This window comes from Salinispora sp. H7-4 (assembly GCF_013416675.1).
GTDB classification, from domain to species: Bacteria; Actinomycetota; Actinomycetes; order Mycobacteriales; family Micromonosporaceae; genus Micromonospora; species Micromonospora vitiensis.
The window spans coordinates 115,343-156,563 of the sequence record NZ_JABZED010000064.1 but is presented as its reverse complement, the minus strand read 5'-3'; the positions used below and the strand labels follow the sequence as shown (position 1 = coordinate 156,563).

Genomic DNA, 41,221 nt, shown 5'->3' with positions numbered 1-41,221 from the left:
CAGCTGACCACCCACCAACCGACAACGGGCCGGCCCCACCAGGGGCCGGCCCGCTGTCGTCCTCCGCGGCGCGACGGATGCGGGCCGGGGGCCGGACCGGTAGTCTGAGCCACCGTGACCGGTTACCTGGGCTCCTACGCGACGCTCGGGCTCCTGCTCCTCGCCAGTCTGCTTTTCTTCGTGACGGCCTTCTCGGCCAACCGGGTGTTGCGCCCGGCCCGCCCTGCCGAGCCACCTGGCAAGCGCGCCACCTACGAGTGCGGGCTGGACCCGGTGGGCGGTGACTGGGCCCAGGCCCAGATCCGCTACTACGTGTACGCCTACCTGTACGTGTTGTTCGCGGTCGAGGCGGTGTTTCTCTTCCCCTGGGCCGTGATCTTCAACCGGCGCGGCTACGGGCTGGTCACCGTCGTGGAGATGGGGATCTTCGTGGCGGTGCTGGCGCTGGGCATCCTCTACGCGTGGCGGAAGAACATCCTGCGCTGGACCTGACCGTTCGGCCACACCGGGTGAGGGCCCACGGTGGCGGTGCGTTACGCCAGGCCGCGCCGGGTGGACGCGGGTGGGCGGTCGCCGCGGATGGTGGCCACCATGTCCAGGACCCGGCGGGTCGCCTGGACCTGGTGCGCCCGGAACACCCGGGCACCCAGCCAGGCGGAGATCGCGGTGGCGGCCAGGGTGCCTTCCAACCGTTCGACGGCTGGTAGGTCCAGGGTCTCGCCGATGAAGTCCTTGTTCGACAGGGCGACCAGCAGCGGCCAGCCGGTCCCGGCGAGTTCGTCGAGGCGGCGGGTGAGCTCCAGGGAGTGGTAGGTGTTCTTACCGAAGTCGTGGGCCGGGTCGATCAGAATGCCGTCGGGCCGTACCCCCAGCGCCACCGCCCGCTCGGCGAGGCCGGTTACGGTCGCCACCACGTCCGCCAGCACGTCGTCGTAGCCGACCCGGTGCGGCCGGGTACGCGGTGTCAGCCCGCCCGCGTGTGAGCAGACCAGCCCGGCGCCGGTCTCCGCCGCGACCTGAGCCAGCGCTGGGTCGGTGCCGGACCACGTGTCGTTCAGCAGGTCCGCACCGGCGGCCACCGCCGCCACGGCTACCTCGGCCCGCCAGGTGTCGATCGAGATGACCACGTCGGGGAAGGCGGCGCGGACCGCGGCGATGGTGGCCACGGTCCGGCGGATCTCCTCGGCCACGTCGACCTCGGCGCCGGGACCGGCCTTTACCCCGCCGATGTCGATGATGTCGGCGCCCTCGGCGACCGCGCGCTCCACCGCGCGCAGCGCACTCTCCTGCCCGAAGGTCGCGCCTCGGTCGAAGAACGAGTCCGGGGTGCGGTTGACGATCGCCATGACTCCGAGCTCACCTGGGCCGAAGGTGCGTCGGCCGAGCCGCAGTGCGTTCGCCATCCCGCCTCCTGAGGGGTGTCGCCGGACCTCCCGGCCGTCCCGACGCTAGTCGGTGACCGCTGAGCCGGCCGGACCGGCTGTCGATTCGCCTGCTCACCGGGGAACCGGGGTGGTGGGGTCGCCCCGGCCCGGTGGACATGCCACGATCTGGTGCATGGGTCAGGTTCTGCTCCTGTTGGTCGCGGCGCTCACCGTCGCGGCGGTGGTCTTCGGCGTGGCGGTGCTGGTCACTGACCGGGATTCGGGTCTTGCGCCAGTCGAGCCGGACGGGGCAGCAGTGCCCCTGCCCAGCAGTCGCCCGCTGTGGGAGTCCGATATTGGCCAGGTGCGGTTCGACACCGCGTTGCGTGGGTACCGCATGGCTCAGGTCGACCAGGCGATGCGCCGGGCGGCGTACGACATCGGCTACAAGACGGAGCTGATCGGGGTGCTGGAGGCAGAGGTCACCGCGTTACGTGAGGGGCGCAACGCCGATGCGGAGACGCTGCTGCGCGCCCGCAGGCAGGCCGCCGGAGCGCACTCCGCGGCCGCCGCTGACCCGCCCGATGGCGCAGCGCAGCGGTCCCAACCACAGACTGGCGAGGTCGCTGACGAGTTGGCGGACGAGGCCCGCCTCGGTGGCGGGGGCACGCCGGGCTCCGAGGCACAATCCGGCGGCGAGGCACAATCCGGCGGCGAGGCCCGGTCCGGTTCCGAGGCTGGTTCCGGCGGCGAGGCCCGGTCCGGTTCCGAGGATCGGTCCGGCGGTGAGAGCACGGCTGAGTCGGCGGATGGCGTCCGGCCGGCCGGCGCAGCGGACCCGGCAGCCCGGTCGGAGTCGGTGTGACGGTGGGGGACAGCGCCGAGGAGCCGGCCACCCCGGACCGCGCTGACCTGCGCGAGGTGGCGCGGCCGGGGGCCGGCGAGGTTACCGCCGCGGTGATCGTCAACGCGTCGGCCGAGCGGGTCTTCGCGGCGCTCGTCTCCTGGGAACGACAGAGCGAATGGATTCCCTTCACCCAGGTCCGGGTGGTCGAGGGGGATGGTGGCGAGGGCAGTCTGGTAGAGGCGGTCACCGCGGTCGGGCCGGCCACCCTCCGCGACGAGATGCGGGTGGTCCGGGTGGACGCACCGTACGAGGTGCGCGTGGTCCACTGCGGGAAGCTGCTGCGCGGCCCCGGCGTGCTGCGGTGTACCCCGTTGGCCGGAGAGCGGACCCAGGTCGTCTGGCACGAGTGGTTCCATCTGCCGGGCGGGGCGGCCGGACGGGTGGTGTGGCCCTTCTTGTGGCCGGGCTCGAAGGTCGGCCTGACGCGGGCCCTCCGGCGATTCGGGCGGCGGGTGGAGCAGGGTCGCCTTCCCTGATCTGCCCGGCTGGCCACGGCCGGGCGTGGTCGGTGTGTCGGTGGGGTGCCGTAGCGTTGACGCGTGACTGACCTCGTGACCGGTGTGGTGACGGACCTCGTGACCGGTGCTGACGGTTCGCCGCGCTGCGCCTGGGGGGCGGGCACGCCCGACTACGTCGTCTACCACGACACCGAGTGGGGCCGTCCGCTGCACGGCGACGATGCCCTCTACGAGCGGATGACGCTGGAGGCGTTCCAGTCCGGGCTGTCGTGGCTGACCATCCTGCGGAAGCGGGCCGCGTTCCGGGAGGCGTTCGACGGGTTCCGGATCGAGTCGGTGGCCGCGTTCTCCGCGGCGGACGTCGCCCGGCTGCTCGATGACACCGGCATCGTCCGCAACCGGGCCAAGATCGAGGCGGCGATCTCCAACGCGCGGGTCGCGCGGGACCTTCCGGCCGGTCTCTCCGCCCTGCTCTGGTCGTACGCGCCGCCCTCGCGCCGCGCCCGGCCGGCCTCGTCCGCGCAGGTGCCGGCGCTGACCGTGGAGTCCACCACGATGGCGAAGGCGTTGAAGAAGCGGGGCTTCCGGTTCGTCGGCCCGACCACCGCATACGCACTGATGCAGGCCACCGGCATGGTCGACGACCATCTCCTTGGTTGCCACGTGCCGGTGGGCGGTGCCGACGTGATGGGATGGAGTGCATGATGACGGACACCGCGGACCGGACCGACCGGACACCCCGTGCCGACGGCGCGGACACCTGGGCGGTGCTGCTGCCGCCGGGGCGGTACGAGGCCGAGCGGCTCGTGCACCATGACACGTTCGAGCTGACCGGTGCCGAGGGAACTCGGCCGCGCCTCGGCGACCAGGTCGCGGTGCTTGCCGATGCGCCGTCGAGGCTGGTGGCGCTGGGTCGGGTCACCGACATCGGCGACCTGCGCCCGGAGGGCCCGCCCACGGATCAGGTCGAGCCGCGGCTGGTGATCACGTACACCCGACGGTCCTTCGACACGCCGGTGTCGGCCGATTCCCTGATGGTCGACGGGCCGGTCACACCGCTGGACCCGACGGCTTTCCAAGCACTGGCCGACCAGCTCGGCCCGCCCCCGCCGCGGCAGTCCTGGATGGTCAGTCTCAACCTGCCGATCGAGGCCGTGTCGCCGGCGGAGGCGGTTCGGGAGTTCTGGTCCTACGTGCAGGAACTGGGCCCCGGCGAGCTGCCCGCATTCGTCTGGCCGTCCGGTAACGAGCTGGCCATGCAGGCGTTCGTCCTCGGCGAGGAGGCCAACCAGGACCCGGAGGAGGACGACTGACCGGGGGCGGACCCCGGCGCCGTCAGCGGCCCTCGAAGACCGGCTTCTGCTTGGCGACGAAGGCCATGGTGGCGGACCGGTGGTCGGCGGTGGCGCCGCAGATCGACTGAGCCTGCGCCTCGGCGGCCAGGGCGTCGGCGAGGGTGCCCGCGTCCGCGATGGAGAGCTGTCGTTTGATCGCCCCGTACGCGATGGTCGGGCCAGCCGCCAGCCGGGCGGCCAACTCCTGCGCCGCCGGTAGCACCTCCTCGTCGGTCGCGACCAGCCGGTTGAGCAGGCCGAGCTGGTGAGCCTCCGCCGCCCGTACCGGCTCGGCGAGCATCAGCAGCTCGACGGCCTTGGCGTGGCCGACGAGCCGGGGCAGCGTCCACGAGGCGCCGGTGTCGGCGGCGAGCCCCACCTTGGCGAACGCCATGAGGAAGCTGGTGGCGGGTCCACCGACGCGGATGTCGGCGAGGAAGGCCAGTGAGGCACCCGCCCCGGCGGCCATGCCGCCCACGGCGGCGACGACGGGTTTGGCCAGGCCCGCCAGCCGGGCGACGATCGGGTTGTAGTGCGTTCCCACGGTGTCCAGCGGGTTACCCTCGCTGGACTCCAGCGTCCGCACGTGCTCGCGCAGATCCTGACCGGCACTGAACGAACCGCCCGACCCGGCCAGCACCACCGCTCGGCAGCTCCGGTCGCTCTCCAGCTCGGCCAGGGCGTCCCGGAGCGCCTCCTTCATTGCCGTGTCGAAGGCGTTCATGGCCGTTGGGCGGTTCAGGGTGAGGGTTACGACGGCGTCGGTGCGGTCGATGAGGAGTGGCTCGGTCATGGTGTCAAATGACCCTTCTATCCAGTGATGCGGTTACCGGCGTCGAGACATGCCTCGACGTAGCGGTCAGCGGCCGGCCGAAGCCGGGCCGCGTGGCGGTCGAAGAAGCTGCCGGCGGCGGTGCCCGGCCAGCGCTCGGGGAGCAGCGCCAGCGGCAGCTGTGGGTCCCGGAACAGGAACGTGCGCCAGGCGTGCACGAGTCGGAACCGGGCGGCGTACGCCTCCTCGTCGGGACTGCGTACGGTGACTCCGGTGAGCAGCGTCCGTTGTTCGGCGACGAACTGCTCGTATGCCCGGCCGATCTCGGCCAGGTCCCAGGCGCGGCGGACGATGCCCATCGCCCCCGGGGCGCCGGCGGCGTGCGCGGCGGTGAACCGCTCGTAGCGCACCCCCGCCTCGTCCAGGAGCAGGTCCACGCCATCCCCCGGTCGGGTGGCCACCCACGTGCACTCGTCGAGCGTGCCGTAGCCGAGGAAGCTCAGGTTCGCGGCGAGGCGCTGCCGTTCCCGGCGGGCGCCCGGTGCCGCCAGGACGAGCAGGTCGAAGCGCCCGTCCCAGCCAGTTTTGCCGGTGCGGTAGATCCGCGTGGCCGCCTCGTCCAACCGGCGTGCGGCTTTCGGCGTGATCGCGTAACCCGGTCCGGTGGCCATCCGGAGGGGTTCGAGCCAGCCTTGGCGCACCATCCGGGAGACCGCCGTCCGTACTGCTGGCGGTGCCATGCCCAGAGGCGCCAGCAGCTTGACCAGAGCAGCGACCTGTGCGCGGCCGCCTCGGGGCCGGAGGTAGTCACCGTACAGGTCGAAGAGTGCTGACCGTGCCTGCATGACCGCACATTGTGACAGGCATTCTCGGGATAAGCTAGGTTCTGTTACATCAATACCGCCTCGGTTTGGGTCCAGCGGTGTTCATCAGGGAAAATCGTTGGTCGACACCCCGGTGAAGGTTGCGGGTGGTCGTGGCGAAGTGGCTGTGGGGCAACCCACCGACCCTGGTTCAGGTCTGAGGGGAGACAACATGGCGGCGATGAAGCCGCGGACGGGCGACGGTCCGCTGGAAGTCACCAAGGAGGGCCGGGGCATCGTCATGCGAGTCCCGCTGGAAGGCGGTGGCCGGCTCGTCGTCGAGATGACTCCGGACGAGGCCAACGCGCTCGGTGACGCGCTGAGGGCGGCTGCCGGCTGAGTACGGACCGTCCGCGCCTCGCGTGGACGGTCCGTCCGCCTCCTGATCCACCGGCGTTCGCTCGCCGGTGGTCGTAGGCATGCTGAAACGGGACGGCCAGACGGTGGCCACCCGGGACTCCGGGCGGCCACCGCTGGTCGTCAGGTGATACCCACCGCCCCGGCAGCCGCCTGCGGAATTTTCCCTGATCTGCGGAGCACTCCGCAGGCTTCTCCTGGAAGGTACGGCGTCGCGTGCTCGCCATCCGTCTGATCGCCGAGCCTGAGCGGCTCGATGTCCTGGCCCTGCCCGTCCGACCCGCCGGCGAGGCGGAACCGTCAGCTCAGCCGGTGCCCGTCGCGGCGGCCCTGCCGGCCGAGGTCACCGACGAACTCGCCGCGCTGCTGCCGGTCGCGCGGCTGGGTGGCGAGGCCGGCCAGACCTGGACCCAGATTCGACCCGAACGGGTGCCGGCCCGCCTGCTCCCGTTCGGGATCGGGGCCGGGGACGAGGCCGCCTGGCGGACGGCCGGAGCCGCCCTCGCCCGCGCGGCGGCCGGCGCGGAGCACGTCACGCTCCCGCTACCGACGGCTGCCACCCCAGCAGCCGTACGGGGGCTGGTGGAAGGGCTGCTGCTGGCGTCGTACCGGTTCCGGCTCGGCGCCGACGAGGCCGCACCCGCCCTGGCCGCGGTTGACCTGGTGGTGCCGGATGCAGCGGAGTACGCCGACGTGGTCGCGGGCGCCCGTACCACCGCGGAGATGACCCGACTCGCCCGCGACCTGGTGAACATGCCCTCGTCGGTGAAGAACCCGGAATGGTTCGCCGGGCAGGTGGCCGACGCCGCGGCCGACCTCCCCGACCTGCACCTGCGGGTCCGGGAACCGGATGAGCTGGCCGCCGAGGGCTTCGGCGGGATCGTCGCGGTGGGCAGCGGCTCCGCCAACGGCCCCCGGCTCGTGGAGCTGGACTGGCGGCCGGCCGGGGCGCGGACGCACGTCGTGCTGGTCGGCAAGGGGATCACCTTCGACACCGGGGGAATCTCCATCAAACCCCGGGCCGGCATGAAGCTCATGCGCAAGGACATGGCCGGCGCGGCAGCGGTGGTGGCGGCCACGCTGGGGGCGGCCGCGCGGCGGCTGCCGGTCCGGGTCACCACCCTCGCCCCGCTCGCCGAGAACATGGTCAGCGGCGCCGCGTTCCGGCCCGGCGACATCATCCGCCACTACGGCGGCGTGACCAGCGAGACCACCAACTCCGACGCCGAGGGCCGGCTGGTCCTCGCCGATGCGCTCGCCTACGCCGTACGGGAACACCAGCCCGACCTGGTCGTTGATCTGGCCACGCTGACCGGTGCGAACGCGGTGGCGCTGGGCAAGCGCACCGGCGCCCTGTACAGCGAGAACGACCGTCTCGCCGGGGACCTGTTGGCGGCGGTCGACGCAGCCGGTGAAGCGGCGTGGCGGATGCCGCTGCCGACCGACTATGTCGACTACCTCAGCAGCGAGCTCGCCGATCTCTACAGCGCCCCGGCCGAGGGAGCTGGGTCGGTGGTGGCGGCGCTCTACCTGCGCGAGTTCCTCGGCGAGCTGCGGGACCGGTGGGTGCATGTCGACATGTCGGCGCCGTCCTGGTCGGAAGGGGCGGATGCGGAGTTGACCCCGGGCGCCACCGGCTGGGGGGTCCGTTCGCTCCTGCGCTGGCTGGACACGCTCGGGTGACGTGGATCGATGGCGATCCGGGCGTCCGGATGCCTAGCTGCGCACCGCGGTGAGTAGCCCGTGGCCGACCGGGAGCAGAGCGGGAATCCAGTACTCGGACTCCCGGATCGCCTTGATCGTCTCCCGGGTGGTCACCGTCTCCACGTCCCGGGCGGCCGGGTCGGCGATCCGGCCGTCGGCCAGGGCGCCGTTGAGGGCGAGCACTCCACCCGGTCGGAGTAGCCGGTGGGCGGCCTCCACGCAGGTGGCGAAGCCCGTCGCCTCGGTGTCAACGAACACCAGGTCGTACGCGCCGTCGGCGAGGCGTGGCAGCACGTCCAGCGCCCGGCCGGTGATGATCCGGCTCCGCCCGGAGGGGAAACCGGCCTCGGTGAAGATCCGGCGGGCGATGCGCTGATGCTCGATCTCACCGTCGATCGTGGTCAGTACCCCGTCGGGGCGCATGCCGCGCAGCAGCCAGACACCGCTGACGCCGGTGCCGGTGCCGATCTCCACCACCGCGCGGGCGCTGCCCGCGGCGGCCAGCAGCCGCAGGGCGGCACCCGCACCGGGGGTCACCGCCTCGAGGCCGACCTCGTGGGCGAGCGCGCGGGCGGTGCGCAGTACGAGATCCTCGGTCACGTACGACTCGGCGAGTTGCAGAGCCTGGGCCGAAGAGCCGGAATTGGCGACCGTGGCGATGGGACACCTCCGGACGGCGTTCGGGTCAGAGCGGGCTCCGGGTGCTGCGGCAGCAGGTCGGAACGCGCCCTTCAGGGGTGAGTGGGGCACTGTGAGCCTAGAGGCGATGTGCACGGGGCGCAGCCGCGCATCCCATGCATCGACGATTACGGTGGGTAGCCATGACTCCACCCGCGGCTTCCGTGCAATCCTGGAGGCGGTGTCCAAACGAGTGTGACCGGTCGAGCGTGGTTGGCACGGATGGGCCCGGGACGAGTGGGAGGCAGCGACGTGACCGATGGCTGGGACTGGCGCCAGCCCGGGACGGGTGCCACAGCGGCGGGCTCGTCGTCGGCCCCTCCTCCGCCCGGCGGCCCGGGTTCGCCCTGGTGGTCTGACGCGTTGGCCGACCCGTGGCGGGATCCGACGGCACCGGCGGCGGTGGTCGTGCCCGCCGCGCCGGTTCCCGGCACCGAGCCGGAGCCGATCACCGACCCGGATTCGGCCCGTCCCAGACTGCGGCACCTGCTGATCATTCCGTTGGTAACGGCCCTGCTCGCCGGTGCACTGGGGGGCGCGCTTGGTTACGCGTTCGCGATCCGGGGCGATGCCGCCCCGGTCCTCGGTGGCGCCCCGATCCAGCCGCCGGAGCTGGCCCAGCGCCGGCCGGAGTCGCTCGCCGGGGTGGCCGAGCGGGTGCTGCCGAGCGTGGTCACGGTTCGGGTGGCGGGGCCCGACGGGACGAGCGAGGGTTCCGGCTTCATCGCCACCACCGACGGCTACGTGATTACCAACGACCATGTGGTGGCGGGCGCAACCGGGCCGGCCACGGTGGTCTTCAATGATGGAAGCGCTGCCCCGGCCACCCTCGTCGGTCAGGATCCGGAGTCGGACATCGCGGTCATCAAGGTCACGAAGGAAGGGCTCCGCCCGGTGGCGTTCGGTGACTCGGAAGCGCTCGCGGTCGGCGACCCGGTGTTGGCCATCGGGTCGCCGCTCTCCCTGGCCAACACGGTCACCGCCGGCATCATCAGCGCCCTCGACCGGACGATGCAGGCGGGCGAGCCGGGCGGCCCCACCCGCTACTACGCGGCGATCCAGACCGACGCGGCGGTCAACCACGGCAACTCCGGCGGCCCCCTGGTGGACGGTGCCGGACGGGTGATCGGGGTCAACTCCACGATCAAGTCGCTGGTCGCCGAGGGGCAGGAGGCCGGCAACATCGGGCTCGCCTTCGCGATTCCGATCAACCAGGCCAAGCGGATCACCCAGGACATCATCGGCACCGGCAAGGCCCGTCGTACGGTGATCGGCGCCCAGGTGGGCGGCGGGGGTGTGGGCGCCGGGGTGGGGGTGCGGTTGGTCTCGGTGGAGCCCTCCGGCCCGGCGGCCAGTGCCGGGCTGCGGGGCAATGACGTGATCGTCACCCTCAACGGGCGGCCGACGAACGAGCCGACGGACCTGATCGCCCTGGTCCGTAAGTTCGCACCCGGGTCCGTGGTGGTGGTGGAGTACCGGCGTGGCACGTCACGGCGGAACGCCTCGGTGACCCTGGCCGCGGATGTGAAGTGAGCCGCTCGGCCCCCTGCCGAGCTAGCCTGTGACGTGCGTAGGCTTGCGCTGGGGCCGAAGGGAGGATCGTGCGGTGTTCGACAACCTGAACTGGTGGGAGATCGGTGCGCTGCTGCTCCTGGCGCTGCTGATCTTCGGTGACCGGCTGCCCGCGGTCATCAGCGACGGTCTGCGGATGGTGCGTAACCTGCGCCGAATGGCGACCAACGCCACCACTGACCTGAGTCGGGAACTGGGCACCGACATCCAGCTCCAGGACCTGCATCCGAAGACGTTCGTTCGCAAGCACCTGCTCAGCGAGGAGGATGAGGCGGCGATTCGGAAGCCGCTGCAGGGGGTCTACGACAACCTGCGGGCTGATGTCGCCAGCGTGCAGGAGGAGCTGAGGGATGTCGCCACGGCCGTTGACCCGGCGAGCCGCCCAGCCAGCCGCCCGACCCAGTCGACCGGCGGTAGCTCGCCCGCGCCCACTCCTCGGGTCAGCTACGACGACGCGACCTGACTACGGTGCGACCTGACTGACGGTGCGACCAGCTATTGACGGTGCGACCAGCAACGGCGGCGCGACCAGCTACGACGGCGTGACCTGAGGGGCGCCTCGCCGGGGTGTGCTTGCACCGCCGAACTACGGTGCCGTGGCATGACTAACATCGACTGTGGATCGACGCCGCCTGTCGGTGCCGACAGAGTGGCCTCGTGGGCCAGGCGTGCCGACGGCGATGACCCGGCGGCGGCGCGGGGCAGGGAGCTCTCCTGGGACGGGTGTGTCAACGCTCGGGAACTGGGCGGGATCGGCCGGGTGCGGCCGGGCGCGGTGGTCCGGATGGAGGAGCCGAACGGCCTGAGCGCGGCGGGATGGGCGGCCGCCTGGGCGTACGGGGTGCGCACGGTCGTCGATCTGCGCAACGCCGACGAGTACGGGCAGGACAGCGCGCCCAGACCCGCGGGGATGACGACGGTGCGGGTGCCGCTCGAACCGGTCGGCACACCGTTCTACGACCACTGGGAGAAGATCGACAACCTGGCGTCGCCGCTGTACTACCCGGCGATGCTGGCCGAGCAGCCGGAGCGGGTGACAGCCGCCATCCGGGCGATCAGCACTGCCGCACCGGGCTGCGTGCTGTTTCACTGCTCCGGCGGCAAGGACCGGACCGGGCTACTCGCGCTGGTGTTGCTGACCTTGGCGGAGGCGACGCCGGAGGAGATCGTCGCCGACTACCTGCTCTCCTACGAGCGGATGCGACAGCGCTACGCCGAGCTTGGCCACCCAGACCAACTCGTCGCGGTGACCGAGTGCCTGGCGACGCGGAACACCACCATCGAGGCATCGCTGAGCTCCACGGTCGCCGCCCTGACGATGCCCGACTACCTCCTCGAGAACGGCCTGACCGCAGCCGAGGTCAGCAACCTGCGGGCCCGCCTGATCATCTGACCGGCGGTCCCAGCGGCCCGGCCACGTATGAGCTAGCTGCCGGCCGGCTTGAGGCCCAACGGTTTGCCGAGTAGTGACTCACGTCGTACCGCGAGTCGGTCGGCGACCTGCTCCAGCGCCGCGGCGGCGGGGGAGGTCGGCTCGGCGAGTACGACCGGGTTGCCCTCGTCGCCGGCCTCGCGGACCCGGGTGTCCAGCGGGATCTGACCGAGTAGCGGCACCTGCGCACCGACGGCCTTCGTCAACGAATCGGCGACCGACTGGCCGCCGCCGGCCCCGAAGACCTCCATCCGGGTGCCGTCCGGCAGCTCCAGCCACGACATGTTCTCGATGACACCGACCACCCGCTGGTGGGTCTGCAACGCGATCGCGCCGGCCCGCTCCGCCACCTCGGCGGCGGCGGTCTGCGGGGTGGTGACCACCAGGATCTCGGCGTTGGGCAGCAGCTGGGCCAGCGAGATCGCCACGTCACCGGTGCCCGGGGGCAGGTCGAGCAGGAGCACGTCCAGGTCGCCCCAGTACACGTCGGCGAGGAACTGCTGTAGGGCCCGGTGCAGCATCGGGCCGCGCCACACCACTGCGGCGTTGCCGGGGGTGAACATCCCGATTGAGATGACCTTCACCCCGTGCGACTCGGGCGGCATGATCATGTCCTCGACGCGGGTGGGTCGCCCCTCGGCCCCGAGCATCCGCGGCACCGAATGGCCGTAGATGTCCGCGTCAACCACCCCGACAGAGAGCCCCCGGGCGGCCAGCGCCGCCGCCAGGTTGACCGTCACGCTGGACTTGCCGACGCCGCCCTTGCCGCTGGCCACCGCGTACACCCGGGTCCGGGAGCCGGGCTGGGCGAACGGAATCACCGGCTCCTGGTCGGTGCCGCCGCCGCGGAGCCTGGTCTGGAGCTCCTTGCGCTGCTCGGGGCTCATCACGCCGAACTCGATCTCCACCCCCGTCACCCCCGGCACCGCGCCCACAGCGGCCGTGATGTCCGAACGCAGCTTGTCCTTCAGCGGGCAGCCGGCGACGGTGAGCAGCAGCTCAACCTGAACCACGCCGTCGTCGCCGATCGTCGCGGAGCGGACCATGCCCAACTCCGTGATGGGACGGCGGATCTCCGGGTCGTTGACAGTGGCCAGGGCGGCCTGAATCGCGTCGGAGACGGTATTGGCGGGTGCAGACATGACGGCAATGCTACGTCGGCGACGATGTGGCGCCGCCCTGGGTGGCAGCGACGGTGGTCACCTGTTCCCGGCGCCGGTGCGGCCGTCGCCGGCCGGGTCGGTCTCCACCTCATCCCGGGGTTCGTCGAGCCCGTCCCCCTTGACCGGCCACCCCGGGGCCCGGTGTTGCCGGCGTAACCGGCGTTGGGCGGCGTCGTCCAGCTCCTCGGCGAGCCGGGCCAGCTCGGAGCGGAGGAAGTCGCGGGTGGCGACCTCACCCATCGCGTTCCGGAGCGCGGCGATCTCCCGGGCCAGGTACTCGGTGTCGGCCTTCTGGGCGGTCGCCCGACGCCGGTCCTCCTCCAGCGCCAGCCGGTCCCGGTCCGCCTGGCGGTTCTGGGCGAGCAGGATCAGCGGCGCCGCATAACTCGCCTGCAACGACAACATCAGGGTCAGGAACGTGAAGGTGTACGGGTCGAACCGAAGATGCGTGGGGGCGAGCGTGTTCCAGCTGAACCAGGCGGCGATCACCACCGTCATGTAGACGATGAAGTGGGCGGTGCCCATCTTCCGGGCGATCGCCTCCGACCACCGGCCGAAGGCCTCCGGGTCGAACCGGGGCAGCTGGATGCGCCGGACCTCGCGTGGCTGGTCCAACCGCGCTGGCCGCCGCCGCTCAACCATCCGTACCGTCCGACGACTCGCCGGTGCCGACCGGGGTGGACGGCCGCGCGTCCCGGTCCCGCCAGTCCCGGGGCAGCAGATGGTCCAGCACGTCGTCCACGGTGACCGCGCCCACCAACCGGCTGCTGCGGTCGATCACCGGCATGGCGACCAGGTCGTAGGTGGCCATCCGGCGGGTGATCTCAGGTAGTGGGGTGACCGGCCGCAGCGGGTCGATGTCGTTGACCACCACCCCGCCCAACAGGTCGGCCGGCGGCTCCCGCAGCAGCCGTTGGAAGTGCACGATTCCGAGGTAGCGGCCGGTCGGTGTGGTCATCGGCGGCCGGGTGACGAAGACCTGGGCGGCTACCGCGGGGGAGAGCTGGGGCTCGCGGATTCGGGCCAGCGCCTCGGCCACCGTGGCGTCCGGGGGCAGAATCACCGGCTCGGAGGTCATCACCGAGCCGGCCGTGCCCGGCGTGTACTTGAGGAGCTGGCGTACGGGATCGGCCTCGTCTGGTTCCATCAGGTCGAGCAGGACATCCTGCTCCGGTGGCGGTAACGCGCCGAGCAGGTCGGCGGCGTCGTCCGGGTCCATCTGCTCCAGCACGTCCGCGGCCCGCTCCCGGTCCAGTGCGGCCAGGACCTCCACCTGGTCGTGCTCCGGCAACTCGCTGAGTACGTTGGCCAGCCGTTCGTCGTCGAAGGCGGCAGCGATCTCGTTGCGCCGTTCGTCGGGCAGGTCCTGCAGGGCGTTCGCCAGGTCCGCGGGGCGCATCTCCTCCAGGACCGCCAGCAGGTTGGCGGTACCCCGGTTGTTTGCGATCCCGCTCAACCCGCGAACCCGGTCCCACTCGATCTGGCGCAGGTTGCCGCGGCGGGTGAGCCGGCCGGTGTGCTCGCGGACCGCGACCCGGGCCAATGTCCACTCGTCGCGGGTCGCCTCCATGGCGATATCCACCACGACCCCGGACGTCCCCTCCGGGTGGATCTGCACCCGGCGGTCGAGCAGCTCCTGGAGGACGAGCAGCTCGTTCGGGCGCTTCTCGAACCGGCGCAGGTTGAGGGTGCCGGTGCCGAGAACCACGGCGTCCGAATCGATCGAGGTGATCCGGTTGATCGAGAGAAAGATCCGCCGCCGCATCGGCATCTCGGCGACCAGGCCGACCACCTCCGGCGGGTGCTTCGTGGCCCGTAGCCGAGCTACCGCGTCGCGGACCCGGCCCACCTGGTCGCCGTTGGGGTCGTAGACGGCGACTCCGGCGAGCCGGGCGAGGTAGACCCGGGTCGGCGTGCTCACGCAGACCAGCCTAGGCGCCTACTGTCTATCAACATGTCGACCCTGGATTACGAGATCGTGGACGTCTTCACCGATCGTCCCTTCGCCGGTAATCCGCTGGCGGTGGTGTTTGATGCCCACGGGTTGGCCACGGACCAGCTGCAGGCACTCGCACTGGAGTTCAACCTCTCCGAGACGGTGTTCGTGCTCCCACCCACCCGGACCGACGCCACCTATCGGGTGCGGATCTTCACCCCGGCTGCCGAGTTGCCGTTCGCCGGTCACCCGAGTGTTGGCGCGGCGGTCACCGCCAGCCGGCGTGGCCTCTTCGCCACCGGCTCGGTCCGGCAGGAGTGCGGCGCCGGTGTGCTGCCGATCGAGGTGGATGCGACCGGCGCGACGCTGACCGGAGGCACGCCGACGCTCGGCCCCGAGCTGGATCCGGGACCGCTGCTGGAACTGGTTGGCCTCACCGCGGTTGACCGGGCCGGGCCGGCGCCCCGGGTGGCCGGCTGCGGGCTGGAGTTTCCGTACCTGCCGGTGTATCGGGACGCGGTGCCCCGCGCCCAGCTGAATCCGGGGGCCGCGCAGCGGTACGGCGTGGAGCACGTCGCGGTCTTCTCCTGGGATGCCGAGTCGCGGACCGCGCACACCCGGGTTTTCGTCCCCGGGCTGGGAGGCCCGGAAGATCCGGCGACCGGGTCGGCCGCTCTGGGACTGGGGGTGTGGTTGGTGGCCAGTGGGTTGCTACCTGGTGCTGGTCGGACCGGCTACGCCGTTCGCCAGGGCAGCGAGATAAACCGGCCATCCGCCCTGACCTGTACGGTTACCGCGGCCGACGGGGCCGCCCTCGGGGCTACCGTCACCGGCCGGGTGGTGCCGGTGGCCCGGGGCGAGATTGTGATCCCGCCGTTCGTCGGCTGAGCGGCGCGGGCGGTGGGGTCGCCGCCGCGACGACGAACCGGAGCGGCGTCAACCCCCGACCGAGGGTGTGGCCGGCGGTGGGTGCGGACCGGCGGTGGGTGCGGGAGGATGCGGGGGTGAGTGACGCGGTACGACGCAGCAACCTGCTGGTGGACGAGGCGCTGAAGAAGGCGGCCATCGCCTGGGTCGGCGTCGCCGACGCCCCGGCATCCGCGCTCTGGTGTGTGCCCCTGGCGGGCGCGCTCCTCGTGGTCAGCGGGCCGGGGGAGCAGTCCGCTCCCGGGCTCGCCGATGCGAGGCGGGCGGAGGTCACGCTGCGGGGCGATCACGGCGGCCGGATTGTCACCTGGCCGGCGGAAGTGACCCGGTTGCTGCCCGGTACCGAGGACTGGGAGACCAACGCGCCGCTGGTTGCGGCGAAGCGGTTGAACGCACCAGGTTCGGCTGCCGACCTCGTGGCCCGCTGGGCGACGGTCGGTTGCGCGCTCCACCGCCTCGTTCCCGCGGGCGATCCACTGGCCGGCCCGGCACTCCCCACCGCTTCGCTGGCCCAGCCACCCCGCCCGGCAGCGGTGGTGCGGGCCGCCCGCAAGCCGTTCCGGCTGCACCGCGTCCGCCGGCGCTGACCTTGGCCGGCTGCGGCCGGAACGCGGGCGGTTCGTGGGTGTGGCATGGCGGTCGATACGTGGAACCATTGCTCTTTGTGCCCGCCCTGCCGTACCGGCTGCCATCGGAGCCGCTGACCGGCGGCGCGCTCGCCCTCGCCGTACTCGCCGTGTCGTCCTCCGCGCCGCTGGTAGCCTTCGCCGCCGCACCGGCCCTGGCGGTCGCCTTCTGGCGCAACCTGCTCTCGACCGCGGTGCTCGGCCCGGCCACTCTGCTCCTTCGGCGGGCCGAGCTGCGGGCGTTGGCCGCTCCGGCCGGACGACGCGCCCGCCGGTACTGCGTCTTCTCCGGTGTCGCGCTCGCCGCGCACTTCGCCACCTGGATGCCGAGCGCCAAGCTCACCACGGTGGCGGCGGCCACCGCGCTGGTCGCCACCCAACCCGTCTGGCAGGGGCTGATCGCACAAGCCCAGGGGCGGCGACTGCCGAGGGCGGTGTGGGTCGGCGTCGGCGTCGCGGTCGCCGGCGCGGCACTGGCCGCCGGAGCCGACTTCGCGCTCTCCGGATCGGCCTTCCTCGGTGATCTGCTCGCGATTCTCGGCGGAATGTTCGCCGCGGTCTACACGGCCCTGGGGGAGCAGGCCCGTCGCACGGTCAGCACCACCACGTACACCACCGTCTGCTACGGCGTCTGCGCTCTGGTCCTGCTCGTGGTCTGTTGGGTCGGTGGGGTACGGCTGTCCGGCTTCGACACCCGTACCTGGCTCGCGGTGCTGGCCCTGGTGGCCGGCGCCCAGCTGCTTGGTCATTCGATGTTCACCTACGCGCTGCGCCGGGTCTCGGCCACCTCGGTCAGTCTGCTGATTTTGTTGGAGGCGCCGGGAGCGGCGCTGATCGGCTGGGTCTGGCTGGGCCAGCTGCCGCAGCCGTTAGCGTTGCCGGGCCTGGCGTTGCTGCTGGTGGGCGTCGCGGTGGTGATCCACAGCAGCGCGCGGAGTCATCGCGCCTGACCCTCACCGGGTCCCTGGCTCCCGTCGATGCCGACCGCTTTCGCGCTGGCTTCCCAGAGCTGAGTGGCCGATTCCGGATCAGTTGCCTTCTGGGCCGGTTGGCGGAGCCGTAGATCCTGGTAGTAGCCACCGCTGTGGAGTCGTTCCGGACCCTGGTTGGCGAGCCAGACCAGGGTCTCGGCCCCCTTTTCCGCACGGCGGGCCGGCATCAGGCGCATGGCGAAGCTGATCAGCTTGCTGTCACCGCCGAACCGGGTCCGCACCACGCCCGGGTGGAAGCAGTAGGTCGGCAGGTCCGGCCAGCGTCGGGCTGCCTCCGTGGTGAACAGGATATTCGCCTGCTTGCTGGTGCCGTAGGCGCTCATCGCGCGGTACCGGCGCAGCGGCTGGTTGAGGTCGTTCGGGTTGAGCGACCCGCTGCGGTGCGCGGCGGACGCGGTCACGACGACCCGGTCGAGCCGGTCCCGCAGGAGGTTGGTCAACAGGAACGGTGCGAGATGGTTGGTCTGAATCGACAGCTCGTAGCCGTCAACAGTGGTTGTCGGCCGGACCGCGATCGTCCCCGCGTTGTTGGCCAGCACGTCGATCCGGTCGTACGCGGCGCGCAGCTGCTCCGCCAGAGCACGGACGTCGTCGAGGACGGCGAAGTCCGCGCGAAACACCTCCGGCAGTTCGCCAGCAGACTCCCGGACCTGCTCGGCGGCGGCGTGGAGGCGGGCCGAGTCGCGCCCGACGAGTACCACCCGGTCGCCGCGGCGGGCCAGGTCAACGGCGGCGGCGAGGCCGATGCCGGAGCTGGCTCCGGTCACCACTACCAGTCGACGCCCAGTGAGATCTTCCACAGGTTCATTCACCCCAGTCACGGCACGAGGTTACCGTGACGTCCCATTACTTTGGCATCGCCAAGTCGCCTGTGTGGATCGCCAGGTCCACATACGTCTGCATGGTTGAGGTGGCGCCGGCCTGTCGCCGGACGTTGGAAGGAGCGCTTACATGACCGCAGTCGGTCGCCCCCGTCGGTCCTGCCTCGCGGTACCGGGTTCCAGCCTCAAGATGCTGGGGAAGGCGCAGGGCCTCCCCGCCGATCAGGTCTTCCTCGATCTGGAGGACGCGGTCGCCCCGCTCGCGAAGCCGGACGCGCGGAAGAACATCGTCGCCGCACTCAACGAGGGCGACTGGACCGGCAAGACCCGGGTGGTCCGGGTGAACGACCTGACCACCCCATGGACCTACCGGGACGTCATCGATGTGGTCGAGGGCGCCGGCGCCAACCTGGACTGCATCATGCTGCCGAAGGTGCAGGACGCCGGCCAGGTGCAGTGGCTGGATCTCACCCTCACCCAGGTGGAGAAGACCCTCGGCCTCCAGGTCGGGCGGATCGGGATCGAGGCGCAGATCGAGAACGCGGCTGGCCTGGTGAACGTTGATGCGATTGCCGCGGCGTCACCCCGGGTGGAGACCATCATCTTCGGCCCCGCCGACTTCATGGCATCGATCAACATGAAGTCGTTGGCGGTCGGGGCGCTGATTCCGGACTACCCGGGCGATCCCTACCACTACATTCTGATGCGCATCCTGATGGCCGCTCGGATGCATGACAAGCAGGCGATCGACGGCCCGTTCCTGCAGATCCGGGACGTTGCTGGGTTCCGCGACGTGGCCAGGCGGTCGGCCGCGCTCGGCTTCGACGGGAAATGGGTGCTGCACCCGGGCCAGCTGGAGGCCGCGAACGAGGTCTACTCGCCGGCCCAGGACGACTACGACCACGCCGAGCTGATCCTCGACGCCTACCAGCACTACACCTCCGAGGCGGGCGGGAAGCTCGGTGCGGTGATGCTCGGTGACGAGATGATTGACGAGGCATCGCGCAAGATGGCGTTGGTGATCGCGGCGAAGGGCCGAGCGGCCGGGATGGTTCGTACCTCTTCCTTCACCCCGCCCGCGCAGTAGCAGGCCGGCGGCCCCGACGGCCAGCCGTCGGGGCCTGATCTGCTGCTGCGCGACGTGGCCGAGGATCACCTCGACCGGCGCGGTGAGGGCAGGACGTCAGCCCGAACAGCGACAACACCAGGGCGGCGATGGCCGACTGTTCGTCTGCGGCTGGGGGTTGGCGTAGCCCGGGTGTCCCAGCTGCGGGTACACGCCCCGGCGGGACACGGTCATCGCGCCGCGTTGCTCGGGCCGGGGCAAACAGGCAGGATTCTGACATGGCGATTGACGCGAGTGCCGGGAGCCGACCGAAACGAGACGCGAGTCGTCGCGGTGTGGCCCGGCGTAGCCGGGCGACGGGCGGCAGCCTGGCCGGGCCCGGTGGGCAGGACGAGCAGGTGCCCCTGCCGGAGCCGGTCACCATGCGGCTGGACGGGCGGGTGGCGTTGGTGACCGGAGCCGGCAGTCCGGACGGTATCGGGTACGCGACCGCGCGTCGCCTCACCGACCTGGGCGCGCGGGTCGCCATCGTCTCCACCACTCGCCGCATCCACGATCGGGCCGGCGAGCTGGGGGTCACCGGATTTGTGGCTGACCTTACCGACGAGTCGGAGGTCGGTGCGTTGGCGGATGCGGTCACCGAGCAACTCGGTGACGTGGAGGTGTTGGTCAACAACGCCGGCTTGGCGAGTCGGGCGAGTCCGGAGGTACTGCGGCCGGTCGCCCAACTCAGCTACGAGGAGTGGCGCGGTGAGATCGATCGCAACCTGACCACGGCCTTCCTGTGTAGCCGGGCGTTCATCGGCGGGATGGCCGAGCGGGGCTGGGGCCGGATCGTGAGCTTGGCGGCGACCGCCGGCCCGGTCAATGCCTTGCCAACGGAGGCCGCCTACGCGGCGGCCAAGGCTGGAGTCGTCGGGCTGACCCGGGCGTTGGCGATGGAGATGATCGCGGACGGGGTGACCGTCAACGCGGTGGCGCCGGGGACCATCCACACCGCCGCATCAACGATGGCCGAACTCAAACAGGGACTGGGCACGCCGGCGGGTCGGCCGGGCACGCCGGACGAGGTGGCGGCATCCATCGCATTCCTCTGCTCGCCGGCTGCCTCCTACATCACCGGTCAGATGCTGGTCGTGGACGGCGGCAACAGCGTGCGTGAGGCGCAGTTCCGCTGACCCACGGTGCTCACCACCCCGGTCACCACGCTCCTGGGGCTGGGGCACTCCGACTCAGTACGTGCCGCTGTCGTTGCCGCCGATGGCGGCCAGGACCGCCCATCCGCAACAGGCCAACAGGCCGAGCGCGGTGAAGATGTAGCTGAGGATCAGGCCCGCGGTGGCGAGTTGGCCACCAGACTCGCCGCTGGTGCGCAGCTGTCGGCGGGCCAGGTGGCCGAGGACGATGCCAGCAGGTGCGAATACGAAGGCGAAGACCAGACAGAGGATGGCCAGGACGTTCGTCGCCGAGCTTCTGGGCGGACCATAGAGCTGGTGCTGCTGCCCCCATTGTTGTGGTTGTTGCCCCCACTGTTGTGGCTGCTGTTCCCACTGTTGTGGTTGTTGCCCCCACTGTTGTGGCTGCTGTTCCCACTGCTGCTGCCCCCACTGGGGCTGACCGCTCTGTGCTGCACCGTGCTCCGGCTGGTTCGGGTCGGCTCCGGGTGCGGGGGGCGGCTCCGGGCCGGCGTTCGGCTGTTCCCAGGGGGACGCGGGCCGGTCGGGATCCGGTGGACCGGGCGACGGTGGCTGGCTCACGATCTTCTCCTCCTGCCGAGGTCCCTATGGCCGGACGCTACCCCGGCTGGTGAAACTTTTCACAGCGGTTGGGGGGACTGGTCACCTTGGCGGCGCCGCCCGCGCCGCCGATACTGGCCGGGCATCTGGTTACCCACGAGTAGCGCAACGACCCGGAGGCGGATATGGCTCGACTCGCCCAGACACCCGGCCTGACCGACGTGCAACAGTCGATTCTGGAAACCGTCCGGGAGTTCGCGAACAAGGAGATCATCCCGCACGCGCAGCGGTTGGAGCACGCCGACGAGTACCCGGCCGACATCCTGGACGGGATGCGGGAGATGGGGCTGTTCGGCCTGACCATCGGCGAGGAGTACGGCGGCCTGGGCGAATCGCTGCTGACCTACGCCTTGGTGGTCGAGGAGCTGTCCCGGGGCTGGATGTCGATCTCTGGCATCGTTAACACCCACTTCATCGTGGCGTACCTGATCTCTCAGCACGGCTCGGCCGACCAGCGGGCTCGGTTGCTGCCGAAGATGGCGACCGGGGAGGTGCGCGGGGCCTTCTCGATGTCCGAGCCGGAGTGCGGCTCCGACGTCTCGGCGATCACCTCGCGAGCGGTCCGGGACGGCGCGGATTACGTCCTCAACGGCCAGAAGATGTGGCTGACCAACGGGGCGTACGCGTCGGTGGTCGCCACCTTGGTCAAGACCGACACCGGCGCCGACTCGGTGTACGGGAACATGAGTACCTTCCTGCTGGAGAAGGAGCCGGGCTTCGGCGAGACCGCTCCGGGCCTCACCATCCCCGGCAAGATCGACAAGATGGGCTACAAGGGGGTCGAGACCACCGAGATGGTTCTCGACGGCGTGACCGTCCCCGAGTCCGCGGTGCTCGGCGGAGCGGAACAGGTCGGTCGCGGTTTCTACCAGATGATGGACGGAATCGAGGTGGGCCGGGTGAATGTGGCGGCCCGGGCCTGCGGCATCTCGATCCGCGCCTTCGAACTGGCCGCCGCGTACGCCCAGCAGCGCCGTACCTTCGGCCAGCCGCTCGCCACCCACCAGGCCATCGCGTTCAAGCTGGCCGAGATGGGGACGAAGATCGAGGCCGCGCACGCGTTGATGGTCAACGCCGCCCGGCTCAAGGACGCCGGTCAGCGCAACGACGTCGAGGCCGGCATGGCCAAGCTACTCGCCTCCGAGTACTGCGCGGAGGTGGTCCAGGAGGCGTTCCGTATCCACGGTGGCTATGGCTACTCCAAGGAGTACGAAATCGAGCGCCTGATGCGGGAGGCCCCGTTCCTGCTCATCGGGGAGGGCACTTCGGAGATCCAGAAGACCATCATCTCCCGTGGCCTGCTCCGGGAGTACCGACTCTGACGCCTGGTCAGCCCCGGCGGCTCAGGCCGGCGGCGGCGCGTTCGACGGCGAGGCAACGGTCCTCGACGTAGTCGATGCCGGCGTCGGCGGCGATCCGCCGGGCCGTTGGGGAGATGATGCCGAGTTGCAGCCAGACCGCCGGTGCGCCGATCCCGACGGCCGAGCGGACGACCTCCACCGCGTCGTCGGCCGGGCGGAACACGTCCACCAGGTCGACTGGGTGCGGGATGTCGGCGAGAGACGGGTAGGCCCGCTCGCCGAACAACTCGTCCACGGCCGGGTTGACCGGGATGATCCGCCAGCCGTGCTGTTGCAGCTGGAGCGGCACGGTGTGCGCGGGTTTTCGCGGATCACGGGACGCGCCGACAACAGCGATCACGGCGGCGTCGGCGAGGATCTGCCGGGGTGTGCGCATCCATCGACTCTAACGCCGCTGGTCGTGGCGGGCCGCCGGGAGCAGGGGTGCGCCCGCGAGGTGCTGCCGGCAGTGCCCGGCCGCGGGGATCTGGCGGGGCCGGGGCCGTCGGGATCCGGCGGGGCCGGAGGGCCGGGGGATCCGGTGGGGGCGGCTAGAGCAGGCTGAGCTGCTCGGCGGGCGGCTGGTCGGGGGGCCGCGGGGTGTCCCGGGGAACGCCGGGATGGAGGCCGTGCCGGCGGGCCGCGATCCGGACCCGTGCGGTCAGCTCCCGCTGGTACGACTGCGGGGAGTACGCGCCGGCCCCGTACAGCTCACGGTAGCGGGGGACCAGGTGCGGAAAGGCGCGGCCGAGCCAGCGGGCATACCAGTCTCGGGCGCCAGCGCGCAGGTGTAGCGCGATCGGGGTCACGCCGGTCGCGCCGGCGCCGGCGACCGCTGCCACGGTCGCTTCGATGGACTCGTCGTCGTCGCTGAGGCCGGGCAGGATCGGTGCCATCAACACCTCGACGGCGAAGCCGGCTTCGGTGAGTTGGCGGACCACGTGTAGCCGGCGGCCGGGGCTCGGTGTGCCCGGTTCGACCGCTCGCCAGAGCCGTTCGTCCACGAAGCCCAGCGAGCAGGCCAGGCTGACCCGGGTTACCTGGGCGGCCTGGCGGAGCAGGGGAATGTCGCGCAGGATGAGGGTGCCCTTGGTGAGGATCGAGAAGGGGTTGGCGAAATCCCGTAGGGCGCTGATGATCTCCGGTAGGAGTTGGTAGCGCCCCTCGGCTCGCTGGTAGCAGTCGACGTTGGTGCCCATCGCGATCTGCCCGCCCCGCCAGCTGGGTGCTGCCAGTTCTCGGCGGAGCAGCTCGCCGGCATTGGTTTTGACGATCACTCTGCGGTCGAAGTCGGCACCGGCGTCGAGGCCGAGGTAGGTGTGCGTGTTGCGGGCGAAGCAGTAGACGCACGCGTGGCTGCAACCCCGATATGGGTTGATGGTCCACTCGAAGGGGACCCGGGAGGTGCCCGGGACTCGGTTGATGATCGACTTTGCCTGGATCTCATAGAAGGTCATGCCGGCGAAGTCGGGCGTGGGGAAGCTGCGGGCGGTGGCGCCGGTCAGCGCCAGCGGCAGGGGTGGCGTCGCTGGCGCTGACCCGTCGAGGCCGATCGTGCTCGGATCGGCGGCGAGGTTGTCCCAGCGCATGGCTGGTATTCGAACACAGGTACGAACAGGTGGGCAAGTGTTGTGGGGGTGTGCCCGCCCGGGGTGGGTCAGTGGGGGTGCTCGGCGAGCTTCTTGCGGACGTCGTCCATGTCCAGCGCTTCGACCTGCTCGATCAGGTTCTCGAGGGCCGACTCGGGTAGCGCGCCGGGCTGGGCGAAGACGATGACCCCGTCGCGGATAGCCATGATCGTTGGGATGGAGCGAATGTCGAACTTTGCACCCAGCTCCTGCTGTGCCTCGGTGTCGACCTTGCCGAAGACAATGTCCGGGTGCTGTTCCGAGGAGCGCTCGTACACCGGGGCGAACCGCTTGCAGGGGCCGCACCAGTCGGCCCAGAAGTCGACCAGCACGATTCCGTCGCCACCGGTCAACTCGTCGAAGTTTGCCGTGGTCAGCTCAACGGTTGCCATCTCAATCTCTCCGATCGCGTGGAACAGCTACCTCTGGTCGAACCAGGGCGCGCTGCAGGGAATTCCCGGGACCCTGATGGCCGAAACGCCGCCGCCGCGGGTCGGTTACGGCGCGGCTCGAACGCATCGATGGTTTTCGGTGCGGAGTTGGGTCCTGCAATACGCAAGTGCATGTCGCATTTGCGTTACCATCGGTAGTGGGAGCGCTCTCAGGCGGGTTGGCGGCGTTGCGCCTACGTGTCGGTAACTTTAGTCATGACAAGGAGCTATTGGATCCACGGTGATCACTTGCAGCGGGGGTCTGAATTACGCTGAGTGATGTAACAAAAAGGAAACTGTGATCCCCGTCTCTGTTGGAATGTGGCTGCGGTGCGGCAGAATCTGTCGCATCAGAGCGTGGGCGGCGGGTGCCGGGGAGGGCCCCGCCGCTCATTGCGTCCGGCCTCAGGTGGCACTGGTGTGACTTTTCCCGACCACCGTCGTCCCCTGGCCCACCTTTACGATCGGTAAGGCATGCTGTGCCGAACTCATCACCGCCCGTCGAAGGGGGACCAGGATGCAGTTCGGCCGCTACTACGAGGATTTCGAGGTTGACGCGGTCTACCGGCACTGGCCGGGCAAGACGGTCACGGAGTACGACGATCATCTCTTCTGCCTGCTCACGATGAACCACCACCCGCTCCACCTGGACGCGCACTACGCCGAGACCGCAAGCCAGTTCAAGCGCAACGTCGTGGTCGGCAACTACGTCTACTCACTGCTGCTCGGCATGTCGGTGCCCGACGTCAGCGGCAAGGCGATCGCGAACCTGGAGATCGAATCCCTGCGCCACGTCGCCCCGACGTTCCACGGCGACACGATCTATGGGGAGACCACTGTCCTGGACAAGCGGGAGTCCTCCTCGAAGCCGGACCGCGGCGTGGTCGCCGTCGAGACCCGTGGCTACAACCAGGACGGGACGCTGGTGTGTGTGTTCCGGCGCAAGGTCATGGTGCCGAAGAAGGCGTACGCCGAGGCCGCGGCCGCCGACGGGGTGGATCTGGAGCGGCCGAGTTTCCCCACGCCGCGCTGACGGCGTTGCCGCGTCGGAGGTACCGGAAAGCTTCCGGCGTGGCCCACCCCTCGCTCTATTACAGATTTATCCGGTACTCCGCTCTTTGTTGGTCTTTTTTCGGTAATTGGGGCTTATGCTGGCGCCGGAGGTTCCCATGAGCCACTCCGTCGCCGGCGAGCCGCCCGTCCGTGGCCGTCACGCCGTACCGCCGACCGTTGCCCCCTACTCCGCCGCGGAGTGGGACCTGCTCTCCAGCCTGCCCAGCTGGACTGTCGCCGTTACCGCCACCCACGCGCCGGTGCGGGGGGTCGCCGCCGGGCTGGCCGGCCTCGACGCCGTCGCCGCGGGTCGGTCCTTCGACAGTGATCTGGTTCGTGCGGTGGTGGCCACGATCTACGCCCGGCACGACGGTTCGGCGAGCGCGCCGAGGGGGTGGCTCGCCCGCGACGCCGAACTGCTCGCGGGCGACGCCGAACTGCTCGCCGTCGCCCGCGCGGCGGCCCGGCTGCTCGAGCGGCGAGCCGATCCGGCTGACTCGGCCGCCTACCGGCAGTGGGTGCAGTCGGTCGCCGCCCGGGTCTGCCGGGCCGGGCCGAGCCGGGGCGGGCCGGTTGCCCGCAGCGACCGCCGGTTCCTCGATCGGCTCGGGGATGCCCTGGGGCTGGGCTGAGTGGCACGTCCGACTGGCCGTACCCTCTATGACCCGTGACCGGTGAGCAGTTTGAGGTCGGGGTGGGTCCGTGGCAGGGCACCCCGCCGGACGACCCACGCTACGATCCAGACCTGCTGGCGCACGGTGACCGACGCAATGTCGTTGACCGGTACCGCTACTGGCGGCAGGAGGCGGTCGTCGCGGACCTGGACCAGCGGCGGCACGACTTTCACGTGGCGATCGAGAACTGGCAGCACGATCTGAATATCGGCACCGTGGTCCGCAATGCCAACGCGTTCCTCGCCGCCGAGGTCCATGTTGTCGGTCGCCGCCGATGGAATCGACGCGGCGCGATGGTGACCGACCGCTACCAACATGTGCGGCACCACGAGACGATCGAGGGCTTCGTCGCCTGGGCGGCGGGTGCCGGGCTCTCGGTGGTGGGCATCGACAACCTGCCGGGTTGTCAACCGCTGGAGACGGCCACGCTGCCCCGGCGGTGCGTGCTGCTCTTCGGTCAGGAGGGCCCGGGGCTGTCCGAACCTGCTCGGGCCGCCTGTGACCAGCTCTTCTCGATTGCCCAGTACGGCTCGACCCGTTCGATCAACGCCGGCGTGGCCAGTGGCATCGCCATGCACGCCTGGATCCGGTCCTACGGCGGGCCAGCTCCGTCCTGAGGCGGTGTCACCGCTCCACTGTGTGGTGTGAGATCACCGACGGATCGAAGCGCGTCGGCCGGTGAAGCTCGGGGAATGTGGCTGCATGCGATAGCCTGGCCGGCGAGTGCGGGGTCGTTGCTCGTGGGGTCGTTCAGCGCGACCTTTCGAGGTTGGCGCGCCTTGGGCTCAGGCACGGTGCACCTGCTCCGGAGCATCCGGTGGCTTGACAAGTCCCCCGGAATGTCGGAGAACGGACACAGTCAAATAACTGTACGGCATCACGCTGATACTCTGAGTGTCGCTGCGGTAATCGGACCCGGCGCCCGCGCGAGAGGATGGCCCGTCATGGTCAAGAAGGTCCTCACCTGGGCCGGTATCGCATTTCTGATCTTTTTCGTGGCCTACCGGCCGAACTCCGCGGCGGACGTCTTCAAGTCGCTGGGCGGCGGTCTCGTGGACATCGCCCAGGGGTTCGGCGAGTTCGTCACCAACATCGTCGCCTAGCCGACGATGGGCAGCCCCTCCGATCCCCCCTTCGACCCCGACGACCCCGACCGGGAGCGCCGGGAGCGCGACACGGAATCGATCCCCCGGATCGAACCAGAGGACGGATCCGGCTATGGATCCGGTCCACCCCCGTTCCCGGGTCCCGGCCCGTTCGACGAGGCGAGGTTGGGCGAGGGGCCCGGGTTCGCCGACGACAGCCGGTCGGGGCGGACCTGGATCCCAGACCCCGAGGGCGACTACCAGCCGCCGCAGATCTCCGAGGACGAGATCGCCGGCCTGCGGGCTGACTCGGCGGGCATGGCGCCGCGCCGGGTCCTGCCGCTGGAGGATGAGCCCAGTTCCCTCGTCGCCCGCTACCTCTTCCCCACCGAGCGGTACCGGGGCGAGTGGAAGCGGCACTGGGTTCACCTCGTCACCCCGCTGCTCATCGGCGTCGTCGCCACCTTCGTGCTGGGGTACCTCTCCGGCTTCCTCGCCGGCCGGGATGTCGGTGGGCTGACCACCGTCGCGGTGCTGGCCTGGTTTGCCGTGATGGGTTGGGTGGCGTGGCGGGTCGCTGACTGGTGGTACGACCGGTTCATCCTGACCAACAAACGGGTGATGGTGGTCAACGGCATCATTACCCGCCAGGTGGCGATGATGCCGTTGGTGCGGGTCACCGACATGAAATACGAGCAGACACCAGCCGGGCGAGCGCTCAACTATGGCACGTTCGTCCTCGAGTCCGCCGGTCAGGAACAGGCGCTGCGCGAGGTCAAGAATCTGCCTAACCCGAACGAGCTCTACCTGCGTGTCGTCGAGGAGATGTACGAGCCGCAGGCGGTCGAGGCGCGGCTGGGCAAGGAAGCCGACGAGGCGAAGGCCGACGACGGCGCCTGAGACAACGCCGGAGCCGGCGTGACCAGCGTCCCTTCTGGGGGAGGCGATGTGCCGTCCGCGCCGGCGCCGTTAGGTTGATCCGGTGGATATCAAGCTCTTCGGCGAGGTCTTCGTAACCCTGCTCGTGATCGTTGACCCGCCGGGCATGATGCCCATCTTTCTGGCGCTGACCGGACCGTTGTCCGCCCGGGACCGGCATCGGGCGGCCTGGCAGGCGGTGGCGCTGGCGCTCGGGGTGATCGCGATCTTCGCGGTGGCGGGCTCGACCCTGCTCGACTACCTGCACGTGGACCTGCCCGCACTGCAGGCCGCCGGTGGCCTGCTGCTCGTACTGGTCGCCCTGGAACTGTTGACCGGTAAAGCGGACGACCCCAGCCAGCAGGTCACCTCGAACATCGCGCTGGTGCCGCTGGGTACCCCGCTGCTCGCCGGTCCCGGCGCGATCGTGGCCACGATGCTCTTCATGCAGCAGGCCGACGGCGCGGCCGACATAACCGCGATCGCCGGCGCGATCGTCGCCGTGTTACTCGCCGTCTGGGTGGTCCTTCGCTTCTCCGGCGGGATCGTCAAGATCCTGCGTCCGGGTGGGATCGAGGTGCTGACCCGGATCGCCGGGTTGCTGCTGGCGGCGATCGCGGTCCAGTTGATCGCCGACGCGGTGGCCGCCTTCGTCACCCAGTACACGACCGGGGGCTGACTCTGTCGGGGGCGGATGGCAGGATCGCGGTGTGCGACGAGCTGGCCGACCTTCCACCACCCCGCCGCGACCCCGCGCCGCCGAGCCCGAACAGCTCGGCTTCGAGGGCATGCCGGAGCGGCTCTTCGTCTGCACCCCCAGCAAACTCGGCGCCTACGCGGACTGCCCACGGCGCTACCGCTACACCTACCTGGACCGGCCCGCCCCGCAGAAGGGGCCACCCTGGGCGCACAACTCACTCGGAGCCAGCCTGCACACCGCGTTGAAGAACTGGTATGCGCTCCCCGTTGACCGGCGGCGGTCGGCGGCGCTGGCGACGCTACTCAACGGCACCTGGGTGCGCGACGGCTACCGGGATCACGAGCAGGAGCGAGCCGCGTTCCGAACGGCGCTGGGCTGGCTTGAGGCGTACGTGGCGACGCTCGACCCGGAGACCGAACCGCTGGGGGTGGAGCGGGTGGTCGCGGTGAAGACCGGGGTGCTGGCGTTCAACGGCCGCGCCGACCGGATCGACTCCCGGGTCGGGCCGGCGGGGGCGGAGCTCGCCATCGTGGACTACAAGACCGGCCGGGCTGGGCTGGACACCGACGACGCCCGCGGCTCGCAGGCGCTGGCGCTCTACGCGTACGCGGCGGAGCGGGTCTTCCGCAAACCGTGTCGCCGGGTGGAGCTACACCACCTGCCGACCGGGACCGTCGCCGCGCACGAGCACAGCCCGGAGTCGCTTGCGCGGCAGGTGTCCCGGGCTGAGGAGACCGCCCGGGACATCATTGCCGGTGAGCGCTCGGTCGCCGCCGGCGGTGACCCGGACCAGGCCTTCCCCACCGCCCCGGGTCCGCGCTGCGGCTGGTGTGACTTCCGGCGGCACTGTCCGGCCGGTGCCCAGGCGCCGGGGAAGGACCCGTGGGCCGCCGTGGAGCGGGTGACCGACAGCGCGTGACGGTCCCGCCCCGACCGCCCACGGGACCGGCGGCGCGTTGCGTCCCCGGCGCAACGGCGTGAGCCGGGTCGGTCAATCGTCGGTGCGGCGGCGGGCCTGGCAGCGGGGGCAGAGACCCCAGAAGGTCACGTCGGCCTCGTCCACCTCGAAACCGTGTGCGGTGTTCGGGTCGAGGCAGGGGGCGTCGCCGACGGCGCAGTCCACGTCGGCGATGTCGCCGCAGCCCCGACAGACAACGTGGTGGTGATTGTCGCCAACGCGGGCCTCGTAGCGGGCGGGGCTGCCGGCCGGCTCGATCCGGCGGGACAGCCCGGCCCGGGACAGCGCGCCGAGCACGTCGTAGACAGCCTGGGTGGAGACCGAGGTGAGGCGCTCCCGGACCCGCCGGGCGATCTCGTCCACCTCCAGGTGCCCCCCGCCGGCGAGCACGTCGAGGACAGCGAGGCGGGGACGGGTTACCCGCAGACCCTTCGACCGGAGCAGCTCCGCACTACTGGGCATGCGCCAATGACAGCACGCGACGACCGAGAGCGACAACCGAGCGGCGAACCGACGGGGTGAACCGAGCGGATCACGACTGCGTGTAGCTCGGGCGCGGGACGTAGGTGGGTGGGTCAGGTGACCGTAGGCTGGCCGTCCCGTGCCGGCACTCACCCGGAGGTGTCCATGTTCAAGGAGTTCCTGGGGCTGCCCGCCCACGTTCTTGTGGTACACGCTGTGGTCGTCTTCGTGCCGCTGCTCGCGCTGGTGGCGATCGCCTATGTCGCGTTGCCGCGGTTCCGGCCCCGGATCGACTGGGCGCTCGTCCTGCTGGCGGTGACGGCGCCGGCCACCGCATGGGTCGCGGTGCAGTCCGGCGAGGAGCTGAGCGACCTCTTCACCGCCCGCGGGATACAGGGGCCGATCGTCGACCAGATCGCTGAGCACTCTCGGTACGGCGCCCTGACCTTCCGGTACGTACTGGTGTTGGCGGTCGCCGCCATCGTGCTGCTCGTGGTGACCAGCGGTCGCCCCCGTGCGCCGAAATCGCCGCCCTGGGTGACCCGCGTGCTGTCCGTGGTGGTGGTCGCGTTCGCCGTCGTCAGTCTGATCTACGTCTCGCTCACCGGGCACACCGGCGCCGAGGCGGTCTGGGGTAACACCCTCTGACCTCAGCGCACCAGCCGGAGGCAGAACGCACAGCTGAGCGCCAACAGGATCACGGCGACGACCGCCCCAACGGTCCAGGTCAGGTGCTGCGCTCGCTGCTCGGCCCGGTCCAGCGCCGCCAGGTCCTGTCCGGGGAGTTGCCGTGGTGGTGGCGGCTGGACGTGTAACGGCGGATGCCAGCCGGCCGGCGGCGGGATGGTCGGCGGCGGGCCGGTGTATCCGCCGGGCGGAGTTGTCGGCGGCGGGTCGGGCTCGCCGGGCGGAGCACCGACGCCGGGGGGTCGCCAGTAGTCGTCCGCGGAGCTGCCGGGAGTCATCACGCCCGCTGACGCTATCAAGGGCCGGCCCACCCTGCAGACACCCTCAGGCGCACCCCGGCAACGCGGTCCGGTGGTCGAGGTGCATCGTGACCTCGCTGTCTCCTCGGCCGGCCGGGCTAGGGTTAGCTTTGTGAACCACCAGGAGCCGGGAAGATCCGGGGTGCGTGCCGAGGACCGGCCGAGCAAGCGGCGCGATGACGGCTACTCGATGCTGCCGGAGCGGGCCGTTGACGACACCGACCAGGGGTGGGGGGAAGCCACCGGCGGTAACGACGTGTGGTTGCTCGAGCAACGCCCGCCGCACTGGGACTGAGTACGCGGGTCTGATCGGGTGTCGTAGCCACCGTCTCCGCCGGGGCGCGGCCACTTCCGAGACTCCAGACGACCACCTGGTGGGGTCGCATTCCGCACCGTGGGTCTGGCCGGCCCTGTCATTGCCGCACCCTGCCTACACCGTCGCGGTGGCGGAGTCAGGGTGGGGGTCGTTCTTGTCAAGCTGGCGATAGTTAAATATGTGAATCAATTGTATTAAGCGTTGCTAAAGGGTTAGGTGTGACGCTGGTGGTGGATTGATGGCGTATGCGAATGTTCTCCCACTGTCGGTTTTGGAGGGAGAACAGGTTGTCTGCCAGAAGATTGATCACCGCCATCTTGGTCCCACTTGCGCTGATACTCGGTTCGGGTACGGCGGCGGCGGCGACCACGACCGCGAACACGACAGCGGAGCGGACCTATAACACCTGGGTCTGGAACGTTGCCGGCTGGACGATGAATCGCGCGTCAACAACGAACGGTCTGATCACGGCGATCACCGACTCGATCAAAAACCGGTCCGCGGACTTCGCCGCCCTCAACGAGGTGTGCTGGGGGCAGTACGTGGCTGTAATTCAGAGGCTGCGCGACCTGGGCTGGCCGGAAGACGACAGCAACTTCGCCCGGTTTGAGACGTCCCACTCCACCGCCTGTAACGGTGAGGCCTTCGGGAACGCGATCTTCAGCAAGGCCCCACTCGGCACCGCCTTGCGTTACACGCTGCCCTCGGACGGGTCATCCGAGGACAGGACGCTCTTGTGTGCGCCATTGTCGACTACGCAGAAAATGGCGTTCTGTACTACGCACATTACGCCATCGAATGCGATTATCGACGGTAAGAGTATCAATGAGCAGCAGCTGGACGAGGTGCACGGCCTCATGGAGACCTTCAACGGGCTTGGGATGACCGTCATTCTCGCTGGCGATCTCAACAATCAGCCCGACTACGCGCGGTTGAACAAGTGGTACTCGTCCAGTCTGAACACTCCGTACAACTCCGCCAACTATGGCAGTTATCGGGAGCTGGATGACACGGATACCCGTTGTGCCGGGTACGGCGAGACCACCGTCTTCGACGGCGACAACGGTGGCCCGTGTGGAGACGGCCGCAAAATTGACTTCATCTTCGTGCGAGAGAACCGTCTTGCCGGGTCGTACACCGGTGACTCGCTTTCCATCTCCACCGCGTGCGACGGCGAATGCTCCGACCACCGGGTCGTGATCGGCAGGGCCACGGTCGACGTGAGCCTCTGACCCGGTCGGTCCGCCCCCTGCCACCGAGCTGAACCCAAGCGATCACGGGCAGCCCCTGCGTGTTGACGGTCCCGCTGAGGGACCGTTTCCCGACCGGGTCTGCCCGTGATCGACGTGCCGGAGGCCGGGGCAGGGCGAGGCGGGGCGACCCCGCCCCTCGCTCAGCTGGTGCCGCTGGCGGCGGGGGTCTTCTTGCCGCCGGAGTTGGCCGAGGAGCCCGTGCTCTTCGCGGAGGTTGCGCCGCCCGCTGCGGAGCCGTTCGACGTCGATCCGTTCGACGTCGATCCGCTCGAGGTCGAGTCCTTCGAGGTCGAGTCGCTCGACGAGCCGGAGTCGTTGCTCGCGGCGGCGGGCTTGCTGCCCGCGCCACCCGAGCCCGAGTCGGAGCGGGAGTCGGTGCGGTAGAACCCCGACCCCTTGAACACGATGCCGACCGAGTTGAACAGTTTCCGCAACCGCCCCGCGCAGGTGGGGCACTCGGTCAGCGGCTCGTCGGTGAAGGACTGCACCGCTTCGAGCTGGTGGCCGCACGCGGTGCAGGCGTACTGGTACGTGGGCACGTTCTCCTCCGGAACTGGCACTGTCGGTTGGCACTCAACGTATTCGAGTGCCAATGGTGCGTCATCGCTCCGGATTCGTCCAGCGGACGTGTGGTGCGCGACACCACCGCGGGTTCACCGCGGCACGGCACCATCCAGCGTACGCAGGCCGTCCGCCGGGGTGACCACAGCGTGGACCGGCCGGTCATGCGGCTCCATCGGTAGGGTGTGCACCAGCTCACCATCGTGCAGCGGCACCACGGTCAGGGTGGTCGCCGGGACCCGGGCGAGCGCGCGGTCGTACGAGCCGCCGCCCCGCCCCAGGCGCACCCCCCGCCGGTCCACCGCCAGTGCCGGCAGCACCACCAGGTCGGCCGTCGCGACCGCCGTCCGGCCCAGCGGCGGCGCGGTCGGCTCCCGCATCCCCCGCCCGGCGGCGGCCAGATCGTCGGGTCCGGTCCACGGCGCCCAGTCCAGGTCGAGGTCAGCCCGGAGTACCGGCAGCAGCAGTTCGGCGCCCTCCGGCAGCGCGGCGTGCAGTACCGCCGGCAGATCTGGGCCCCCGGGTTCGGTGGCGACCGGCACGTACGCGGTCACCCGGCGCGGGCGCAGTCGGCGCACCAGGGCGACCAGGCTGGCCTGGACCTGCCGGGCGGCGGCGGCCCGCTCGGCGTCGCCGAGCCGCCGACGGTGGGCGAGCAGTCTGGTTCGCGCCGCAAACTTCGCATCGTGGGTCAGTTCCGCCCGATCAGAAAAATCCGGCACGCAACACTCCTGACGCAGGACTCATCCGGGAGTGACTCTGTGTCAGCATCGCAGGCATCGGCCGGCGAAGTCCCGGGGGGACCGAGTGACACTACGGGCACGCTTAACCGCAGCCTTCCTCACGGTGGTGCTCGGCCCGGTGCTGGTCGGGGCGTACTTCGTGGGGTCGGCGGTGAACAACATCGATCGAAGTCGGTCCGCCGACCGGCTCGCGGTTGCCACAACCGCCGTCCGCACCGCGGTCAACGTGCTCTGCCAACAGCTACGGGCCGCCGCGGAGGTGGTGGCCCTCGCCGCCGATCGGGCGGCCGCCGTGGGGCAGGTGGTCGATCGGGGTCTCGCCGCCGCCGTACGGGTAACCGATGGTGCGGGGCAGGTGCTTCATGCCACCGCGCCGCTGCCCGCCGCGCCCTGGCGGGACTGCGCGGCCCGCACCCCGGCCGAAGCTCCGCCCGGTGCGTTGGTCGTCCGGGTGGAACTGCCGGGTGGCGCCACCGGGGCCGCGCCGGGCGCGGTCACCGCGATGCAGCCGGTCAACCCGGCGCTCGTGGCGCGGCTGGCGGTGCTCATCGGGGCAGCGGTCACCCTGCCCGACGGCCCGGACCCGACCAGCCGGCTCCAGCACACCACCGAGCCGGCGGGAGTACGCGAGGCGGTGCTCGGCGCCACCGGTGGGTTGGACGGTGAGCAGGTGGTGGGCACCAGCGACGGTCGGTACGTGCGGCGGGTCGGTCCGTCGGACGGGCAGCCACTGTCGCTGGTGCTCTCCGTTCCGCGCGCCCAGCCCGTCAGTCTGTACGTCGCCCTGGCCGCCGCCGTGCTGTTGACCGTGCTGTTGGTGGTCGTGGTCGCCGGTCGGCTGGCCCGGGCCACCAGCCGACCCCTGGTCGAACTGGCGGGGGCGGTGGACCGGGTGGCCCGGGGCGATCTGACCGCGCGGGTGCCGGTGCGCGGCCGGGACGAGATCGGGCGGCTGGCCGGAGCGTTCAACCGGATGACCCGGGAGACCGGCACCTACGTCGCCGCGCTGACCAGCAGCCGGGACCAGCTGCGGGGACACCTGGAGGTGCTGGGGGACACCCTGGCCAGTACCCATGACCTGCAGCGGATCCTGCGGGTCATTCTGCACAGCGCAATCGCGGCGACGGGCGCCCGCGCGGGGGCGGTACTCCTCGTCGATTCGGCGGGGCTGCTGGTCGCGCAGGCCACCGAGGGGCTCGAGGCGCCGGCCGGTGGGCCGGGGCCGATCCGAGTGCCGCTGGGCGACCTGGTGGGCGCGGTTACGGTCAGCGGAGAGGCGCGTTGCGGTCGGGTGGAGCCAGCTGTGGCGCCGCCGGGGGAGCCCCCTTGCCGGACGTACATCGCGGTGCCCTTCGCGGCTCCGCGGGCTGACGGTGCTCCGCGGGCTGACGCTGCTCCACGCGACGGCGGCCCGTCCCCCCGCGCGGGTGGGCCGCCGGACGGTGCGGCGCCGGCGACGTTCGGCGTGCTCGCCCTCTACGACCGGCTCGGCGGGGAGGAGTTCGACGACGACGACCTGGTCACGCTGCGCACCTTCGCCGGGCACGCCGCGGTGGCGGTGGACAACGTCCGGGTACACGAGGAGACCCAGCGGCTGTCGCTGACCGATCCGCTCACCGGTCTCTGGAACTACCGCTACCTGCGCCAGTCGCTTCGCCGTGAGGTGGAACGGGCCACCCGGTTCGGCCGAATGCTCAGCGTCCTCGCCCTCGACCTGGACCGCTTCAAACACGTCAACGACACCCACGGACACGCTGCCGGGGACCGGGTGCTGGTCGAGTTCGCCCGGCGGATCCGCGGTGAGATCCGCGAGGTCGACCTCGCCTTCCGACTCGGAGGAGAGGAGTTCGTGGTGCTGTTACCGGAGACCGACGCCACGGGTGCGACCATCGTCGCGGAGCGGCTCGGTGCGGCGGTACGCGACACCCCGATCGCCGTCGGCGGGTTGGCTGCCCCGACCCAGGTGGCGGTGACCGTCTCTATTGGTGTCGCTGTCCACCCCCACCACGGTGGCACCGGACAGGAGGTGCTCAACGCCGCGGATAAAGCCCTGTACGCGGCGAAAGCCAGCGGCCGAGACACCTGCCGGGTCGCCGGAGCGGCGGAGGCGCCCGCGACCGGGCCCGGGCTACCGGCGCCGGCCGGCCCGGCCGAGGGGACACCCCGAGCCGGGGCGCGGCGTGAGCCGTCGGCGCAGCCCGGTGCCGGTGGGAACGGGTCGGAGACCGAGGCGGCGCCAGGGTCTGGGGCGGTCACTCCCCGCGGCGCGACTTCCGGTCCTCACCCGCCACGGCAGAGCCGCGGCCGATAGTCTCGCGGCATGTCGGAGCACTCAGCGAAAATTCCATCGACGGCCATCGGGACCGGGGGTCCCCGCGCGGTCAAGGCGGTCATTCCGGCCGCCGGGCTCGCCACCCGCTTCCTGCCGGCCACCAAAGCGGTGCCCAAGGAGTTGCTCCCCGTGGTTGACCGGCCGGTGTTGCAGTACATCGTCGAGGAGGCCACCCAGGCCGGGATCACCGACGTCCTGTTGATCACCGGGCGCGGCAAGACCTCTATGGTCGATCACTTCGACCGCCGTCCCGACCTGGAAGAGCGGCTCGCAAAGAAGCCCGAGCTGCGGGCCGCGGTCAAACGGACCGAGGACCTGGCCGCGATCTACACCTGCCGGCAACCGGATCAGCTCGGGCTCGGCCACGCCGTCGGCTACGCCGAGTCCCACGTCGGGGACCAGCCCTTCGCGGTGCTGCTCGGCGACGAGTTCGTGAAGCCGACCGAGCCGCTGCTGCCGGCCATGTTGGAGCTGCAGGCCCGTACGGGCGGGGTCGTGCTGGCTTTCTTCGAGGTCGAGCCGGACCAGACCTCCCGTTACGGCATCGCCTCGGTGGCTCCAACCGAGGCGGAGTTCGCCGACATCGGTGACGTGGTCCGGGTGACCGGCATGGTGGAGAAGCCGGAGCCGGAGGAAGCCCCCAGCAATCTCGCCGTGTTGGGCCGCTACGTCCTACCCGGCCGCATCTTCGACGCGATCCGCCGGACCGGTCCGGGCAGCGGCGGCGAGATCCAACTGACCGATGCGATGGAGCTCCTGCGCACCGAGGGGGTGCCGGTGCACGCCATCGTCTACCGGGGCACCCGGTACGACACGGGCATGCCGTTGGGCTATCTCCAGACCGTCGTGCAGATCGCCGCGGAACGCGACGACCTCGGCGCCGAGTTCCGTAAGTGGCTCGCCGAGTTCGTCAGCGCGGGCTCCTCGGGTGGTCCACGTACATGACCGCGACGGCCGACGCCGAGGCGGCCGTGAACGAGTTGACGCCGCTCGCCGACTACCTGGGCAGTGTGCTGCGCAGGCTACATGCACTGCCGCCACTCGACCTCGACCTCACCCAGGCGTACGGAAACGTCCTCGCTGAGGATGTCGTCGCGACACACTCCGTCCCGGCCTTCGACCAGGCGGCCGTGGACGGGTACGCGGCGTGCTGGGAGGACATTGCCGCCGGTGGCCGGGGCATCGTGTCCGCATCGGCCCAGGCCGGCTCGCCCGGCGGGCGGGTCGTGCAGCTCAACGTCGTCGGTGACCTGGGTGCCGCTAGTTGGCGTCCGGTCCGACTCACCCCGGGGACCTGCTTCTCGGTGGCCGCCGGGGCGCCGCTGCCGATCGGTGCGGACCTGGTGGTTCCGGTCGAGTGGACCGACCAGGGCATGGCCTCGGTGGAGATCTACCGGGTACCGAAGCGGGGGTACAGCGTCCGCAAGGCCGGCGAGGAACTCCTGGCCGGCACGTTGCTCGCCCGGGTCGGTACCTACGTCTCGCCGGCGCTGGTCGCGGTGCTCGCCGCCACCGGAATCGGCCATGTGGTGGTCCGGCCCAGCCCACGCGTGGTCGTCGTGGCCACCGGCGACGAACTCGTCGAGGTGGGGCGGGGCAGCCAGCCCGGCCAGGTGGTGGACGTGAACTCGCACGCGTTGACCGCGGCGGCGGCCGAGGCCGGCGCTCTCGCGTACCGGGTGGGCATCTGCGACGACGACCCGGAGGGGTTACGCGGCCTGCTGGAGGACCAGACCCTGCGGGCCGATCTGATCATCACCACCGGTGGTACCGGCACCGGGCCGGGCGACATGGTCCGGCGGATCCTCTCCCGTCGGGAGGGGAGCCGGACCGGACCGGTGGCCTTCACCGAGGTGGCGCTCTACCCCGGTACCGCGCTCGGGTTCGGTACGGTCGGCCCGGAGGAGGTGCCGGTGGTCTGCCTGCCCGGTGATCCGGGGGCGGCGCTGATCGGTTTCGAGGTACTGGCCCGGCCGGTGATCAATATGTTGGCCGGGGCGGAGCCGGTCTTTCGCCCCGGTGTGCGGGGACATCTACTGGAGACGGTCTCGTCGCCGGCGGGGCTGCGTGAGTTCCGACCGGCGCAGGTCGCGGAGCGGCGCGGCGGCGGCTACACGGTCCAGCCGTTGCGGGGCGGGCCACTGGCCCTCTCCGGACTGGCCGAGGCGAACGGGTTGCTGGTGCTCGGTGAGCGGGTGACCACCGCCGCTGCGGGTTCCACGGTGGATGTTTTGCTGCTGGACCGACGTCGGTGAGGGTGCTTGCCCCAGCCAGCGTTCAGGGCGGAGGATCGGCCGGTGAGTCTTCTGGGGCGGCGCACGCCGGGCTGGCCCGCCGTGTTGGCGGACGGTCCGGTGCTGGTGCGGCCCTACCGGCGTTCCGACGCCATCGCCTGGTCTGAGGTGCGCCGCGCCAACGAGGCGTGGCTTGCTCCCTGGGAGGCGTCGCTCCCAGGTGCCTGGGCGGACCTGAACTCACCCGACGCCTTTCGTTGGCTGTATCGGGAGCAGCGCCGCTCGGCCCGGATCGGCGAGAGCATGCCGTTTGTGGTCTGCCTCCGCGAGGCAGGGCGGGAACGCCTGGTTGGGCATCTGAATGTCGGCAGCATCGTGCGGCAGGCGTTCTGCTCGGGCTGTGCCGGCTACTGGGTGGATTCCCGGGTGGCCGGGCGGGGCATCATCCCCACCGCCCTTGCCCTGGCGGTGGACCATGCCTTCGGGCCGGGCGGGCTGCACCGGATCGAGATCAGCATCCGCCCGGAGAACCAGCCATCGCGTCGGGTGATGGAGAAGCTGGGCTTTCGCGAGGAGGCGTACCACGTGCGCTACATGCACATCGACGGCGCCTGGCGTGACCACATCGGGTACGCCCTGACCAGCGAGGACGTGGCGGCCGAGGGGGGCCTGCTGGCCCGTTGGTACCGGCTACGGGCAACGACCGGCTGAATGGGTCCCGGCCGGGACGATCGGCGCGGCGTGCCGGCATCTGGTGCCTCCGCCCGTAACCTCAGGTAACTGCAAGCTACGGCATTTGCAGCCCACCCGTAGGATCTTCGGCTTCAGGCCGAAATGTGAAAGATCGTCCGGCGTTGGCCTGTGCTTGCCCGAAATTCGGTGAACGGGAGGGGTGCGGGTGCCGACCTCGGTGCTCCTCGCCGTCCTCGCCGCCGCCGGCCTGCTCGCCCTGGCGCCGGCCCTGGTCCGCCGGTACGACGCGACCGAGCGGCTGGTGGCGGAGCGGGCGAAGTCGACGGCGCGGGTGCTCCAGCGCCATCGACGACGCCGCACTGTCCCAGGTCGCCGACCGATAAATCCGCCGCGCTCGCTTTCAGTCACGTTGAGCGAGAATGTGGGCTCCGGTGCCGGCGGTGCCGAATCGGCGCCAGGGTCCCGTCGGTCGGACCAGCTGCGCGCGGTTCCGGCGAACCCCAAGCGGCAGCGCCGGCTCGGCGGGCGACCGGGCGCCCACCCACGCCGGCCCCAGCGGCGTCGCCGCCCGGGCCCCCCAGTCATCTACCGGCGGCGACGGGTGCTTGCCGCGCTGTTCCTGCTCAACGCCGTCGAGCTGGTGGGTGTGCTATTTGTCGGCCCCGGATTCTGGATCAGCTTCGCGGTCACCGCCGCCCTGCTCCTGGCCTACGTCGCCCACCTGCGCTCCCGTGCCCTCGCCGACCAGCGCCGCCGACGCGCCCAGGCCCGCGAGGCAGCCTGGCTGGCCGCCCGCCAAGCCGAGGTACGGCGCGAGCAGGCACGCCGGGCCGCGGCCCGGCGTGAGGCGCAGCGTCGCCTGGCGGCCCAACGGGAGTCGGTGCGCCGTACCGCGATGGGCCTGGACCGGCCGGCGGACCTGCCGGCGGCGGCGAACGGCGGGACCGTCTCCTACCGGCGGGCCGGCGGCCTCCGCGGGCGCCCGTACCAGTCCGGCCGCGGTGCCCACCCGGCCTGACCTCGGAGCGTCCGCCCGGCCGGAACCGGGCGTTCCACCCGCTCGGCTCGTGGCGCACCCCTTCGCCGCGTCGGGGGTAATTCGCAGGTTGGCCCAGCGACCTGTTAGCCTTAGCGCCGGCCCGCTCGGTGAATGCCGAGTGGGACCTACGCCGGTACACCGGCGGAGGGGCTGTGGCGCAGACCGGTAGCGCACCTCGTTCGCATCGAGGGGGTCAGGGGTTCAAATCCCCTCAGCTCCACACCAATGTGGCCCTGACCAGCAGAAATTCCGGTCAGGGCCAAATTTTTGGCTATGCGAGTGTGAATCACCCCAGGAACTCCGTACCAAGGTGGGGGGTGTGACCGGTGTTCTGGCCTGCGGGCGGGTCAAGCCGGTCGTCTGGGCCGAGAAGACGCTACCGAGCCGGCCCGACCATGATGCCGTCGCGGCGGGCTGGGGCCGGACTCCCCTGCCACTCGACGGCCCGCATCACTCCCAAACCCGCGTAAATGCGTAGTTATCCGCTGCTTTAGAGGGTACTGGGTGGCTGCTGGAGGAACTGGTGCCGCGCAAGGTAGTGATGTGATGGAACCGGCTCAACGGCCCTGCTGCTCATTACTCTTCGATGTGCCCGGTGGTGAGGGGGCATCTCAGAACGCAATGGCTCTGGAGCCAAAGTCGGGGGCGGTGCGGAAATATCCGGTGAACGCGATCACCCGAGGGCGGCCGCGTTCACCGACTAGCGGATCACTCAGTCACTACAGAGAATCTGCGTGATTGTATGCTGTAAGGAAGCTGTCATCGAACTTCGGTCCGTAGGCCGAGCCGGGATCAAATGATTGGTGGCCGTAGAGACTGACTATCTTGCCGAGACCACTCGGACCGTAGTCCTTCACGATGGGGCTACCCTTGCCCCCAGCATCCCCTTTTCCGAACAGTTCGCAATCGCCTCCTACCTCGACTACCTCGGGATCACTGGAGAGGCTCATGTTGGAAGAGCAGAATCCCGGGGTTAGGCCACTAGCGTATCCAAGTATGTGCACATAACCGGAAGTCTGGTATGTTGCCCACCCGTGGGCACCGTAC

General features: G+C 70.5%; 47 protein-coding genes, 1 tRNA gene and 2 pseudogenes. 34 read left to right on the top strand and 16 right to left on the bottom strand.

Annotated elements, in window-relative coordinates:
• Nucleotides 1-114 precede the first annotated feature (114 nt).
• Nucleotides 115-492: an NADH-quinone oxidoreductase subunit A gene (gene ndhC / locus H0524_RS23545; RefSeq protein WP_018218419.1), complete on the top strand. Its 378-nt coding sequence runs from the start codon at nt 115-117 to the stop codon at nt 490-492.
• 41 nt (nt 493-533) lie between these two features.
• Here the strand turns inward: ndhC and folP are convergent, their stop codons facing one another.
• Nucleotides 534-1,403: a dihydropteroate synthase gene (gene folP / locus H0524_RS23540; protein WP_018218420.1), complete on the bottom strand. Its 870-nt coding sequence runs from the start codon at nt 1,401-1,403 to the stop codon at nt 534-536.
• A 154-nt stretch (nt 1,404-1,557) separates the two neighbouring features.
• On the opposite strand from folP, the gene H0524_RS23535 reads away from it, so the two are divergent.
• The 4 genes from H0524_RS23535 to H0524_RS23520 all read left to right on the top strand — a co-directional run bounded on the left by H0524_RS23535 (nt 1,558) and on the right by H0524_RS23520 (nt 4,042).
• On the top strand, nt 1,558-2,229 hold the full coding sequence (locus H0524_RS23535) for a DivIVA domain-containing protein (protein WP_180200602.1): 672 nt from the start codon (nt 1,558-1,560) through the stop codon (nt 2,227-2,229).
• Nucleotides 2,226-2,747, top strand: coding sequence for an SRPBCC family protein (locus tag H0524_RS23530; RefSeq protein WP_180200601.1), 522 nt, complete (start codon nt 2,226-2,228; stop codon nt 2,745-2,747). The genes H0524_RS23535 and H0524_RS23530 overlap by 4 nt, the downstream gene beginning before the upstream one ends.
• Nucleotides 2,748-2,834: 87 nt before the next feature.
• Nucleotides 2,835-3,434, top strand: a complete 600-nt coding sequence (locus H0524_RS23525; RefSeq protein WP_180200617.1) for a DNA-3-methyladenine glycosylase I — start codon at nt 2,835-2,837, stop codon at nt 3,432-3,434.
• Nucleotides 3,431-4,042: a hypothetical protein gene (locus tag H0524_RS23520; protein WP_180200600.1), complete on the top strand. Its 612-nt coding sequence runs from the start codon at nt 3,431-3,433 to the stop codon at nt 4,040-4,042. The genes H0524_RS23525 and H0524_RS23520 overlap by 4 nt, the downstream gene beginning before the upstream one ends.
• 22 nt (nt 4,043-4,064) lie before the next feature.
• On the opposite strand, the gene H0524_RS23515 is transcribed toward H0524_RS23520, so the two are convergent.
• Both H0524_RS23515 and H0524_RS23510 read right to left on the bottom strand, forming a co-directional pair.
• Nucleotides 4,065-4,856 carry an enoyl-CoA hydratase-related protein gene (locus H0524_RS23515; RefSeq protein WP_180200599.1) on the bottom strand — a complete coding sequence of 264 codons (792 nt, stop codon included), beginning with the start codon at nt 4,854-4,856 and terminating at the stop codon, nt 4,065-4,067.
• A 17-nt stretch (nt 4,857-4,873) separates the two neighbouring features.
• A complete protein-coding gene (locus tag H0524_RS23510) occupies nt 4,874-5,680 on the bottom strand; it encodes a PaaX family transcriptional regulator C-terminal domain-containing protein (protein ID WP_180200598.1) in 807 nt (268 codons plus the stop codon).
• Nucleotides 5,681-5,870: 190 nt separating this feature from the next.
• On the opposite strand from H0524_RS23510, the gene H0524_RS23505 reads away from it, so the two are divergent.
• Together H0524_RS23505 and H0524_RS23500 are read left to right on the top strand one after the other, a co-directional pair.
• Nucleotides 5,871-6,038, top strand: a complete 168-nt coding sequence (locus H0524_RS23505; RefSeq protein ID WP_011904620.1) for a DUF3117 domain-containing protein — start codon at nt 5,871-5,873, stop codon at nt 6,036-6,038.
• Between the two features lie 233 nt (nt 6,039-6,271).
• The gene (locus tag H0524_RS23500) at nt 6,272-7,738 is read left to right on the top strand and encodes a M17 family metallopeptidase (protein ID WP_180200597.1); all 1,467 of its coding nucleotides are present in this window, start codon (nt 6,272-6,274) and stop codon (nt 7,736-7,738) included.
• Nucleotides 7,739-7,771: 33 nt separating this feature from the next.
• Here H0524_RS23500 and H0524_RS23495 read toward each other — a convergent pair whose 3' ends face one another.
• Complete coding sequence (locus tag H0524_RS23495; protein WP_018727538.1) at nt 7,772-8,359, bottom strand: class I SAM-dependent methyltransferase; 588 nt, start codon at nt 8,357-8,359, stop codon at nt 7,772-7,774.
• Between the two features lie 330 nt (nt 8,360-8,689).
• Here H0524_RS23495 and H0524_RS23490 point away from each other — a divergent pair, with 330 nt between their 5' ends.
• The 3 genes from H0524_RS23490 to H0524_RS23480 all read left to right on the top strand — a co-directional run bounded on the left by H0524_RS23490 (nt 8,690) and on the right by H0524_RS23480 (nt 11,402).
• The gene (locus H0524_RS23490) at nt 8,690-9,970 is read left to right on the top strand and encodes a S1C family serine protease (protein ID WP_180200596.1); all 1,281 of its coding nucleotides are present in this window, start codon (nt 8,690-8,692) and stop codon (nt 9,968-9,970) included.
• Between the two features lie 73 nt (nt 9,971-10,043).
• A complete protein-coding gene (locus H0524_RS23485; protein WP_180200595.1) occupies nt 10,044-10,472 on the top strand; it encodes a preprotein translocase subunit TatB in 429 nt (142 codons plus the stop codon).
• A 138-nt stretch (nt 10,473-10,610) separates the two neighbouring features.
• Nucleotides 10,611-11,402, top strand: a complete 792-nt coding sequence (locus tag H0524_RS23480) for a tyrosine-protein phosphatase (RefSeq protein WP_180200594.1) — start codon at nt 10,611-10,613, stop codon at nt 11,400-11,402.
• 32 nt (nt 11,403-11,434) lie between these two features.
• Here the strand turns inward: H0524_RS23480 and H0524_RS23475 are convergent, their stop codons facing one another.
• From H0524_RS23475 to H0524_RS23465, 3 genes are read right to left on the bottom strand one after another with little or no spacing between them, the layout of a single operon-like run.
• Nucleotides 11,435-12,583: an Mrp/NBP35 family ATP-binding protein gene (locus H0524_RS23475; RefSeq protein ID WP_180200593.1), complete on the bottom strand. Its 1,149-nt coding sequence runs from the start codon at nt 12,581-12,583 to the stop codon at nt 11,435-11,437.
• Nucleotides 12,584-12,640: 57 nt separating this feature from the next.
• Complete coding sequence (locus tag H0524_RS23470; protein ID WP_180200592.1) at nt 12,641-13,246, bottom strand: DUF1003 domain-containing protein; 606 nt, start codon at nt 13,244-13,246, stop codon at nt 12,641-12,643.
• Nucleotides 13,239-14,525, bottom strand: a complete 1,287-nt coding sequence (locus H0524_RS23465; RefSeq protein WP_180200591.1) for a magnesium transporter MgtE N-terminal domain-containing protein — start codon at nt 14,523-14,525, stop codon at nt 13,239-13,241. Before H0524_RS23465 ends, H0524_RS23470 begins: the two co-directional genes overlap by 8 nt.
• A 33-nt stretch (nt 14,526-14,558) precedes the next feature.
• Here H0524_RS23465 and H0524_RS23460 point away from each other — a divergent pair, with 33 nt between their 5' ends.
• From H0524_RS23460 to H0524_RS23450, 3 genes are all read left to right on the top strand, one after another.
• A complete protein-coding gene (locus tag H0524_RS23460; RefSeq protein ID WP_180200590.1) occupies nt 14,559-15,428 on the top strand; it encodes a PhzF family phenazine biosynthesis protein in 870 nt (289 codons plus the stop codon).
• Between the two features lie 116 nt (nt 15,429-15,544).
• Complete coding sequence (locus H0524_RS23455) at nt 15,545-16,054, top strand: hypothetical protein (protein WP_026322825.1); 510 nt, start codon at nt 15,545-15,547, stop codon at nt 16,052-16,054.
• A 77-nt stretch (nt 16,055-16,131) separates the two neighbouring features.
• Nucleotides 16,132-17,043 carry a DMT family transporter gene (locus tag H0524_RS23450; protein ID WP_180200616.1) on the top strand — a complete coding sequence of 304 codons (912 nt, stop codon included), beginning with the start codon at nt 16,132-16,134 and terminating at the stop codon, nt 17,041-17,043.
• Here H0524_RS23450 and H0524_RS23445 read toward each other — a convergent pair.
• Nucleotides 17,031-17,885 carry an SDR family NAD(P)-dependent oxidoreductase gene (locus tag H0524_RS23445; RefSeq protein WP_180200589.1) on the bottom strand — a complete coding sequence of 285 codons (855 nt, stop codon included), beginning with the start codon at nt 17,883-17,885 and terminating at the stop codon, nt 17,031-17,033. The two genes, H0524_RS23450 and H0524_RS23445, sit on opposite strands and share 13 nt — an antisense overlap.
• A 151-nt stretch (nt 17,886-18,036) precedes the next feature.
• On the opposite strand from H0524_RS23445, the gene H0524_RS23440 reads away from it, so the two are divergent.
• Both H0524_RS23440 and H0524_RS23435 read left to right on the top strand, forming a co-directional pair.
• A complete protein-coding gene (locus H0524_RS23440) occupies nt 18,037-18,993 on the top strand; it encodes a CoA ester lyase (RefSeq protein ID WP_180200588.1) in 957 nt (318 codons plus the stop codon).
• Nucleotides 18,994-19,250: 257 nt separating this feature from the next.
• A complete protein-coding gene (locus tag H0524_RS23435; RefSeq protein WP_180200587.1) occupies nt 19,251-20,150 on the top strand; it encodes an SDR family NAD(P)-dependent oxidoreductase in 900 nt (299 codons plus the stop codon).
• A gap of 54 nt (nt 20,151-20,204) precedes the next feature.
• On the opposite strand, the gene H0524_RS23430 is transcribed toward H0524_RS23435, so the two are convergent.
• On the bottom strand, nt 20,205-20,729 hold the full coding sequence (locus H0524_RS23430) for a DUF4190 domain-containing protein (protein WP_180200586.1): 525 nt from the start codon (nt 20,727-20,729) through the stop codon (nt 20,205-20,207).
• Nucleotides 20,730-20,893: 164 nt separating this feature from the next.
• On the opposite strand from H0524_RS23430, the gene H0524_RS23425 reads away from it, so the two are divergent.
• Nucleotides 20,894-22,090 carry an acyl-CoA dehydrogenase family protein gene (locus tag H0524_RS23425; RefSeq protein WP_018218443.1) on the top strand — a complete coding sequence of 399 codons (1,197 nt, stop codon included), beginning with the start codon at nt 20,894-20,896 and terminating at the stop codon, nt 22,088-22,090.
• A gap of 7 nt (nt 22,091-22,097) precedes the next feature.
• On the opposite strand, the gene H0524_RS23420 is transcribed toward H0524_RS23425, so the two are convergent.
• The 3 genes from H0524_RS23420 to trxA all read right to left on the bottom strand — a co-directional run bounded on the left by H0524_RS23420 (nt 22,098) and on the right by trxA (nt 24,128).
• Nucleotides 22,098-22,505 carry a CoA-binding protein gene (locus H0524_RS23420; protein WP_180200585.1) on the bottom strand — a complete coding sequence of 136 codons (408 nt, stop codon included), beginning with the start codon at nt 22,503-22,505 and terminating at the stop codon, nt 22,098-22,100.
• Nucleotides 22,506-22,659: 154 nt separating this feature from the next.
• Nucleotides 22,660-23,697 carry an Rv2578c family radical SAM protein gene (locus H0524_RS23415; protein ID WP_180200584.1) on the bottom strand — a complete coding sequence of 346 codons (1,038 nt, stop codon included), beginning with the start codon at nt 23,695-23,697 and terminating at the stop codon, nt 22,660-22,662.
• A gap of 68 nt (nt 23,698-23,765) precedes the next feature.
• Complete coding sequence (trxA, locus tag H0524_RS23410) at nt 23,766-24,128, bottom strand: thioredoxin (RefSeq protein ID WP_018727520.1); 363 nt, start codon at nt 24,126-24,128, stop codon at nt 23,766-23,768.
• Nucleotides 24,129-24,684: 556 nt separating this feature from the next.
• On the opposite strand from trxA, the gene H0524_RS23405 reads away from it, so the two are divergent.
• The 8 genes and pseudogenes from H0524_RS23405 (at nt 24,685) to H0524_RS23375 (ending at nt 29,516) form a co-directional block, all read left to right on the top strand.
• Nucleotides 24,685-25,200 carry a MaoC family dehydratase gene (locus tag H0524_RS23405; protein ID WP_018218446.1) on the top strand — a complete coding sequence of 172 codons (516 nt, stop codon included), beginning with the start codon at nt 24,685-24,687 and terminating at the stop codon, nt 25,198-25,200.
• Between the two features lie 115 nt (nt 25,201-25,315).
• Complete coding sequence (locus H0524_RS23400) at nt 25,316-25,852, top strand: hypothetical protein (protein WP_180200615.1); 537 nt, start codon at nt 25,316-25,318, stop codon at nt 25,850-25,852.
• A 35-nt stretch (nt 25,853-25,887) separates the two neighbouring features.
• Nucleotides 25,888-26,511 (top strand): RNA methyltransferase, encoded by a 624-nt coding sequence (locus tag H0524_RS23395; RefSeq protein ID WP_180200583.1) that lies wholly within the window; start codon nt 25,888-25,890, stop codon nt 26,509-26,511.
• Nucleotides 26,512-26,529: 18 nt separating this feature from the next.
• Nucleotides 26,530-26,631: pseudogene (locus H0524_RS25690) on the top strand (DUF6758 family protein); the annotation flags it as partial.
• 207 nt (nt 26,632-26,838) lie between these two features.
• Nucleotides 26,839-26,997 carry a hypothetical protein gene (locus tag H0524_RS23390; RefSeq protein WP_018218449.1) on the top strand — a complete coding sequence of 53 codons (159 nt, stop codon included), beginning with the start codon at nt 26,839-26,841 and terminating at the stop codon, nt 26,995-26,997.
• Between the two features lie 6 nt (nt 26,998-27,003).
• Complete coding sequence (locus tag H0524_RS23385) at nt 27,004-27,879, top strand: PH domain-containing protein (protein WP_180200582.1); 876 nt, start codon at nt 27,004-27,006, stop codon at nt 27,877-27,879.
• An 82-nt stretch (nt 27,880-27,961) separates the two neighbouring features.
• Complete coding sequence (locus H0524_RS23380) at nt 27,962-28,576, top strand: MarC family protein (protein ID WP_018727515.1); 615 nt, start codon at nt 27,962-27,964, stop codon at nt 28,574-28,576.
• Nucleotides 28,577-28,607: 31 nt separating this feature from the next.
• A complete protein-coding gene (locus H0524_RS23375; RefSeq protein WP_180200581.1) occupies nt 28,608-29,516 on the top strand; it encodes a PD-(D/E)XK nuclease family protein in 909 nt (302 codons plus the stop codon).
• Nucleotides 29,517-29,588: 72 nt separating this feature from the next.
• Here the strand turns inward: H0524_RS23375 and H0524_RS23370 are convergent, their stop codons facing one another.
• A complete protein-coding gene (locus H0524_RS23370; RefSeq protein ID WP_180200580.1) occupies nt 29,589-30,017 on the bottom strand; it encodes a Fur family transcriptional regulator in 429 nt (142 codons plus the stop codon).
• A gap of 165 nt (nt 30,018-30,182) precedes the next feature.
• Here H0524_RS23370 and H0524_RS23365 point away from each other — a divergent pair, with 165 nt between their 5' ends.
• Entirely contained in the window at nt 30,183-30,665 is a 483-nt protein-coding gene (locus H0524_RS23365) for a DUF2231 domain-containing protein (protein ID WP_018727512.1), read from the top strand.
• A gap of 2 nt (nt 30,666-30,667) precedes the next feature.
• On the opposite strand, the gene H0524_RS23360 is transcribed toward H0524_RS23365, so the two are convergent.
• Entirely contained in the window at nt 30,668-30,985 is a 318-nt protein-coding gene (locus H0524_RS23360; RefSeq protein WP_180200579.1) for a hypothetical protein, read from the bottom strand.
• Nucleotides 30,986-31,115: 130 nt separating this feature from the next.
• Between H0524_RS23360 and H0524_RS23355 the strand changes: the two genes are divergently transcribed.
• The 3 genes from H0524_RS23355 (at nt 31,116) to H0524_RS25215 (ending at nt 32,956) form a co-directional block, all read left to right on the top strand.
• Entirely contained in the window at nt 31,116-31,298 is a 183-nt protein-coding gene (locus H0524_RS23355; protein ID WP_180200578.1) for a hypothetical protein, read from the top strand.
• Between the two features lie 323 nt (nt 31,299-31,621).
• Nucleotides 31,622-32,551 (top strand): endonuclease/exonuclease/phosphatase family protein, encoded by a 930-nt coding sequence (locus H0524_RS23350; protein ID WP_180200614.1) that lies wholly within the window; start codon nt 31,622-31,624, stop codon nt 32,549-32,551.
• A gap of 114 nt (nt 32,552-32,665) precedes the next feature.
• The gene (locus H0524_RS25215) at nt 32,666-32,956 is read left to right on the top strand and encodes a hypothetical protein (protein WP_309225212.1); all 291 of its coding nucleotides are present in this window, start codon (nt 32,666-32,668) and stop codon (nt 32,954-32,956) included.
• Nucleotides 32,957-32,970: 14 nt separating this feature from the next.
• Here H0524_RS25215 and H0524_RS25210 read toward each other — a convergent pair.
• Nucleotides 32,971-33,111 (bottom strand): annotated as a pseudogene (locus H0524_RS25210) (FmdB family zinc ribbon protein); the annotation flags it as partial.
• A 114-nt stretch (nt 33,112-33,225) separates the two neighbouring features.
• On the bottom strand, nt 33,226-33,855 hold the full coding sequence (locus tag H0524_RS23340) for a 5-formyltetrahydrofolate cyclo-ligase (RefSeq protein ID WP_180200577.1): 630 nt from the start codon (nt 33,853-33,855) through the stop codon (nt 33,226-33,228).
• A 124-nt stretch (nt 33,856-33,979) separates the two neighbouring features.
• Here H0524_RS23340 and H0524_RS23335 point away from each other — a divergent pair, with 124 nt between their 5' ends.
• The 6 genes from H0524_RS23335 to H0524_RS23310 all read left to right on the top strand — a co-directional run bounded on the left by H0524_RS23335 (nt 33,980) and on the right by H0524_RS23310 (nt 40,394).
• The gene (locus H0524_RS23335) at nt 33,980-36,187 is read left to right on the top strand and encodes a diguanylate cyclase (protein WP_180200576.1); all 2,208 of its coding nucleotides are present in this window, start codon (nt 33,980-33,982) and stop codon (nt 36,185-36,187) included.
• Between the two features lie 9 nt (nt 36,188-36,196).
• The gene (locus tag H0524_RS23330) at nt 36,197-37,153 is read left to right on the top strand and encodes a UTP--glucose-1-phosphate uridylyltransferase (protein ID WP_180200575.1); all 957 of its coding nucleotides are present in this window, start codon (nt 36,197-36,199) and stop codon (nt 37,151-37,153) included.
• Nucleotides 37,150-38,463 (top strand): gephyrin-like molybdotransferase Glp, encoded by a 1,314-nt coding sequence (glp, locus tag H0524_RS23325; RefSeq protein WP_180200574.1) that lies wholly within the window; start codon nt 37,150-37,152, stop codon nt 38,461-38,463. The genes H0524_RS23330 and glp overlap by 4 nt, the downstream gene beginning before the upstream one ends.
• A 42-nt stretch (nt 38,464-38,505) precedes the next feature.
• A complete protein-coding gene (locus H0524_RS23320; RefSeq protein WP_026322817.1) occupies nt 38,506-39,153 on the top strand; it encodes a GNAT family N-acetyltransferase in 648 nt (215 codons plus the stop codon).
• A gap of 181 nt (nt 39,154-39,334) precedes the next feature.
• Nucleotides 39,335-40,153: a hypothetical protein gene (locus H0524_RS23315; RefSeq protein ID WP_180200573.1), complete on the top strand. Its 819-nt coding sequence runs from the start codon at nt 39,335-39,337 to the stop codon at nt 40,151-40,153.
• Nucleotides 40,154-40,320: 167 nt separating this feature from the next.
• Nucleotides 40,321-40,394, top strand: a tRNA-Ala gene (locus H0524_RS23310).
• Nucleotides 40,395-41,221 lie beyond the last annotated feature (827 nt).

Bases quoted from the DNA above. Each gene is read 5' to 3' on its own strand.
- glp (WP_180200574.1), top strand. From the start codon at position 37,150: ATGACCGCGACGGCCGACGCCGAGGCGGCCGTGAACGAGTTGACGCCG.
- H0524_RS23535 (WP_180200602.1), top strand. From the start codon at position 1,558: ATGGGTCAGGTTCTGCTCCTGTTGGTCGCGGCGCTCACCGTCGCGGCG.
- H0524_RS23425 (WP_018218443.1), top strand. From the start codon at position 20,894: ATGGCTCGACTCGCCCAGACACCCGGCCTGACCGACGTGCAACAGTCG.
- H0524_RS23470 (WP_180200592.1), bottom strand. From the start codon at position 13,246: ATGGTTGAGCGGCGGCGGCCAGCGCGGTTGGACCAGCCACGCGAGGTC.
- folP (WP_018218420.1), bottom strand. From the start codon at position 1,403: ATGGCGAACGCACTGCGGCTCGGCCGACGCACCTTCGGCCCAGGTGAG.
- H0524_RS23435 (WP_180200587.1), top strand. From the start codon at position 19,251: ATGGCGATTGACGCGAGTGCCGGGAGCCGACCGAAACGAGACGCGAGT.
- H0524_RS23515 (WP_180200599.1), bottom strand. From the start codon at position 4,856: ATGACCGAGCCACTCCTCATCGACCGCACCGACGCCGTCGTAACCCTC.
- H0524_RS23475 (WP_180200593.1), bottom strand. From the start codon at position 12,583: ATGTCTGCACCCGCCAATACCGTCTCCGACGCGATTCAGGCCGCCCTG.
- H0524_RS23505 (WP_011904620.1), top strand. From the start codon at position 5,871: ATGGCGGCGATGAAGCCGCGGACGGGCGACGGTCCGCTGGAAGTCACC.
- H0524_RS23415 (WP_180200584.1), bottom strand. From the start codon at position 23,697: ATGCGCTGGGACAACCTCGCCGCCGATCCGAGCACGATCGGCCTCGAC.
- H0524_RS23405 (WP_018218446.1), top strand. From the start codon at position 24,685: ATGCAGTTCGGCCGCTACTACGAGGATTTCGAGGTTGACGCGGTCTAC.
- H0524_RS23365 (WP_018727512.1), top strand. From the start codon at position 30,183: ATGTTCAAGGAGTTCCTGGGGCTGCCCGCCCACGTTCTTGTGGTACAC.
- H0524_RS23510 (WP_180200598.1), bottom strand. From the start codon at position 5,680: ATGCAGGCACGGTCAGCACTCTTCGACCTGTACGGTGACTACCTCCGG.
- H0524_RS23370 (WP_180200580.1), bottom strand. From the start codon at position 30,017: ATGCCCAGTAGTGCGGAGCTGCTCCGGTCGAAGGGTCTGCGGGTAACC.
- H0524_RS23400 (WP_180200615.1), top strand. From the start codon at position 25,316: ATGCTGGCGCCGGAGGTTCCCATGAGCCACTCCGTCGCCGGCGAGCCG.
- H0524_RS23385 (WP_180200582.1), top strand. From the start codon at position 27,004: ATGGGCAGCCCCTCCGATCCCCCCTTCGACCCCGACGACCCCGACCGG.
- trxA (WP_018727520.1), bottom strand. From the start codon at position 24,128: ATGGCAACCGTTGAGCTGACCACGGCAAACTTCGACGAGTTGACCGGT.
- H0524_RS23330 (WP_180200575.1), top strand. From the start codon at position 36,197: ATGTCGGAGCACTCAGCGAAAATTCCATCGACGGCCATCGGGACCGGG.
- H0524_RS23440 (WP_180200588.1), top strand. From the start codon at position 18,037: ATGACCGCAGTCGGTCGCCCCCGTCGGTCCTGCCTCGCGGTACCGGGT.
- H0524_RS23390 (WP_018218449.1), top strand. From the start codon at position 26,839: ATGGTCAAGAAGGTCCTCACCTGGGCCGGTATCGCATTTCTGATCTTT.
- H0524_RS23420 (WP_180200585.1), bottom strand. From the start codon at position 22,505: ATGCGCACACCCCGGCAGATCCTCGCCGACGCCGCCGTGATCGCTGTT.
- H0524_RS23460 (WP_180200590.1), top strand. From the start codon at position 14,559: ATGTCGACCCTGGATTACGAGATCGTGGACGTCTTCACCGATCGTCCC.
- H0524_RS23520 (WP_180200600.1), top strand. From the start codon at position 3,431: ATGATGACGGACACCGCGGACCGGACCGACCGGACACCCCGTGCCGAC.
- H0524_RS23480 (WP_180200594.1), top strand. From the start codon at position 10,611: ATGACTAACATCGACTGTGGATCGACGCCGCCTGTCGGTGCCGACAGA.